This is a genomic window from Corynebacterium sp. ACRPS, assembly GCF_022346005.1.
GTDB lineage: Bacteria > Actinomycetota > Actinomycetes > Mycobacteriales > Mycobacteriaceae > Corynebacterium.
Map to the genome: position 1 here is coordinate 1 of NZ_JAKRMY010000019.1, position 40988 is coordinate 40988.

A 40988-nucleotide genomic window follows, 5' to 3' on the forward strand; every position below is an offset into this window, starting at 1 on the left:
ACGCGTACACACTGCGTGGGCCGTCCACTAAAGAGTGCCTAAAAACTACCCCCGGTACCCGATATCCGCACCGGTCGGTACTCGATACCGCCCTACCGGTACTAAATAGCGTCGCGCGTCACAGGTGGGCGCGCCAGCCGTGAATCACGTTGATGAGGCAGCATGCGGCGAGAAGGGAGCCGATGAGGAATAGCGCCGTGAAGCCAATGTAGGGGGCTAGGGCGCTGAAGGCCATGGGAATAAAGAAGCCGGTATAGGACACGGAATAGAACACGGCGGTAAGGCCGGCGAGGTCATCTTTTCCGGCGATGCGCTGGACCTCGGAAAGGCCGGCGACAAGTGCTAGGCCGTAGCCGGCGCCCATGACGGCGGCGCTGGTGATACCGAGCGGGAGGGAAAGCGTGCGCGCGGCGATGGCGCCGAAGATGGTGCCGGCGGTAATGACGGCCATGGCGACGGCGGAGGCCCGGGCGGAGCGGTGGGTATCGATGACCTTGCCAAACATTTGGATGCCGACGCCGCAGCCCAGCGTAATGACGGTCATGAGGCCGGAAAAGGCGATGGGGGCATCGCCGGCGGAATCGGAAAGCAGCTGGGGCAAGAGGGCATAGGCAGCACCCGCGCAGCCGAATACCCAGGGGGCTACGGGAAGGACGATGCGGGAAAAACGGCGGTGCGCGGCAGAAGGAATGTGCAGCATGTGCAACATATCGCGGATGCTTAAATCCAGGAACGTGTCCTTGACGGTTGCGCCGCGGGGCGGGCGGGTCTCAGGGGTCTTCAACAGCCACACCGCGGTAATAACGGTGAGCAGGATGTGCAAGACATAGGCCAAGTGGGTGGGCCACGGGCCCCATTGCGCCAACACCGAGGCCAGGGCGGCGCCGATAAGGAAGCCCACGGTAAGGCACATCGATGCCTTTCGGGGACCTGCGGCGGGGTCACCGCCGGAGCGGGTGATGAGCTCGGAAATCCAGGTGGAGCCGACCGCCATGACGATGCCCAGCGCCAGGCCACACAGCACGCGGCCGGCGGCGATGATGAGGGGTTCTTCGGGCGCGATGGACAGCAGGAACGACCCGGCCAGGGAGAGCGGTGCGGCGGGCAGCATCGTGGGGCGGCGGCCGATATAGTCCGACAGTGGCCCGGAGATAAGCAGTGCGGGCACGATGCCGATGACGTAGGCCGCCAGGAGGCCGTTGACGGTGACCTGCGAGAAGTGGGATTGCTCGCGGTACATCACGAGCAGGGGAGTAAATTCATTGCCACCCCAGGCAACGGCCACCATGCTGCCTGCAACGGGTAACCAGTCGCGATTGGCGGGGTCTTGACTCATAGTTGATCCTTCGAATTTTTCAGGTGCGAGCGGAGTGCAGAAAGGTAGGCGGGCAGGTTGGCGGTGCGGAGGGCATCGGCAAGCACGCGGTGCTGATCGACGAACGCGCGGGCCCGCGCCACATTGCGCCCGATGGCGGTGGCGGTAAAGCGCTGCTGGCGCTCGCGCAGCTGGTAGCCAACATTGGCCAGCAGGCTATTGCCGGCGCTATCCATGATGATTTGGTGGAATTGGGCATCCAGGCGCGTGTATTCGCGGAGATCCTCGGCATCCAAAGCGGCGTCTTGGGCCGCAATGTTTTCTTGCAGGCGCTTGGCGATGCCCCCACGTTCTGCCTCGCCTAGCTCGCAGATCTTTTCGGCACTGTGGGCATCGACAAGCAGGCGAGCCTCGTAGACCTCCCGGATTTCTTGGGGGCTAATTGGCACAACCAGCGCGCCGCGCTTGGGATAAAGCTGCAAAAAGCCCTCGAGCTCCAGGCGCAGGAAAGCCTCGTGAGCCGGGGTCCGGCTGACTCCTACCTCGGCCGCGAGCGCGGCTTCTGACAGCATTTGCGTGGAATCGATGGTGCCGTCGATGATCCTTTCTTTAACCAATTCATAAACCCGCTCCGCGGCAGGCTGCATGCTTGTATCGCTCATGCATACATCTTGCATACAAGTTAGTTTAAGCGTCAACCTATTCCCAATTCCGGGGTTGGCGTGGCTTAGACTGGAGGGCATGCAACGTTGGGTCTTACACATCGATATGGATGCGTTTTTCGCCTCCGTCGAGCAACTGACCCGACCGACTTTGCAGGGCCGGCCGGTGCTCGTCGGTGGGGTTGGCGGCCGCGGGGTCGTCGCCGGCGCGTCCTATGAGGCGCGCGAGTACGGCGCGCACTCGGCGATGCCGATGTATCGCGCCCAGCAATTGGTGGGCCTGCGCGCGGTGGTGGTCAGCCCGCGCCGGGCGGTGTATTCGGCGGCCTCGCGCCGGGTATTTGAGATCATTTCTCAGCACGTCGAGGTCATCGAGCAGCTATCCATCGATGAGGCCTTTATGGAGCCAGAGGCGCTGGTGGGTGCGACGGCGGACGAGGTACAACAGTGGGCGGACGGCCTGCGCGCGCTCATCCGCGAGGAAACGGGCCTGCCGTGTTCCATCGGTGCGGGCTCCGGCAAGCAATTTGCCAAGATCGGCTCCGGTGAAGCCAAACCCGATGGCACCTATGTCATCCCAGCGGAAAAGCAGCTGGAGATGCTCCATCCGCTCGCGGTGGGGAAGCTGTGGGGCGTCGGGCCGGTTACGGAGGCCAAGCTCAAGGGCATCGGGGTGGAGACCATCGGCGCGCTGGCCGCCATGACCCAAAAGGAGGTGGAAATCTCCATCGGCAGCGTCGTCGGATTGCAGCTGTGGCAGCTGGCGCAAGGCATCGACGATAGGGAAGTGGCACCGCGCGCGATTTCCAAGCAGATCTCCACGGAGCATACCTATTCCAAGGACCTGCTGACGGTACCGGATGTGGATGCGGCGATTACCCGCGCGGCCGAGGGCGCGCATCGCCGCCTGCTTAAAGATGGCCGCGGCGCGCGAACCGTGACGGTCAAGCTGCGAATGGCAGATTTCCACATCGAATCGCGCTCGACCACCCTGGCCTATGCCACCGATGACCTAGAGGTATTGACTGCCGCCGCCTTCAAGCTGGCCCGCTACCCGGATGAGCTGGGCCCCATCCGCCTGGTGGGGGTGAGCTATTCCGGGCTGGAAGCCGCGCGCCAAGACGTACTGTTTCCGGAGCTCGACCGCGAAATCGTGCGGCCCGTGCTGCCGGATAGCGACTATGAAACGGGCGTGAGCGATGACTCCCCGCCACCGGCGCCGACCACCGTCGTGGTCGAAGACGATGTGGAGGATCAGTGGCGCGCCACCCAAGACGTCTACCACCCGGATTTTGGCCACGGGTGGATCCAGGGCACCGGGCACGGGGTGGTCAGCGTGCGTTTTGAAACCCGTTCGACCGGGCCTGGCCGCACTAAATCCTTCGCCGCTAGCGACCCAGAGTTGGTGCCGGCCGACCCGCTCGATTCCTTAGACTGGCAGGACTGGCTGGAAACCCAAGACTAGATAGCAACATAGCGCTTGGGATCAGGGTTTTGCCGGAATACCTCGGCAGGATTCGTGCCTGTGGCCAGCGCTGCGGCCAAAAGAATACGCGCCTGGCTGGGCCTGAAGGCCCCCGCGTTGATCGCGCCCAGGCTGCGCAGGCTCGCGCCGCCGCCATCGCCGCCATAGGACATCGCGGTCGCGCCGTACGGGGTGCGGGTGGAAATGACGACGGGGAGGTCGTCGCTGAGGGCATCGGCAAGCGCGCGGCCCATATCCCCACTCATATTGCCCGCGCCCATGGCCTCGATGACGAGGCCGGCGGCGGAAGTGCGGGCGGCATCGACAAGCACGCGCCCCGCGCCGGGGTAGGCAGGGATGATTTCTACCGGGTGCGGCGCCAAGGGCTGCGGCTGCAGCCGCGGGGTGGCATCCGGGACCCGCAGGGACTCAAAAGCGCGCAGGTCGAAGGTGTGCTGCTTGCGGGCCCCGCGCGCCGGGATGGTCATGCCGCCAAAGCGGATGAAGACGCCGGGCTGCCCGCTGCGGGCGAGCTCGCGCGCATCGTGGAGATTGCGCGGGCCATCCGGGTGCGGGTGATCGTAGGAGCGCTGCGCGCCGGTGAGCACGATGGGCGTATCGTCGGCGCAAAAAATTTCCAGCGCCATCGCCGTCTCCTCCATGGAATCGGTGCCGTGGGTGATGATGACGCCGTCGATGTCCGCGCGGGCGGTCTGCTCGTTGACTACCGCGATGAGCTCGTCGAGGTCCGCGAGCGTAATAGAAGAGGAATCGAGCTGGCGAAATTCCACCACTTCGGCGTCGATATCGGCCGCGAGCTGCGCGCCGGTGACGGTGGGGACGAGGGAACCATCCCACACAGTGGTGCAGGCAATCGTGCCGCCGGTGGCGATGAGGGCGAGGTTAGTCATGCTTCCCAGAATAAAAGAAGACGCGCCGAGGCGGCAGGCGCGGACCAGAAAAGCTGGTGCAAATGTAAACTGATGGGAGTTTATACCCCAGACGTGAGGAGTGAGAAGTGAAATTCCGCAAATTTGGTGCCGCGTGCCTCGCATTGAGCGCGGCGGCCGCCCTGTCCGCCTGCTCTTCTGATGACGAGCAAGAAGACACCACCAAGAACAGTGAATCCAGCGAATCCGCGTCCGCTGACGGCGACTCCGCGGCCCCCGCACGGCCAACCGCCGCCGATTTGAACGCCATCCTGGCAAAGGCCACGGATCCGGAGGCATCGCAGGAAGAAAAGACCGCCACCGTGGAAGGCGGCGAATCCGCCCCGGAGATCTTTGACACCATGGCGCGCTCTAAGGAGGAATCCGGCGCGGAGTTCGCGGTCGTGGATCCGGTTTTGCCCGGCTATGACCCGCAGTCCGTGCTGACCACGGTGAATTTCTCCACGGCCGATGGCCAGGAGCAGACCGCGGACCAGGTGGAGTTCATTTATCAGGACGGCACCTGGAAGCTATCGAAGACCTGGGCCTGCACGCTGATCCAAAACACGGTGCCGCCTGAGCAGGTGCCGGAGATGTGCGCCGATACCGGTGCGGGCGCGCTGCCTGCCGATGAGGGCGACGGCGCACCAGCCCAGGGCGATGCCCCCGCGGCCGGCGCAGAACAGGCGCCTGCCGAAGCTCCCGTAGAGGCCCCCGCCGAGTAAGTCCTGTTACTCGGAAAACGCCAGCTCCGTCAGGCTTGATTGCACGACGCGCAGGTCTGAATCGGCGGTGCCGTAGGTTACCTTCGTATCGAAGGAGACGTCACCGCCCACGGGGAGCGGTTTCGTTAGATCTACCGTGATGCTGCCCGAGGAGTTGGTGGAAGAATCCAGCACGTCGAGTTCCTTATCTTCTAACTCCGTGCCCTCGGCCTGACCTTCGAAGGATAATGCGCCCAGGGTGGGGCGTTGTTCCACCTCGACGGATAGCGTGACGCGGTCACCATCGATGGACTTGACCGTATAGCGGGTCGTCTGCAAGAGCGTGGATTCCCCTGTCACGCGCGAATCTACCGTCCACGTCGCGCCGGTGCCCACCTCTTCTTCCGGAAAGACGATGGGCAGCGCGGTCAGCTTCATGATCGCCTGTTCGACGGTGCCGCGCGCCTCATCGCTCGCCTCCTGCGGGGCGGCCAAGCGCAGGGAATTCATCTGGCCGTTGTCTTGGCCGCGCCAGCCAAATTGGAACCCGTCAGCGGAAGAGACATCGGTATCGCCGGAGTATTCCGGATCCCCTGCGGTGACAAACGCGTTGCGCGAGGCCGGCAATTGGTCCTCGACGTCCTCGGTGGCTTTATCCACGGAAGCTGAAAGCGGCAGGGTAGTGGTCTCCTTATCCACGTCGGCGGCCTGGAAATCGGCCGCGGCGGATTTATTCAGCAAATCCTGCGAAAATCCCTCCGTGGCGCGGTAGGTTACCTCCTGCGAGGAATCGATGTCGTGATATTCCAGCAATTTCTTCTCACCGGTTCCGGCCTCTTCGACGGTCAGGCGCGGGGCATCGATAGTCAGGCCGACGGGCTGTTCCACGGCGGGGCCGGGGGTCTCATAAGAACAGGCGCTTAGCGCTACGGCGACGGCGGAAAGGGCTGTAAAAACTTTGACTCGAAACACGCTTACCAAAATACCGGACGCTCCTGATTAGAATGATGTGGGTGAGCCAAAAACGAAGGAGTCAGACAGGTCTTATCGCCGCGGTGGTCATCGCCGTGGCGGTTGTGGATCAAGCCGTAAAACAACTTATGCTGACCGTCCTGACGGAGGGTGTGCCGCACTATGTCATCGGGGACTGGTTCAGGTTTACCCTGCTCTTTAACCCGGGCGCGGCGTTTTCCATCGGCGGCGAGGGATCGACCTGGCTGTTTACCACCATTCAATTGGCGTTCGTCCTAGGTGTGGCCATCGCCGCCCCGCGCATCCACAATACGGGCCAGGCGCTGGGGCTGGCGCTCATTGCTGGCGGGGCATTGGGCAATTTTGCGGACCGCATCTTCCGCGACCCGGGCTTCTGGTTCGGGCACGTCGTGGACTATATCTCGGTCGGCTCGTTCGCGGTCTTTAATATCGCAGATGCGGCCATTACCTGCGGCGTCGTCATCTTCATCGGCGCCATGCTGCTCGCGGAACGGAGGGCGGAAAATGAATAGGCAATTGCGCAGTTTTCCCATTCCAGAGGGGTTGGAGGGCATGCGTGCCGATGCCGCGCTGGCCAAGCTCCTTGGCCTCTCGCGCTCGGCCACTGCCCAGCTCTGCGCCGAAGGCGGGGTCACCGTAGATTCGCAGGAGCTGGGTAAATCCGAGCGCCTAGCTTCCGGCCAGGTGGTTTCGGTGCTGCTCCCGGAGCCGGAAAAACCCCTGCTGCCGCGCGAGGAGTTGGTAGAGGGCATGGACGTTTTATATAGCGACGCCGATATCATCTGCGTGCACAAACCAGTGGGCGTCGCCGCGCACCCGAGCGTGGGCTGGGATGGTCCGACGGTCATCGGTGGGCTGCGTGCGGCAGGGTATAACGTGGCCTCGCTTGGCCCTACCGAGCGCCAGGGCATAGTCCACCGCCTGGATGTGGGCACCTCCGGGGTCATGGTCGTGGCTTCCTCCGGGCGCGCCTATTCGGCACTCAAGCATGCGTTTAAGCACCGGACCGTGAAAAAGACCTATCACGCGGTGGTCCAGGGCCTGCCCGATCCGATTGAAGGCACCATCGATGCGCCCATCGGCAGGCACCCGAAGTCGGGCTGGAAATTCGCCGTGCTTGACGATGGCAAGGCCGCGGTCACCCATTACCGCCTCATCGAGGCCTTTCGCGAGGCCAGCCTCATCGAGGTGCACCTGGAAACCGGCCGCACCCACCAAATCCGCGTCCACATGTCCGCCACCGGGCATCCCTGCGTTGGCGATCCCATGTACGGCTCGAACCCGCAACTTTCTGCCCGCCTAGGACTCGAGCGCCAGTGGCTGCATGCGGTGCAGCTGGGCTTTACCCACCCCGGCACCGGAAAGTGGTTCGAAGCCCGCGCGCCGTACCCCGATGACCTGCAACAGGCCCTGGAGCGCCTGCAGGGATGAGGAAGTTTTATCGGCGGCGCCGCCTAGCGGCCTTGGCGCTGGTGCTGGTGGCGATCGTGGTGGCCCTGGTGCTTTTTGGCACGCTGGGCACGCAGGCATCCACGCGGGTGCAAGGCGATCAGCTAGGCCCGGATGGGGAGTCCCGCGCGGAGTATATTGAGCGCGTCAATTCCATGGACATCGATCCGGATGCCACCACGTATGCGCTGGTCACCTTCGATACCGAGTTGCCCCCCGTCGCCGTGGCCGCCGCCTTGACTGATATTCCGCGCATGGACGCCATCCTCATGGGCTCGACCGCGCCCATCGCGGTGCCGGAGCCCGTTGCCGGCGAGGATCGCGCCGCGGTGATTAACCGCACCTTCGATCGCATCGGCGCCTCCTACGGCCAGCGCCCCAGCGCGGTGAGCGCCGCCGTGGTGTGGGGCACGGGCACTCAGCTTGCCGATGTCGCCTCCCTCCCCGCCGTCGCCGCTGTCGAGCCCGCGCCTGCCGATGCCGCCTGGGGCAGCTTCGCCGTGCGCCCACCCAGCTAAATTTGCCATCCTGAACGCTTCGCCGCGCGGGATGCAGGGGTGGCGGCTTAGCATCGGGGGCATGGAACACATTCGGGCATATATTGCGGCTTTAAACTCGGCGATGGATATCCTCGCCGAGGCCGCCGATATGCCCGCCTCCGAGCTGACGGCCGCCGGCATGCCGGATGCCGCCGCCGCGTCGATAGCCCACCTTTCCCAGATCTATTTCGGGCCGACCAGCTTTACGCGCCGCCAGCGCCGAGCGGTCGAGGGGGCGCGCCGCAATGGGCATTCGCTGCCGACGTTGGAGGTCATCGAAAAATACGCCCGTCGCGCGCCCACCCAAGCCCGGGCCTGGGCCCTGCGCGCGGAGCTTGCCCAGGTATCGGCCGATACTCAGGCGATGGACAAGCTCGCCCGCAAGAAGGTGCGCGCGCTGCGCCCGCCGCGCGAACCCAAACCAGGCGTTAGGCTGCGCCGCCGCGCCGCCGGCAAACCATGGACGCTGACGATTACGGGCAGTTCCAACCTCGTCGCGGAGCTGCATAACCAAGCAGGCACGCTTGCCGATGTCGCCGCCCTCTTCCACTCCGGCGCCTCCACCTCCACCGTGCGCACCAACGTGGTAATCCCGCTGGATAAGCTGAGCGCCGTTGTGCAGGGCGATAAAGACGTGACGGTCACCATGACCAACGGCGCGCAGATAAGCGGCGCCGAGCTGGCCCAGCGCGCGATGGCGGAGGAAGGCTTTATCACCCTAATCCACCCCGTGGAGGGGCCGGTGAACCTGTACCGCATGCGGCGCGGGGCAACGTGGAAGCAATTTATGATGGCTGCCGCTGAAAACCCCGTCTGCCCGGTGCGCGGGTGCCACCGCCCAGCCGATGAATGCCAGGTTCACCACATCTATAGCTGGGCCGGCGGCGGCTGGACCAATGCCAAGAACCTCACCGTAGCGTGCCCGCACCACAACGGCCGCAATGACGACGACCGCGCGGCCCGCCCCCGCAATGGCCGGTTCGAGCGCGTGCACGGCGGCGTGCGGTGGATTAAACCCTGGCAGCCGCCACCGCCGGACCTTGTTGATACTGGCCCCAGTTAACCCACGGCTTTGGGCCCAAGGCCCGCCCCTCGGCGGCGACCATTACGCGCCGTTTTCCTGCGCGCGCAACCATTTCGCATTCTCCCGCGCCGCGCACTCTTGCGCGGCGCGCTTTGGCGAACGCGAATGAGATCCGCAATGTAGATGCTGACCGCTACGCCGATGATGCCGAAACCAATCCACCGGTGCGTGGAGAAGTGCTCTTGGGTGACAAAGAGCGCCCACAGCATCTGCATGATGGGGGTGAGGTATTGGAGCATGCCGATCGTCGACAAGCGCAGCGTCCGCGCGCCTTGGGCAAAGCACAATAGTGGCAGCGCGGTGATCAGGCCGGCGCTGATTAAGAGCAGCATGTGTGGCGTGCCTTCCGAAGTGAACGTGCCGTGGCCCGCCTGCTCGATCCACACGATATAGGCGATGGCAACGGGGAGACCACCAAAGCCTCCGCCGCGACCGAGACCGCTGCCGATACCCGCACCTGCTTCTTGATAAGCCCGTAGATGCCAAACGATGCCGCCAACAGCAGCGAGATATACGGCGCCTGGCCGGTAAAGAAGGTCAGATACAGCACCGGGATTGCCGCCACGGCGACGGTGGTCGCCTGCCATGGGCGCAGCTGCTCCTTTAAGAAGATCATGCCGAGCGCCACCGATACCAGGGGATTGATGAAATAGCCTAAAGCGGCATCGGCCACGTGATCGGTATTAATCGCCAGCACATAGGTGCCCCAGTTGACCGTGATAAATACGCCCCCGGCGGCAAGCCAGCCCCACGTGCGCTTGTCCATGCGGACCAATTCGCGCCAGCCACCGCTGAATACTAAAAATGCCGTGACGATAACCGCGGTCCACAACACGCGGTGGGCGAGGATTTTTAGCGGCGTGGCCGGCAGCAGGAGCGGGAAGAACGCGGGGAAGAACCCCCACATGATGTATGCGGCAAGCGTGTAGATCATCACCGCATAATATCGTCATCTTGACCGCCCCGCTAAGATGACCGCATGGCCAAAAACTCCTCCTTCGTCCACCTGCATAACCATACCGAGTTCTCCATGCTGGACGGCATGGCCAAGGTCGATATGTTGGCTGATGAGGTGGTCAAGCAAAACATGCCCGCCGTGGGCATGACAGACCACGGCAATATGTATGGATCCGATGCCTTTTATAAGCGCATGACCAGCGCCGGGGTTAAACCCATCATCGGCATCGAGGCCTACATGGCCCCGGAATCGCGCTTTAATAAAAAGCGCGTGCTGTGGGGCACCCCCGACCAAAAGCGCGACGATGTCTCCGCCTCGGGCGCGTACTTGCACCAGACGATGATCGCGGAAAACGCCACCGGGCTGCGCAACCTGTTCACCTTGTCCTCGCTCGCCTCCTACGAAGGCCAGCTGGGAAAGTGGCCGCGCATGGATGCAGAGCTCATCGCCGAGCATGCCGATGGCATCATCGCCACCACCGGCTGCCCATCCGGCGATGTGCAGACCCGCCTGCGCCTCGGTCAATTCAACGAGGCCCTCGAGGCCGCGGCGATGTGGCAAGACATCTATGGCAAGGACAACTTCTTCTTGGAGTTGATGGACCATGGGCTGGACATCGAAAAACGCACGCGCGATGGGCTGCTCGAAATCGGCCGCAAGCTGGACCTGCCGCCGCTGGTGACCAATGACTGCCACTACGTGTTGGAGTCCCAGGCGCCGGCGCACGAGGCCATGCTGTGCGTGCAGACCGGTAAGACGTTCATGGACCCGGACCGCTTCAAGTTCGGCGGTACCGGCTACTACATCAAGTCCGCCGCGCAGATGCGCGATACCTGGGATGACCTGATTCCCGATGGCTGCGATAACACCCTGTGGATTGCCGAGCGCGTGCAAGACTACAGCGAGGTGTGGGAGGAACACACCCACGACCGCATGCCCATTGCCGATGTCCCCGAGGGCCACACCCCCACCTCCTGGCTGACCCACGAGGTGATGGAGGGGCTGCAGCGGCGGTTCCCCGGGCGCGATGTGCCGGAGGAGTATATCGAGCGCGCCAAGTACGAGATTTCCGTGATTGAGATGAAGGGCTACCCGTCCTACTTCCTCATCGTGGCGGAGCTTATTAAGTATGCGCGTTCGGTGGGCATTCGTGTTGGGCCCGGCCGTGGTTCTGCGGCGGGTGCGCTCGTGGCTTATGCACTGACCATTACCAATATCGATCCGCTGGAACATGACCTGCTCTTCGAGCGCTTTTTGAACCCCGAGCGCCCGTCCGCGCCCGATATCGATATCGACTTCGACGATCGCCGCCGCGGCGAGATGATTACCTATGCCGCCGAGCGCTGGGGCGAGGACAAGGTTGCCCAGGTCATTACCTTCGGCACGGTGAAAACCAAGCAGGCCATCAAGGACTCCGCCAAGGTGCACTTTGGCCAGCCCGGCTTCCAGATGGCTGACCGCATCAACGGCGCACTGCCGCCGGCGATTATGGCGAAGGATATTCCGTTGCGGGGCATTACTGACCCCGACCACGAGCGCTATTCCGAGGCCGCCGAGGTCCGCCAGATGGTGGAATCCGACCCGGATGTGAAAAAGATTTATGACACCGCGCGCGGCTTGGAGGGCGTTGTTCGCCAGGCTGGTGTGCACGCCTGTGCTGTGATTATGGCCTCGGTGCGGTTGATGGACCACATCCCGATGTGGAAGCGGCCTGCCGATGGCGCCTATATCACCGGCTGGGATTACCCCGCCTGCGAGGCCATTGGCCTGCTGAAGATGGACTTTCTGGGCCTGCGCAACCTCACCGTTATCGGCGATGCCATCGAAAACATCAAGCGCAACCGTGGCGAAGAAGTGCAGCTCGAGCAGCTGCATGCCGATGACCCCAAGGTCTCCAAGGTCTATGACCTGCTCTCGCGCGGGGATACCTTGGGCGTGTTCCAGCTGGACTCCGGCGGTATGCAGGAGTTGCTCAAGCGCATGAAGCCTACCGGCTTCAAAGACATCGTGGCCTCCTTGGCCCTGTACCGTCCTGGCCCGATGGGCGTCAACGCCCACTGGGATTATGCCGACCGCAAGAACGGGCGTAAGGAAATCACCCCGATCCACCCTGAACTCGAGGAACCGCTGAAGGAAATCCTGGATGAGACGTATGGTCTCATCGTCTACCAGGAGCAGATCATGCGTATCTCGCAGAAGGTGGCGAACTACACCGCCGGCGAGGCAGATGGCTTCCGTAAGGCGATGGGTAAGAAAAAGCCCGAGGTCCTGGCCCAGCAATACGATAAATTCTGGGGCGGCATGCAAGAAAATGGCTACTCTAAATCCGCCATGGATGCGCTGTGGGGGACCATCGAGCCCTTCGCGTCGTACGCGTTTAACAAGTCCCACGCCGCAGGCTACGGGTTGGTCTCGTTCTGGACGGCCTACCTCAAGGCCTACTACGCGCCGGAATATATGGCTGCGCTGTTGACCTCTGTGGGCGATAAGAAGGATAAGTCCGCCATCTACTTGTCGGACTGCCGCCACTTGGGCATTAACGTTTTGCCGCCCTCGGTCAATGAGTCCGAGGAGGACTTCCAAGCTGTGGGCGAGGATATTCGCTTCGGCATGGGCGCTATCCGCAACGTGGGCTCTGAAGTGGTCGAATCCATCATTGCCTCGCGCAAGGCAAAGGGGGCGTTTACGTCCTTTAGCGATTACCTCGACAAGATCGATTTGGCAGCGTGTTCCAAGCGCGTGACCGAGGCGCTGATCAAGGCCGGTGCCTTTGATGATTTCCAGCAGCCGCGCAAGGGGCTGATGCTTATTCACGAGGACGCCGTTGATGCCGTGCAGACCACCAAGAAGGCGGCGGATAAGGGGCAATTCGACCTCTTTGCCGGATTCGGCGGTGGCGACGATGCCTCCTCTGAAGGCGCCTTTGCCATTGATGTTCCGGACGACTCGTGGGATCGCAAGCACGAGTTGGCACTCGAGCGAGAGATGCTGGGTCTCTACGTTTCTGGCCACCCACTTGATGGTTTCGAAGAGGCCCTAGCTGCGCAGACCAATACTCCGCTGACCAAGATCCTCAACGACGAGGTACACAATGGCCAAGAACTCATCATCGGCGGCATCATCTCCGGTGTGGACCGCCGCTTTTCTAAGCGCGATGGTTCCCCGTGGGCGATTGTCACGGTAGAAGACCACAACGGCGCGCAGGTAGAGATCTTGGTGTTCAATAAGGTCTATTCGCTGGCGGCGCCGCATATTGTGGAAGACAACATTATCTTGGCGCGCGTCAACGTGAAGGTGCGCGATGAGCGCCGGTCGCTGTTTTGTTCCGATATTCGCGTTCCCGAGCTGGGTCCAGGCGGTGGCGCGAGCCTGCCGCTGCGCCTGACCATGCGCACGGACCAGTGCACGATGGAAAATATCGCCCGACTCAAGCAGGTCTTGGTTAAAAACCACGGTGAGTCCGATGTCTATCTTGAGCTTGTCGAGGGCGACCAATCCACCACCATGGTCCTCGGTGAGCACCTCCGCGTGGAACGATCGGGCAACCTCATGGGAGACCTGAAGGCCACGATGGGTGCAGGTATTTTGGGATAGAAACTCTCCTGCACCTTCTATGGACACTGTTACCGCCGCTCAGAGAAAGCAATTTCGCTGCACCTGCGGTAACGGTGGGCCAATTGTGAAGACCGCTCGCGTGCAGAGGAATAATTGCGTTTGTCTCAGAAGTTGGCGTGCCGTCCACGACTCGGATTTGTGAAATCGCACAAGCTCCCGCGCGATTACCGCTGGCAATGCAGTACAAGCGGAGCAAGTAGGCGGTGGCTGAAGAGCTGATCGCGCGCCCCAACCGCCACCGCTTTAATACCGAAATCTACGGAAGTAGCTGGCGGACCGGTTCTGGAAGCATCTTATAGAACTGATCGGCTACCTGCGGCATGAAGTGTAGAACACCACTCAACATGGCGCCGAGGGCAATGACGCCAGCGATGATTCCAACGCCCTTCGCGATGCTGCTGGAGCCGTCACCAGGCAGCCATGCCCCGGGGGCATCGTCAGGAGCGTCGCCGTCTTCATCTTGGGAGCCACCGACGAGATCGGCGACAGAAAAGATAGTAGTGGTCCCGGACACCTCGTTGCCGGCGATAAGGAGGGCATCGTCAGTAGGCGAGTCTTCCTTGCTAACGAACGCCAACCCCTCTGGGCCCAAGTCGCCGGCCAAGCTGGTGACGGCAACATTGTCCTCGTCATAGTCCACGGCGAAATCGCGATTGTTGGTATAGGTGACGAACTCGGCATGAGCGGGGTCGGTGACGTCGTAGACGAAAATGCCGCCCACGCGCTCCATGCCGATGAAGGCATAGGTGCGATCGCCAACTGTTCCAATCGTCAGGGCTTCCGGTTCGGGGCCTTTATTATTGGAGCGATCGTCAAAGTCGGGGTCTTCGTTATCGGCATTGAAGTTAAGTCCCTCGATGTCCTTGGTGATTTCCTCGAAGTCGGAACCGGAATCGAAGACGACGTTGCCCTCGGCATCGTAAATGCTAAAGGAGCGGGACCCGAAGGAATACAGGCCATCGAAGCAGCCCTGTTCCTCATTCCACCCAGAGGCATTGCTCAACTTGAGGTTGCCGGCGTATTTCTTGTCCTCGATGCCTTCTGGCAGGTCGACGGAATCACAGACCTGGCCCTCTTCAACAAGATCTTTTAGCTTGACCTCATCGGTGTAGCCGCCCCAATCGCGGGCATCGCCCTCATTGGCGGTGGCGAAGTAGGTCTGGCCGTTGGTTTGAAAGGCACCAATCGAATCCGGCATGGATAGCCCTTGCACAGGGATCGTGCGCAGCTTTGCCGCGCCGTCCTTATTGGAGGGATCGATGGGGACAACGGAGTGGTCCGCGATGTGGGCGGGCAGCACCTTTTCTACGGTGGCGGAGGCGATATCGACCACGCCGATGGCGTTGTTTTCTTGCAAGGTGACATAGGCCTTGCCATCGGCGGAGGAAATATACTCCGGCTCGAAGTCGAGCGAAGGCTTATTGTGGTGGTTTTCTGGGCCGAAGACGCGAATGGACGGGTCGAGTTCTGCATCTGAGCCGTCGAAGGCGCGGAAATCAGCGGTGCGGACATCCGCAGCGGAGGGGGCCTGGACGCCGTCTGGCAGGGAGATGACCGATACAGTACCTTCTGGATCTTTTGCGTATTCGGTGCCGTCGGCGGTGAGCTCATCGGAGGGCTCGCCCTCATTCGCGGTCAAGGCATAGGCGCCGTCATTAGTGATGTGCACGTTATCCGGCAGCGCGCCGAGCGGCACGCGACCGAGCTCGTCGCCGGAGGCGGCATCGAAAATCAGGGCCTCGCCGTTTTCGGTTTTGTCTCCCTGCTGCACGGCGGCGATGGCGAGGCCATCGGGGCGCACGGCCACGGAGTTGATTTCCTTATCGCCGCCGGCGGAAACCTCGGCCGCCTTGGTGGGGTTGGCGGGATCGGAAGCATCCAGGATATCCACCTTGCCCGATTGCGCGTTCACCGTGAGAATGCGCTGGGAGGCGGCGTGGTAGGCCACGATTTCCGCTGCTGATTTGCCCATGACCCCGGCTTCATACGAGCCGATGGGGCTTAGTTTTACCGCAGCATCGTCGGCGGAGCGTTCTAAAACATTATCGACGATATGCGCGTTGGCGGCCGGGGCGCAGCTGAGCGCAAGGCAGGCAGCCACGCCGATAGAGGTGCGCTTAAACATAGAGAGAGTCCTTTCGTGTGGAGCACTCCATTGTCTCCAAACCACGTAACAGTCACGCTAAACCGGAATGAAATCTAGGTGAATCGGTCGAGCACTAGGTAGGACGAGTAGACTCTGCAATCATGACTGAATCGACCATCCACGCATCCGATATCCAGCAGGCACAGGCACGTATCAGTTCCGAAATCGCGCCGACGCCGCTGCAGTATTGCCCCCGGCTTTCTGCGGAAACGGGCTGTGAGGTCTATTTAAAGCGCGAGGATCTCCAGGACGTGCGCTCGTATAAGATACGCGGCGCGCTCAATAGCATCTCCAGCTTGTCGCAGGAGGAGCGGGAGCGGGGCATCGTGACGGCATCGGCAGGCAACCATGCACAAGGCGTGGCCTATGCGTGCCGCACCATGGGGATTCCGGGCAAGATTTTCGTCCCGGAGCCCACGCCCATGCAAAAGCGCGACCGCATCCACGTGCACGGCGGAGACCAAGTGGAACTCGTAGTAGTGGGTGCCAACTTTGACGAGGCCGCGGCCGCCGCGCATGCCGATGCCGCCGAGCGCCACGCCACCTTCATCGAGCCCTTCGATGCCCGCGATACGATCATCGGCCAGGGCACCGTGGCCGCGGAGGTCTTGGCGCAGCTTTCGGCCAAGGGCGCCTCGGTCGATACCATCGTCGTGCCCGTCGGCGGCGGTGGGCTGATTTCTGGCATCACCTCCTATATGGCGGATATGGCACCGCACGCGAAGGTGGTGGGTGTGGAGCCGGAAGGGGCGGCATCGCTAAGAGCAGCCTTCCGCAATGGCGGGCCGGTGGCGCTAGAGAGCGTGGATCCGTTTGTCGACGGCGCGGCGGTCAAGCGCCTGGGCTCGCTGCCGTATGAGATTTTGGAGGCCAACCAATCGCGCCTGCACTGGGACACGGTCTCTGAGGGGGCGGTGTGCACGGACCTGCTCAACCTGTATCAAAATGAGGGTATTATCGCCGAGCCCGCCGGTGCGCTGTCCGTGGCCGGGCTGCAGCGGGTGCCGCTAGAACCGGGTTCGACGGTGGTCTGCGTGATTTCTGGGGGAAATAATGACGTGCTGCGCTACGCCGAAATCATGGAGCGCTCCCTGGTGCACCGCGGCCTGAAGCACTACTTCTTGGTCAATTTCCCGCAGGAACCGGGCCAGCTGCGCCACTTCCTATCTGAAATCCTGGGCCCCAGCGATGACATCACTCTTTTTGAGTACCTCAAGCGCAATAACCGCGAGACCGGTGCCGCGCTGGTGGGCATACAGCTAAGCCGCGCCGAGGACCTGGCGGGGCTGAAGGAGCGGATGGCCGAGTCCAAGATCTCGGTGCAGCACCTGCAGCCGAATACCCCCGAGTACGATTTCCTGGTGGCCTAATGCGCGATACGTATCGGCGCCCCACCGGCCAGGTGGAACACGAAAATGAGATCAAACGCTCGCGGTTTATTGCCCTGATCGGCCGGGTCACAAACGAGGAAGAAGCGCGGGCGTTTATCGATGCCGCCCGCCAGCGCTTTCCCGATGCCCGCCACCATTGCTCCGCCTATGTCTACCACGTCGACGACGCGAACCCAGTGGAACGTTCCTCCGATGATGGCGAGCCTTCCGGGACGGCCGGAAAACCCATGTTGGATGTGGTGAAAGGCTCTGGAATGCTTGATATTTGCGCGGTGGTCGTGCGCTACTTCGGCGGCATCAAGCTGGGCGCGGGCGGCCTCGTGCATGCCTATGGCGGGGCGGTCAGCGAGGCCATGGAGAAGGTCGAGGCGGTCACTCGGGCGCGCCGGGAGCTTTATACGGTGGAATGCCCGCACGCCACGGCCGGGCGCCTCGAAGCGGATTTGCGCGGGCGCGGCATCGATATCACCGATACCGAGTACGGTGCAGCCGTAACCTTTACCGTCGCCGTGCGCCCGGGTGGGCTCGATGCGCTCCAGGCGATGCTCGCCGCGCTTTCCCAAGGTGAAATCAGCGCGCGCGAAGCAGGTTCTGCTTGGGTTGAGGTAGGATCTGGGTCATGACTATGCAGCAGCGACCGAATAACCCCATTGCGCAGCGCAAGCAGCAGGTGCGCAAGCACTCCCGCAACGCCGTTATTTCCGTTGCCGGTGGCCTCGGCGCAGGAGTTGTTTTAGGTGTGCTATCTGCTAATTTGGCCGCTTGGATGGTTTTGGGCCTTATCATCGCCGTGGTGGGCGGCGGGTATAACTGGTTGAAGATCCGCAAAATCGTCAACGAGAACCACAATAATTATTAATGCCTACCCCGCAGCCAAGCGGCCGCCCCGTCCGCATTGATGCTTGGGTATGGGCGGTGCGCATGTTCAAAACCCGATCCGCCGCGGCCACCGCGGTGCGCGCCGGGCACGTGAAAATCAACGGTGAAGCGGTCAAACCCGCGCAACAAGTCGTGCCAGGCGATAGGGTGCGCGTGTGGCGCAACCACCACGAGCACGATTTGGAGGTGCTGGCTACCGTCGCCAAGCGCGTGGGCGCGCCGGTGGCGCGCACCTGCTATACCGATCACGCGCCTCCGCCACCGCCCAAGGAGTTCATGCCGTCCGTGCCGGTGCGCCCCCGCGGTGCGGGCCGGCCGACGAAGAAGGAACGCCGCGATATGGAAAAATTCCGCGGCGGGTTCCGCTAGGAATTAGCGCGCAGCGCCTTAAGGCGCGCGTTCAGGCGGCGCCGGCGGCCGGCGCGGTCGCCGGATTCAGCGGTGGCCTCGATATGCTGTTTGCCAAATTTATTGAGCAAGAGGTCATCGATAAGGCGCACTTGGCCGGGCCGAAAGCGATAGTGCATGGTGTCGTGGACGTGGGCAATGGCGTCATCGTCAAGCAGCTGCTCGAGCTGGTCCAAGGACCGGATATCGTTTTCCTCCAAGATTTCCGCGAGGAAGCGGTAGTGCTCCGAGCGCGAAAGTGGGAAGCGGTTGCCCAAAATGATGGCTAGGACGCCAGGCAGGGTTTCCGGAGTAAGCTCCACGTCCGTGTCCGTCTCCGTGCGCGGGGCCTTGAGCGCGGCGATTTCATCGAATTGCTGATCGGCTAGTTCGATGAGGCCGGCGGCCAGCGTAAAAAGGCGGTCGACCTCGGGCGAGGGCGGGGTAGGGCCCTGCTTATAGCGGATATCGTGCTCGAATTCCGCCCACGCGTGCTGCAGCACGGTGCGGATTTGCACCTCAAAGGTCCAACCCACGAAATCGGCGAGCTCTTCCATGGCCGCCGCGCTATCGTCCGTCACGGTGAGCACCAGGTGGTGGGAACCGTAGCCAAAACCGCCGGAAATGCGGGTCTCGGCCGCCTTATCTACAGAGCGCACGACCTTGAAGGACTCGCCCAGCACGTCTAGCGCATTGGGAATGGTGGTGGAGTGGTACAGCGTAACGCGCACGCCCATGACATCGTGGATATCGTCCCACGGGGTGGGGTAGATGAAATCGCCGCCCTCGCCCCGCTTCTTGGCCTTGCGTTTGAGCGAAGACCACGCCTTGACGCGCGTGGATACCCGGTCAAAGATGATGCCGGCGTCATTGAGTAGATCCTCGATGGCGGTGCGAAAATCCTCCGCCGCCGTGGGGTGGCTGCGGGTCCAGGCGTGGTACTGATTGCTCAGCCTCGACATCCTGCTTTCCGCCATGGTGCTCCTCTCATAATTCGCGGGGAAATCCGTTAGACCATACTAGCGGGCGCGAATGTAAAACGGTGCGATGGCGGGGAAGTTGTTCGGCGGCGGCGCGGGCGAGGTCGCGGGCATACTCATCGGGTAAGTGGGCGAAGACAAAAACCGTCGCGGAATCAGGCACCAGGTAGGTTAAAGAATGCGAGCGCATGAGGCGGCGCATGTGCTTATCCAGCACGGTGAAGGTTTCTGGGTGGGCCAACCACGAGGAAACCGGGGCGCCGTGGGAGCGAACTTGCAGGCCGCCATAGGGCGCTGCGGCCGGCAGGGCGCAGTGGGCCGGGCGCGTCCAAAAGCGCAGGCCCTGCGAGTCGAGCGCGGCGCGCTGCAGGTTATGCGAGGCGCAATTCCACGCCTGTCGGGCCGAAACATCGAGGTCCGCGAGGCCGCGGTGGCTAAGCCTGCGAAAAGTGCGCTGCCCGGGAAAGACCAGCGCCATCGACAAGTTGGGCGAAAGCTGGATGGTGGCAAGGGAGTCGCAAAAGCCGTCATCGGAAAGCCGCTGGTGCTTAATCCACGACCGAGCGAAGAGCGCCGGCAGCAAATTAGCGGTGGTGGGGCGGGGAGCGTCGAGCGTAAGGGTCATGGTGATTTCTCCAGGGTCGTGAGTATCCGCCCCTATTGGACTGGAGAAATGGCCGGGTGGTTCCCTGCGGGCTTAAAAAGGCGGCTCGGCGTCGAGCTCGAGTTCAGAAAAGAGCTGGGCACCGGACCACATGGTGATGTCCTGACCCTTTTTCTGCAGCTCTTCGGCGCGCTTTTCCTTGGAGGTCTTCTTCGCCCATTCGCCGACGACAAGCAGCGTGGTCTTCTTGGTGACGTTTTTGCCCACTTGCCCGCCGCGCTTGGCGATGCCCTGCCACAGCAGCCCCTTATCGTACGGCTCGAAATCGCCGGTCAGGGTGACGTGCTGGCCGTAGAGCGCGCCCTTTGGATCGGCATCGGGATTGGGATCTGGGATGGTATCCGGGGTGGCCACGGCCTGCCACGGCGCCCGGCCAGAAGACGAGGGCTTCTTGTTGGTTCCGGCGGAGCGAGTGGAATCGCGGAAATCGGTACCGGCGCCCAGATCGTCGCCGGAGGTGGGCGCGGTATGCGCGCGCAGGACCGGCAGGATGGCCGCGGACTCGAGCCGGCCGAGGCTAAACTCGCGGCTGGTGAAGAGATCGGTGATGCTTCCGGTATGCACGAAGCGCTGGGCCAACCCGGTGATGATGGTGCCGGCGGCACGGGCGTCCTCTGTGGCATCGTGGTGGGTAAAAGAGTCGCCGCCGAGGTGTTTCACCACGGTGGGAAGCTTGTGGTTGGCTACCGAGATAATACCTTGCTTGGACGCATCGCGGGACAAAGCGAGCGAGCAGGCCAACGGGACGGTGGGGACATCGGCGCCGGCGGCCAGCAATCCGGAGCGCAGCGCGGAAGAGTCGAACTGGACATTGTGCGCGACGATGACATCGCTGCCGATGAAATCAAAGAGCTCTGCGGCCGCTGTGGCAAAGGGCGTGGCCCCCTCGACATCGGCGGCGGTAATCCCATGGATGGAGATATTGATTTCTGCAAAGTGCTCCAAGCCTGGGGGAGGGGTGCACAGCCACGACTGGGACGCGGTTTCCTCGCCATCGCGGTAACGCACGGCACCGATCTGGCAGATGGAACCCCAATTATCATTGGCGGTTTCTACATCAACCGCGACGAAATCAAGCCCTGGGGTTTCCTCGTTAGTGGATGGGGTTGGGGCTTCCGCGGGTGTGTCGCCCTGTTGCGCCGCCTTAATGGCGCGCGCCACGCTGTGGGGATCTTGGTGCGGCGCGAAGGCAATGCTGCCGGCGCTGCCTAAGGACAAGGAACCAAAACCGGTGGCGGTGGGTCCGTGGACGCGCAGGTCATCGATGGTATCGAGCGCGATTTCTGCGGTGGCAGGAGCGCCTAAGCTGCGGGAGAGCAGGCTGCGGTGAAGCACGACTTTTTCCGCAGTGACATCGATGGATACGCCATGCGCGGGATACGACACGAAAATGGCCTTTCTTCTGAGGTGAGAATCTAAGGGGGAGGTGCTGCACAGAGATCGTACTCGCTTGTGCTTAGCAGAAATCCGCCGCGGGGGTGAAGCGTTTTAATCCGTCCCGCTGTGCTGCAATCCGGCATTGATAATACGCACGCCACGCACCAAATCGGCGCGGTAGTCCGCCGGGGTAGCTCCGCCGGTGGTTTCTAAAAGCTGGCGCTGGGATTGCTCGAGCAGCGTGGCGCCTAGGACGAGGTGCACGGCGGAAAGGGCGGCGGCCTTGCGGGCAGTATCATCGAAATCGGGGCAGGTGGCGGAGCTAAACTGTGCGACGAGGTGATCCCACGCCGTGGAATCCGGCTGGGAGAGGCCGGCGATGGCAACTTCCGCGCCATCGCGCCGGGCCAGGAGCAATTTGCGCAGGTGCAGGCTAATTTCTTCCAGCGTGGAACCGGCGACGGGGGCGATAATATCTTCGGCAAGAGCGGCGATGAGCGCCTGCTTATTGGCGATGTGCCAATACAGTGCGCCCGGGGCAACGCCGAGGGAGGAGGCGACGCGGCGCATGGTGACATCGGCAAGCCCATACGTATTCAATAGGGTCGTGGCGGCGTCGATGATGGCCTCGCGATGTAGTTGCACAGTGGAAATTGTACGTGTTTCGCCGCGCCAAGGAATAGCTCACAGGTACTTTTCAGACTGCAATAATGTCCCTTGCAAACTTGCATTGTTAAGATTGCGGGGACATAAGAACCCGTCGTGAGGCGGCTTCGCATTCGAAAGATTGATTCAGGAGCTCTCCCTTGTCCTTTTTGACCCCTGCTAAGAAGTCCCTTTTTGCGGTCGCTATGGTTGCCCCGCTTGCCTTAGCTGCATGCAGCTCAAATGACGAGGACGATTCGACGAAGACCACGTCGTCTTCGTCTGCTTCCTCGTCCTCTGAGACCTCCGCGAAGGAATCGGCGAAAAAGTCTGAGGACAAAGACGCAGATAAGGATAAAAAGAAGGAAAAGGAAGAAAAGGACAAGAAAAAGGCCGCCGAGGAGCCTAAGGAGAAGGGCGAAGAAGGCGGCAATGAGGGCACCAACGCGAACCCCATTGAGAATGAGGACGATCCCTTCGCCAACGCCCAGGACATCAAGCCCATTGAAGGTGGGCAAGAAGCAAGCGATGGCGATAAGCAGGCCATTGAGCAGTTGGTGCGCGGGCAGCATGAGATTGACAATGTTAAGGACTACTTTGGATACATGCCTGCCCACGCCTGCAAGGCCGTGCGCGAAGGCGAGTCCGGGGATTTCCAGCAGTACCTCAACTACGTCGATAGCCTGCCCAACCAGTCCTTTGCGGAATACGCAAACTCCATGCGCCAGCAAAGCCAGGGCAATGCCAAGATCAACGAGTTCGCCGACCAGCTAGAGGCCATCCCTACCTCCACCAAGCTGGAATCGATCAATGACGTTGTGGTCAATGGCGATGATGCCTCTGCTACCGTGAGCGTGTCGAACTCGGACGGTACCGATACCTCCACCGTTCGTTTCCGCCGCGAGGACGGTAACTGGACCTTCTGTAACTAAAATGTCTTCCCGCCAAGCTCGCTTGCCCCGCACACTCGGTTTCGGTGCGGGGCTCCTCGCGTGTTCCCTGTTCGTTTTCGGCATCTGTGGCGCGCTCTGGGGGTTTATGCGCCCTACGATGACCGGCCATGCTGTCGACGGTGGCGGCTACGCCATTGAAGCCGCGGGCAACGCGCAATTCGTCGCATTTATGACCTTTGCACTCGTCACGGGTTTCTTGGGGCTGTGCCTCGGACTGGCCGCATTCGCGCAGCGTCGCGGGCGTGGTCTCACGATGCTGCTGTGGGTAGGGCTGTGCGCGCTTACCGGTGCCGCTTCCTTCTACGTCTTTGGTGGCATCACCGCAACGCACCCGCCGGAGAACCCCGGGGACGTCGTGGAATTTGCGCCGAACTTTTCTCCCGCCGTGGCCTGGGTGGTAGCCCCATTTTTGGCCATGTTTTCCTATTGGTGCACCGCGTTTATTAGCTCCGACGCGGACTGGGAGACGGCTGGCAAAGAGGCCAGTGCGCAAAGGGAAGTAGTTACGCCCACTTGACCGGGGAGCTGCCACAGAATTCCCGCGCGATGTCATCGATTGCGTGCAGGATCGCATCGAGGCTCTGGCTTAAAACCCGCAGCAGCTGGCCTTGGTGAAGGCCCGCCCCGGTCAGGGTCGGCACATCGACGTGGACGTGGAGGCCGTCGTCGCTGGCGCGGCAGTAGGCCGTGGCGCTGTGGTTTGCCCGGTTCCAGTCATTGCAGATCAAAAACAAACGGGTGAATTCGTCCTCATCCGCATTCAGGTCCCACCGGCCTGTGATGATGAGGCTTGGCCCAGAGTCGAGGGTGAAGGTGCAGGCGATGGAGTTGACGAGGGCAAATAGGCAGATTTCACCATCGCTATGGAAGCGGTCGATCCCTATCTGCGGCAGAGCGGTCGCGAGGAAATCCAGGGTGACCGCGGGCGGGGAAGCGGCATCGTCTTGAGCTAGCAACAGCTCTGGTTCTTGGGCCAGGGCCGGAAATTCGCGCGTCGCCACGCTAATGAGCACCTCTGCGCCGCGGAGCGCGGCGGGCACAAAAGCGGCCAATTGATCGTGCGTTGGTGCAGTTCCAGTGCTGAAGTGGCTCTGCCCACACAGCACCAGCGACCCCTCCTCGTCATAGTCCAGCACGGCGGTGGGGTAGAGGCAATCGGCATTCCAACTGGTGATAAATCGGGACAGCGCGGCGGCCTCGCCCAAGTCAACCGCGCCGCGCAGAGTGGTGTGCAGGTGGACAACCACATCGTCGGTCTGCGACACAAAGACCAGCGTGGACCCCGCCTGCCCATGGGAAATGACGAGTTCTCCAGTTGATAGCGCCCAATAGGAAAAATCAAGCTTGCGGACGATGGCGCGCAGGTGCCGCTCAAGACTGGTGGATTCAAATTCGATCATCATGCACCGCACACTCGCCTTCGCTGGAAGTTGATTTTGAGTCTATCGCCCAAGAGGGTGTCCCCGCGGCGCTTTGGGCGATAGTATATTGGTTTGTCTACAGATATAGCCCACGGTGATCAACCAGAAAGTGAGCCAGGAATGCTTCGAACCATCGATCTCCGCGGTCAACAGCTTCGCCCCGCCACGCTGCGCCGCGTCCTTCCGCGCGGCGGCACCGATGTGAATTCCGTCATGGGGACCGTCGTGCCGATGGTCAATAAGGTGCGCGACGAAGGCGTCCAGGCGGCGTTGGATTATGGGGAGCAATTCGATGGGGTGCGCCCGCCGTCCCTGCGCGTCCACCAGGCCGAACTGCAGCGGGCCGCCGACGAGCTTGATCCCCAGGTGCGCGCGGCCATCGAGGCCTCCATTGAAAGGGTGCGCCGCGTGCATGCGGACCAAAAGCCGGAGTCGCACACCACGCAGCTGGCCGCCGGCGCCACCGTGACCGAGGTATTCCGCCCCATCGAGCGTGTTGGCCTCTACGTGCCCGGCGGCAAGGCGGTCTACCCGTCTTCTGTCATCATGAATACCGTGCCCGCGCAAGAGGCCGGCGCCTCCAGCCTGGTGGTTGCCTCCCCGCCGCAAAAGGAGCACGGCGGCCTGCCACACCCTACGGTCTTGGCAACGTGCCACATGCTGGGCGTGGAGGAAGTCTGGGCCGTCGGCGGGGGGCAGGCGGTAGCGCTTTTGGCCTACGGAGATGCGGAAGAAGGCGTAGAGCCCGTGGACATGATTACCGGGCCGGGCAATATCTTTGTCGCCGCGGCCAAAAGGGCGGTGCGCGGGGTGGTAGGCACCGATGCGGAGGCCGGCCCGACCGAAATCGCCATCTTGGCGGATGAGACCGCGAACCCCGTCTACGTGGCCTACGATCTCATCTCCCAGGCAGAGCATGATCCGATGGCGGCAAGTGTGTTAATTACGGCATCGGAAAGCGTGGCCCAGCAGGTGCAGCAGGAGGTCGAGCGCCGCTATACGGCAACGGAGAACTCCGCCCGCGCCGCCGAGGCACTTACCGGCGAGCAATCCGGCATCGTTCTGGTGGATTCCGTGGACGCTGGCATCGCCGTGGCGAATGCGTATGCCGCCGAGCACCTAGAAATCCACACCGCGGATGCGCGCGCCGTGGCAGAGCGCATCAACCACGCCGGAGCCATTTTCGTCGGCGCGTATTCCCCGGTGCCCTTGGGGGACTATTCGGCCGGTTCCAACCACGTGCTGCCCACCTCGGGCACGGCGCGGTTTTCCGCGGGGCTTTCCACCCACACCTTCCTCCGGCCGGTCAACCTCATCGATTATGACCGCGGCGCCCTGGAAGAAATCGCCCCCAACGTCATCGCCTTTGCCAATGCCGAGCGCCTTCCCGCCCACGGGGAGGCCATCCGCGCCCGATTCGAGGAGAAATAAATGGCCCAGCTACATGACCTACCGCTGCGCGAGGAATTGCGCGGCGAGACCGCTTATGGCGCCCCGCAGCTGCGGGTGGCCTACCAGCTCAATACCAACGAAAATCCTTTCCCGCCTTCGCCCGCGCTTGTCGATGCCCTCGTGGACGAGGTCCGCCGCTGCGCCAGCTCGCTCAACCGCTACCCAGAGCGCGATGCGGTCGAGCTGCGCACCGAACTAGCGCGCTACGTTTCGCAGCAAACCGGCGTGGATGTCACCTACGAGCAGGTCTGGGCAGCCAACGGCTCCAATGAGATCCTGCAGCAGCTGTTGCAGGCCTTCGGCGGGCCCGGGCGCAGCGTGCTGGGATTTACGCCGTCGTATTCCATGCACCCGATCCTGTCAGCCGGAACCCACACCCGGTTTATCGAGTGCCCGCGCGATGAGAACTTCGCCATCGATATGGACCGCGCCTTAGCGGCGGTGGCCGAGCACCAGCCCGACGTCATCTTTGTTACTACCCCGAATAACCCCACCGGCGGGGTAACCAGCTTGGAGGATATCGCCGCGCTTATCGATGCCGCCCCCGGCATCGTCATCGTCGACGAAGCCTACGCCGAGTTTTCTGACTCGCCGTCCGCGACGAGCCTTTTGGAAAAATACCCCACCAAGCTCGTGGTTTCGCGCACGATGTCGAAGGCCTTCGACTTTGCCGGCGGGCGGCTCGGCTACTTCGTGGCGGATCCGGCCTTCGTGGAGGCCATCATGCTGGTGCGCCTGCCATATCACCTATCCGTCTTATCCCAGGCCGCGGCCACTGTGGCCCTGCGCCACAGCGCAGATACCCTCGCCACCGTGGAAACCATCGCCGCCGAACGCGACATGGTGGCAGGTCGCCTGCGCGAGATGGGCTATACCGTCATGCCGAGCGAATCGAATTTCCTTTTCTTTGGCAATTTTGCGGATCAACACCGCGTGTGGGAGCAGTTCCTGGATGAAGAGGTGCTCATCCGCGATGTAGGGATCGACGGGTATTTGCGCGTGACCATCGGCCTGCCAGAAGAAAATGCGGCCTTTCTGGCTGCGGCGGAAAAGCTAGCGACTACAGTAGGAGCGGATACTTCAAAGGAGTGATTTATGACAAACCGTGTGGGGCGTGCCCAAAGAGCTACATCGGAATCGGACATCACCGTTTCCATCGACCTTGACGGCACTGGGAAAAGCGACATTTCCACTGGACTGCCGTTCTTTGACCATATGCTTACCGCATTTGCCACACACGGGCTCTTTGACCTGCAGGTTAAGGCCACCGGTGACGTGGAGGTAGACGCCCACCACACCGTGGAAGATACCGCCATCGTATTAGGCCAGGCCCTGCGGGAAGCAGTGGGGGATAAGGCCGGGATCCGCCGCTTCGGCTCCCAATTGCTGCCCATGGATGAAGCACTGGTAGAGGCGGTAGTGGACTTTTCGGGCCGCGCGTACTTTGTGATGAATGGCGAACCGGAACACCTGCAGTGGCAGGTCATCGGCGGGCACTATGCCACGGTGATTAACCGCCACTTCTTCGAATCCTTGGCCACGCACGCAGCCATTACCCTGCACGTCAACGTACGCTACGGCCGCGATCCGCACCATGTGACCGAGGCGGAATACAAGGCGGTAGCCCGCGCGCTGCGCGCTGCCGTGGACCACGATCCGCGCCAGACCGGCATCCCTTCAACGAAGGGAGCCCTGTAGCCCGTGCAGTTTATGATCCTCATCCTGTTTTTGGTGGCAGGCCTCTTGGTAGGAGGAGCCTGGTCCGCGTATCAGCAGGACTCGAAGTTTTTTACGGTCGTCGCCGCGCTTTTAGCCGTTATCACCGCGGCCGCGGCCATTGCCTGGATGGTTGGAGGCTTTAGTAAATGAGCGAATCTCAAGAGACCAATATTTGGAAGGTCCCCGGCTATACGCCGACGATGGTAGCCATCGCCGCCGCCTTTGGCGCCTGGTCCATCCTGCTTCCCGTGGTGCCGCTTGCCGTCATTGACTCCGGCGGTTCCGCGACCCTGGCTGGTGGATCCACTGGTATCTTCATGGCCTTTACGGTTGCCACGCAGATCGTATCGCCGTGGCTATTGCGCCGCTGGGGCTACAGGCGCGTGATGGCGCTGTCCGCGTTTACCTTGGGTGTGCCGGCCTTCGGCCACCTGCTGGGCACCGACGCCTGGATCGTCTTGCTATTTTCCGCCCTGCGCGGGGTGGGCTTTGGTGCCCTCACCGTGTCCGAATCCGCGCTCATTGCAGAGCTCTCCCCGGTGCGCCTGCTGGGCAAGGCCACCGGTATGATTGGTGTATTTACAGGCTTGGGGCAGATGATCTTCTTGCCGCTCGGCCTGTTCATGGCCGATTCGCTAGGATACGCCTCTACTTATATCACCGCCGGTCTGATCGGCTTCTTGGGTTTTGCTATGTGTCTGCGCATTCCCAAGATCAAGGTCACCTTGGCCGAGGATAACGATGAAGAAGTCAATATCATCCGTGTTCCTACCTGGAAGTTGGTGCTGGTCCCGGCCTTGGCCTTGACCACGTTTTCTATGAGCTACGGTGCCATTTCCTCGTTCTTGTCCCCTGCGATGCAGGAGCTCGATGCCGCAAGGGGTGCCAGCCTCGCCGGCATCATGCTGTCCATCGTGGGCGGCGCGGCGATGATCTTCCGGTACTTCGCCGGCGTGGCGGCAGACCGCACTGGGACCCCAGGCAGCTTGTACATTCCGAGCCAGATCATGGCGATCATCGGCGTCGGGACGATTTCGCTCACCCTATTTATGGAAAGCTCCATCTGGTGGCTGGTGCTCGGCGCGGTTCTATTCGGCGGTGCCTTCGGTATCGCGCAAAACGAGGCCTTGCTATCCATGTTTGACCGGTTGCCCCGCGAGCGGGTCTCGGAGGCCTCGGCCATTTGGAATATTTTCTACGATAGCGGCACCGGTCTGGGCTCGACCCTGCTCGGCGCCATGGTGGCGGGCTACGGCTACGACGGCGCCTTCGGAGCTGGGGTTGCGATCCTCATCGCCGGTTTGCTGCTCACCACGGCGGACTTCATCTTGGGCCGGACCCGCGTGAGCGAGACCAACGATATCCGCACCCGTTTGCGTCGAATGCGTAAGGTATAGCCCATGACAAAATCTGTGGTGTTATTGGACTACGGCGCGGGCAATATTCGCTCCGCCCAGCGTGCCCTCGAGCGCGTCGGGGCGGAGGTCACCGTCACGGCGGATCCTTATCAGGCCCTCGAGGCAGACGGGCTGCTGGTTCCCGGCGTGGGCGCGTTCGATGCCTGCATGGCAGGGCTGAAGGCCGTGAATGGGCCGAGGGTCATCGGCCAGCGCCTGGCAGGAGAGCGGCCGGTCATGGGTATTTGTGTGGGAATGCAGGTGCTTTTCGATGCCGGCGTTGAGCACGGCATCCACTCCACAGGCTGCGGCGAATGGCCGGGTACGGTCGAACGCCTGCAGTCCGACGTGTTGCCGCATATGGGCTGGAATACCGTTGAGATGCCGGATGGCAGCGCCATGTTTGCCGGGCTTAACGCCGATGAGCGGTTTTATTTCGTGCATTCCTACGGCGTTCGCCGCTGGGAATTGGAAACCGTCATTACCCGCCCGCCGCTGGTGAGCTGGTCCACGCACGCTGGTGATTCTTTCGTGGCGGCGGTGGAAAATGGCGCGCTGTGGGCCACGCAATTCCACCCCGAAAAATCCGGGGATGCGGGCGCGCAGCTATTGGAAAACTGGATGCACACGCTCTAGGTAGGATGAGACCATGACTTTTACGCTTTTGCCCGCAGTCGATGTCGCCGGCGGCAAGGCCGTGCGCTTGGATCAGGGAGAGGCCGGCACCGAAAAGGTCTACGGCGCCCCGCGGGATGCAGCCCTTGAATGGCAGCGCCAGGGCGCCCAGTGGCTGCACTTTGTTGACCTCGATGCCGCCTTTAATCGCGGTTCCAACCACGAGCAGATGGCGGGGATTACCCAAGAACTTGGCATTAATGTCGAGCTGACCGGTGGCATTCGCGATGATGCCGGGGTAGAGCGCGCGCTGGCTACCGGCGCGAATCGCATCAATATTGGCACCGCCGCCTTAGAAAACCCAGAGTGGATAGAAAAAATCCTTGGGCACTACGGCGAAAAGGTCGCCGTGGATTTGGCGGTGCGCTTAGAAGATGGTGAATGGCGCACGAAGGGCAACGGCTGGGTCTCCGACGGCGGGGATCTCTGGGAGGAGCTCGAGCGCCTCGATGCCGCAGGGTGCCAGCGCTTCGTGGTTACGGACGTGTCCAAGGACGGGACGCTGACCGGGCCCAATGTGGAATTATTGCGCGAGGTAGCAATGGCAACCGATGCCAAGGTGACCGCCTCCGGTGGCATTTCCTCCCTGGCGGATCTCACCGAGCTGGCCCGGTATCAAAATGAGGGCATCGATTCGGCGATCATCGGCAAGGCGCTGTATGAGGGAAATTTCAGCCTGGAGGAGGCGCTAGCTGCGGTGGCAGAGGTAGATCCGCTGCCCGCAGAGGTGCCCATCGATCCTTATGACCCCGAGGAAGAGTAAGCGATGATGGATCCGCGCGAGTTGGTGGCCTTCGCGGAGGCGGCCGTTGACCAGGTCGAGCCCATCTTTCGGTCCGGCATCGGGGCGCCGCCGGCCCACTTTAAAAGCCGGGGCGATTTCGCCACAGAGGTGGACTTGGCCATCGAAAAGCAGCTGCGCGATATCTTGCAGCAGATGACCGGCATCCCGGTGTACGGGGAAGAATCCGGCGGTAGTATCCACGACACCGTGTGGGTTGTCGATCCGATCGATGGGACCGCAAATTATTCCGCGGGCAATCCCATGGCCGGCATCTTGGTGGCCTTGGTCCACGAGGGCCAGACTGTTGCGGCCATCTCAGATTTTCCCCTCTTGGGCAGGCGCTTGGTGGCCAGCGACGGCTCGCCGCTGCGCTCTGTGGGTGGGCCGTCCGGCGGTTTCGGTGGCGGGGAAGAGTCCCCAGAATTCGATGATGCCCGTGGGCACGTGGGGTGTTTTTCCAACCTTCCCACTGCGGCATTCCACGAACTGCGAGAATCCGGCTTGCGCCCGCGCATCACAGGCTCGGTGGGACTAGATAATGCCTTCGTGGCCCAGGGCGTCTTTGACGGTGCCGTGAATTTCTCGCCGCACCCGTGGGATAACGCGGCGGGAGCGCTCCTTATCAAGGCGGCCGGGGGCATCGTCACGGATCCGGAGGGTAATCCGTGGACCGTGCAGTCGCGGGGTATGGTCTCTGGTACCCCGCAGGTGCACGAGACAATCCTGGAAATCCTATCTCACCACTCAAATTAACCCTGACCGACTTGTGAAGGAGTAAGCCCCGCATGGCTGTAGCCGTACGCATAATCCCGTGCCTTGATGTGGATCAAGGCCGCGTAGTCAAGGGCGTGAATTTTGCGCACCTGCGCGATGCAGGAGACCCAGTGGAATTGGCCGCGCGCTATGAGGAATTGGGCGCAGACGAACTGACTTTCCTCGATGTCTCCGCGTCCAAGCATGGCCGGTCCACCATGCTCGATGTGGTACGCCGCACCGCCGATCAAGTCTTTATTCCGCTGACCGTGGGCGGGGGAGTGCGCAGCGTTGACGATGTCCGCGAGCTCCTGCGCACCGGCGCGGATAAGGTATCGGTCAATACCGCCGCGATAGGCAATCCCGGCCTGCTGCGCGAATTGGCGGAAGTCTTTGGCTCGCAGTGTATCGTCTTATCCGTGGACGCGCGGCGCACCGACGCGGCGCACGCACCGTCGGGGTTCGAAGTTACGACACACGGCGGGACGACATCGGCTGGCATCGATGCAGTGGAATGGGCCCGGACTGGCGCCGAGCTGGGTGTGGGGGAGATCCTTTTAAACTCCATGGATGCAGATGGCACGAAGGCCGGATTCGACCTCGAACTTCTGCGCGCGGTGCGGGAAACGGTGAATATTCCCGTCATTGCCTCCGGCGGAGCGGGCGCAGCAGCGGACTTTCCACCCGCCGTTGAAGCAGGTGCCGATGCTGTCCTAGCAGCCAGCATTTTCCACTTTGGGGAGGTAGAAATTGGCGAGGTTAAAAAGGTCTTGGCAGATGCCGGAAACGAGGTGCGCCGATGAGCAATCCCGCAGACTATGAGCTAGACCCACAGATTGCTGCGCTACTCAAGCGCAATGAGCAAGGGCTCGTGCCAGCTATTGCCCAGGCCGATTCCGGCGAAGTGCTGATGCTTGCCTGGATGGATGACCATGCGCTTGCCCACACGCTGGCCACGCGCAAGGGAACCTACTTTTCGCGCTCGCGCGGCGAGTATTGGATTAAGGGCGAGACCTCAGGACATACGCAGGAGGTACTCGGTGTGCGCCTTGATTGCGATGGCGATACCATCTTGCTGACCGTGCGGCAGCGCGGCGCCGCGTGCCACACCGGTGACCGGACATGCTTCGATGCGAAAGTTCTTTTAGGGGATGATTCCTAATGACGAGGCGACTTGGCCCGCTTTTTATTGCGGTGGGCACGGCGGTGCTGTGGTTTTCTTCCCGTAGCACTTGGGTAAAAGCGGTAAGCGAGGACGATAAATCGGGCTCGGCAACCAATGAGATCGTGGGTTCCGCGTGGTCCCTAGAACTGATGGCATTGACGCTGGTCCTCCTCGCCGGGGTGCTCGCGGGCCTAGCGCTGCGCCGAACAGGGCGGCGCATCGTGGCCATTGTGTGCGCCCTCGCCGCGGCAGGCGCCGCGTGGAGCCCTATTAGTTTGCTGACCAGCGGCGCTGATGCCGAGCGCGCGCAAAAAATATTGCAGGGCGCGTCCGCAAATGAAAACGCGGTGGATTCTGCCGCAATTTCTGATTGGGCTACCGTCATTTCCACGGAGGCCACCAAGCTGGGCCCCATTGTCGCCATTATCGGGGCCGCGCTGGCATTTTTCGGCGCCGTACTCTTGGCCCAGAACCCGGGCAAGGACAAGGTCAAGGCGTCGAGCAAATACGAAACCCCTGCCGCCCGCCAAGAAAAGCTGGCGGAAGATTTGGAGACCTCATCCGATTCCGGCCGCGTGATGTGGGATGCGCTCGATAGCGATATCGACCCGACCGATGTGGGCCGTAAATAGCCCCGTTCGCGCAGCACAATTTCCGGAAACGCCCCGAATAGCGTTAATCTAAGTGTGATTTTAATCGCGCTTGGAGGGAGGTGCTCATGCCCACACCCATAGCCGTCGATCACCTGGTCGCTGGGGTGCTAGAGGATGTCGCCGCGCGCGAAGCACGCGTTTCCTTCCAAGATATCAAGGCGCGCTCCCGGGACATGGAGCCTCCCCGCGATGCCCGCGCGGCGCTTTTAAAACCAGGTTGTTCGGTCATTACGGAGCTGAAGCGCGCCGTTCCTTATACCGGGGAAATCGCCCACGTGGGCTCGGCCGAGCAGATGGCCGAATGGGCGCGCACCTTTGAGGACTGCGGCGTGCATTTGATGGCCTGCCAGACGGATACGCGGCGCTTTAACGGATCGCTTGAGGATATGGCGGCCGCGCGCGCTGCCATCGATATCCCGATGATGGCGCGCGACCTTATCGTGGACCCGTACCAGATTCATGAGGCTCGCTGTTTTGGCGCCGATGCGATCCCACTGCAGGTCGAGCTTTTAGAGCAAGCCCGATTGGAAGCCCTCTTGGACCGGGCGGAATCATTAGGGATGACCGCCATCGTGGAGGTGCGAACCTGCGGGGAGGTCAACCGCGCCATCAAAGCCGGCAGCAGCGTCATTGCGATCAATGCGTGGTCCCTTGCCTCCGATGAGATCAACCGGGAGGCCTTCAATGATATTGCCCCGGGCCTGCCGGAATCCCTCCTGCGCATCGCCGTGGGTGGGGTGAATAATGCCCGCAATCTCTTCCACTATGCCTCCCGCGGGGCGGATGCGGTATTGGTCGGTGAATCCGTCATGGCGGCTCAGGATCCAACCGCCTTGGCACGCTCCCTGGTGGCCGCGGGCCAGCACCCGGCGTGCCCGTCGCGTAAAAGTTCCTAGGAAAGTGACCCCAAACTAGCTCAAGGGTACGCCGATAAGGCACACTATCAACGTGCATACTCAGAATCTTGCAAATATCCCCTCCCCGCCGCAGGGCGTGGTGTGGCATCTTGGCTCCATTCCAATCCATGCGTATGCGCTGTGCATCATCGCCGGCATCCTCGTGGGCATGTGGATGACGCTGCGGCGGTACACGGCCCGGGGCGGCAATCCCGATACGGTGTGGGATGCGACCATCGTCGTCATCCCCGCCGGTATCGTGGGCGGCCGACTCTATCACGTCATCACGGATCATCAGAAGTACTTCTGTGATACCTGCAACCCAGCCGACGCCCTCAAGGTCACCAATGGCGGCCTTGGCATCTGGGGTGCGGTTGCCTTAAGCGCCGTAGCGCTGTGGGTGATGTTTCGAATCAAGAAGATTCCGCTTGCACCGTTCGCGGACGCGGTGGCGCCTGGCCTCATCCTTGCCCAGGGCATCGGCCGGTTGGGAAACTGGTTTAATCAGGAGCTCTACGGCCGGCCGACCGACGTTCCGTGGGCGCTGGATATTTACTACCGCGTCGATGAGGCCGGGGAGTACGCGCCGGTTTCCGGGCATTCTACTGGCGAGGTCATCGCTTCGGTGCACCCGACGTATTTATATGAGCTCATCTGGAACGTGCTGGTGTGCCTGTTCCTTCTGTGGGCGCACAAGGCATGGAAGCTGGGGCGCGGCCGGGTATTTGCCCTCTACGTCGTGGGCTACACCCTGGGCCGCTTCTTCATCGAAGGCATGCGTTCAGACGAAGCCACCCATATCTTCGGCGTCCGCGTAAACCTCATCGTCTCCGCCGTTGTCTTTATCGCAGGTCTCATCGTCTTTTTCTTGCTGGACAGGCAGCGCAAGGGCCCCGAAACGCCAGAGGAAGTTGACCCGCGTTACTACCGCGAGCAGGCGGAAAACGGCGGCGAGGGTGACGAGAAACGCGTGGCAGCCACGCATGCTAACGGCACCTCGGGCACTGCTACCGGCCGGAAATGACCGGTTATGTGTGTTCGTGTCCGATTGCCGTAGTTAAGGCGCCAAAAAATTGTGGCCTGTCGGCGCGCGAGGGAGTAGGTTGGGGGTTGTTCAATTTCCCCGATGGAATAGGCCAATAATGCTGGATAGAAGAACCAAAATTGTCTGTACTCTCGGCCCTGCGGTAGCTAGTGGGGACGGAATTTTGCGCCTTGTAGAAGACGGCATGAACGTCGCGCGCCTCAACATGTCGCACGGCGAGCATGCGGACCACGAGGCCAATTACAAGTGGGTCCGCGAAGCCACCGAAAAGACCGGCCGGAACGTCGGTATCCTGGCCGATCTTCAGGGCCCCAAGATCCGTCTCGGCCGGTTTAAGAACGGCGAAGAGCAGTGGGATAACGGCGAGATCGTCCGCATCACCGTGGACGATGTCGAAGGCACCCACGACCGCGTATCCACCACCTACAAGGGCTTGGCACAAGATGCGAAGCCCGGCGATCGCTTGCTTATCGATGACGGCAAGGTCGCCGTCGTCTGCAAGGAAGTAGACGGCAATGACGTGGTGTGCGAGGTTACCGAGGGCGGCCCCGTATCCAATAACAAGGGCGTCTCCCTGCCCGGCATGAGCATTTCTGTGCCGGCCCTGTCTGAGAAGGACATCGAAGACCTGCGCTTTGCCCTGCAGCTCGGCGTGGACTACATCGCACTGTCCTTCGTGCGTTCGCCTGCCGATGTCGACAAGGTCCACGAGATCATGGACGAGGAAGGTCGCCGCGTGCCGGTCATCGCTAAGCTGGAAAAGCCCGAGGCCGTCGATGCCCTCGAGTCCATCATCTTGGCCTTCGACGCCGTGATGATTGCCCGCGGTGACTTGGGCGTTGAGGTTCCGCTGGAAGAGGTGCCACTCTTCCAGAAGCGTGCTATCCAGATTTCCCGCGAGAACGCCAAGCCGGTCATCGTGGCCACCCAGATGCTGGATTCCATGATCGAAAACTCCCGCCCGACCCGCGCGGAGGCGTCCGACGTGGCCAACGCCGTGCTCGACGGTGCCGATGCGGTGATGCTGTCTGGCGAGACCTCCGTGGGTGCGGATCCGCACAACGTGGTGCGGACCATGTCGCGCATCGTCAAGCGCTCCGAGACCGATGGCCAGGTCCCGCCGCTGGCGCACGTCCCGCGCACCAAGCGCGGCGTGATGTCCTATTCCGCCCGCGATATTGCAGAGCGCCTGAACGCGAAGGCTATCGTTGCCTTCACCTCCTCCGGTGATACCGCAAAGCGCGTCGCCCGCCTGCACTCTGACCTGCCGCTTCTGGTATTTACCCCGGACCAGGACGTGCGCGCCCAGCTGGCGCTTACCTGGGGTGCAGAGACCTTCTTGAGCCCCGACGTCAAGTCCACGGATGAGATGATGGAGGCCATCGATAAGTACCTGCTGGACTTGGACGAGTACGACGAGAATGACTTGGTCGTCGTCGTTGCAGGCACCCCTCCGGGAATCTCCGGCAATACCAACATGATTCAGTGCCACATTTTGGGAGAGACCATCAAGGACTAGCGCACTGAAAAATCCGCCGCGCCTCCACACTCCATTGAGCAAAGGGGGACGCGGCGGATTTTTATGCCAAGATGAGCCGGGGTTAAGCGCCCAGGTACGCCAGCACCGCCGCTTGGGCGGCCTGGGTGGAGGCCTTGACCGTCGGCTCATACTCCGGCAGGAAGTTGGCCTGGTGATTGACCGGGGGATCGGCCAACTCGGCATCTGGGGTGCACCCTACGTGCCAAAAGACGTACGGCACGCCCCATGCCTGCGGCAGGTAACAAAAATCTTCGGAAGCGGTCGAGGGCGAGGCCGTAACGGATGCTTCCCCGAAGGTGGCCGCAAAGACCTCGTCGATGGGCGAATACGCGGCGGCGTCATTATCGGTGACCTCGCCGTGCGCGTAGTACTCGAAGGTGGGCTCCTTCTCGCAGCCGGAGGCCATGCATTCTGCCTTCACCATGCGCTCTAGGGAGGCGTAGACCTTTTCCGCCAGGGCTGGATCATAAAAGCGCGTATTGAGCACGAGCTCGGCGGAATCCGGGATGATGTTGTTTTTATCGCCGGAATGCAGCTCGCCCACGGAGATGACGAAAAATTCGTGCGGGGCTACCTCGCGGCCCACGATGGCCTGGAGCCGGGTAACGATCATCGCCGCGGTATAAGTCGGGTCGATGGAATTATGCGGCATGGAGGCGTGGGCGGACTTGCCAAAGATGCGTATGCGCAGGGAATCGCAGCCGGCCATGATGGGGCCTGCGGTATGGCGAACGGTGCCGGCGCGGCCAGGCATGATGTGTTGGCCTAAGCAAATATCGGGGCGCGGCACGCGCTCGGTAAGGTTATCGGCGATCATGTATTTCGCGCCCATGGATGATTCCTCCGCTGGCTGGAACAGGGCGAGGAAGGTGCCGGACCAGGTATCGCGGGAGGCATCGAGAAGCGCACAGGCACCGAGTAGGGCCGTGGTGTGCATATCGTGCCCGCAGGCGTGCATGTAGTCATTGGTCGAGGAATACGCCACGCCGGTGGCCTCCTTGACCGGCAGGGCATCGAAATCGGCGCGCATGAGCGCGGTGGGGCCATCGCCATTGCGGAAAATGGCGACCATGCCATGCCCGCCAATGTTTTCTTCTACCTCGCAATCAAACTCCGCTAACTTGGCGCGGATGCGCGCCGCGGTGCGTTCCTCCTCGTGGGAAAGCTCGGGGTGGCGGTGCAGATCTTCGTAAAAATCCCGCTGCCACGCCAGGTCAGTATCCGCAGAGTGGACCATGGAAGCGATGTTTGTGGAATAAGACATAGTTTTCATCCCTTTGGTTAGGGTAGGGTCAGCTATATGCCGACTATTCAATTCGATGTATTGGTTCCAGATGAGCAAGCGGACCGCGTGGAGGAAATTTTCACCACTGCCACCGATAAGCTGGTAGCGGGCGGATCGCTTACCTCCGCCGAGGTTACTCGCCCGGCAGATCCCCAGTTCCCTGAGGGCTTGGAGGAGCAGCTGCAGCAAAATTACCGTGATGAACATGAAGAGCGCGATTTAGAAGGCGCCCACGCCCATCGCTATAACATCGCGGTGGAGGGGGCAACCGGCTCCGTGAACCAGCTGGCTATGGTGCTGTCGCGTTTGCTCACGCCGCACGCCGTATTGCCCAAGGATCACGTGCTGCTGGAGGATGAGTTGGCGCATGAACGCCCCGCCATCTTTCCGTGGACGGTCGAGATTCGCCCTTAGCCCAGCTGCTTGACGATGTCCCGGGCAGCCCTAGCCAGCTGCTCCGGCATCCCACCTTCTTGATCTAGCTCCGCGGTGACGTGCTCGGTGTCCTGGTTGATGGCCCCGGCAACGATGCCGACGGGGGTAGAAGACTCCGCCGCCAGGTCCGCGACGGTGCCGACGACCTTGCCGGTTAAGGATTGCTCGTCAAATGCGCCTTCGCCGGTGATGACGAGGTCAGCCTGAGAAATGGCCTCGGCGAGTCCGAGGGCCTTGGCCACATGTGCCCCGCCAGAGACGACGCGGGCGTGCTCATCGGTGCCCCATAGGGTGCGCGAAAGCCAGGTAAGGCCGATGGGGATGCCGCCTGCCGCACCGGTAAATTCCGCCTCCGGATCCGTGCCGGTGACCTTGCACAATTGGAGGAGGGCGCCTGCAAGCAAGGCAATCTGTTCGCCCTCTGCGCCTTTTTGAGGTCCGTACATGGTGGCTGCCTGCATAGCCTTAGCCCGGGTATCGGCCAAGAGCGTGAAATCAACCATGCCCGCTTTGATATTTAATTGCGCGGTATCGATGGAATCGAGCTGCACCAATGGGGCGCCGCCCTTGGGCAGGGCATAGCCGCGTGCATCGTGGGCGGCGGCGCCGAGGGCCGCAAGGATGCCCATGCCACCGTCGATGCTGGCCGTGCCACCAAGGCCGAGCACGATGGAGGTGGCGCCGCGGGATTGGGCATCGGCAAGCAGCACGCCCGTGCCATAAGAATCCGCGTGGAGGGGATCGAGCGCGTCGCGGACCGCGGGCAGCCCGGTGGCGGCGGCGACGTCGATGAAGGCCGTGTGCCCAGCGAGGAAATACTGCGCCTCGGTCAAACGCCCCACCGCATCCGTGGTGGGAAGGGTAATGGTCTGGGTTTCTTGCCCGCCCGCCGCGGCGGCCTGGGCCAACACCTGGGCGGTGCCTTCGCCGCCATCGGCCATGGGCAAGGTGGTGACGGTGGCGGTGGGGTAGTGCTGGCGAATTCCGTTGGCGATTCCGGCTGCGGCTTCCGTGGCAGAAGCGGTACCTTTAAAAGAGTCAGGCGCGACGACAATATGCATGCCCGCGATTATAAAGCCCGCGACCCGCACTGCGGCTTTCTGCTAGGAATCCGAACGCTCTACAGAAAATATTTATCTTTATTGTCGCAGGTGAACGTGGGTAATTGGGGGACTGAGAAATAATTGTACTTGCATTATCGGTAGATTGATAGGAAACTAGTTCCTGCTAGTCAAACTCCACGAGAATGGGATTTATACACTATGTCTGTTGATAGCCAGATTTCTGAGTACTACAACAAGCTACTCAAGCGTAACGCCGGTGAACCGGAATTCCACCAGGCGGTGTCCGAGGTGCTGGATTCGCTCAAGATCGTCCTGGATAAGGACCCACACTACGCAGACTACGGTCTGGTTGAGCGCCTGTGCGAACCGGAGCGCCAGCTCATCTTCCGCGTCCCATGGGTTGATGACAACGGCGAGGTGCAGGTCAACCGCGGCTTCCGTGTGCAGTTCAACTCCGCGCTCGGACCGTACAAGGGTGGCCTGCGTTTCCACCCCTCGGTAAACCTGGGCATTATTAAGTTCTTGGGCTTTGAGCAGATCTTTAAAAACTCCCTGACCGGCCTGCCCATCGGTGGCGGCAAGGGTGGCTCCGACTTTGACCCGAAGGGCAAGTCCGAGCAGGAAGTTATGCGCTTCTGCCAGTCCTTCATGACCGAGCTGCACCGCCACATCGGCGAGTACCGCGACGTTCCTGCCGGCGATATCGGCGTCGGCGGCCGCGAAATCGGCTTCCTCTTCGGCCAGTTCCGCCGCCTGACCACCCAGCACGAGTCCGGCGTCCTGACCGGCAAGGGCCTGACCTGGGGCGGTTCCTTGGTACGTACCGAGGCCACCGGTTTCGGTGCCGTTTACATCACCGAAGAAATGATGAAGACCCACGGCGAGTCCTTCGACGGCGCCAAGGTCATCGTGTCCGGCTCCGGTAACGTTGCCATCTACGCCGCCGCAAAGGCACAGGAACTCGGCGCTACCGTGGTTGCCATGTCTGACTCCTCCGGCTACATCACCACCCCGAACGGCGTGGACGTTGACCTGCTTCGCGATGTCAAGGAAGTGCGCCGCGAGCGCATCTCCACCTACGCCAAGGAAGCTGGCAACGGCGTGGAGTTCCACGAGGGCGGCAATATCTGGGATGTCCAGGCTGATGTTGCACTGCCGTGTGCAACCCAGAACGAGCTCGACGGCGAATCCGCCAAGAAGCTCGTCGAGGGCGGCGTGCGCTACGTTGCAGAGGGCGCTAACATGCCGTCTACCCCGGATGCGGTGCACGTATTCCAGGACTCCAAGATCAACTTCGCACCCGGCAAGGCTGCCAACGCCGGTGGTGTGGCAACCTCCGCACTGGAGATGCAGCAGAACGCATCCCGCGACTCCTGGTCCTTCGAGTACACCGATGACCGCCTGCGCGGCATCATGAGCAACATCTTCAAGAACATCGACAACACGGCCAAGGAATACGACCGTGAAGGCGACTACGTGGCTGGCTCCAATATCGCCGGCTTCAAGAAGGTGGCTGACGCCATGCTGGCACAGGGCGTTATCTAAACTCCCCTTCATTCACGGCTCCCC

41 protein-coding genes and 1 pseudogene are annotated in these 40988 nt (G+C 61.8%); 29 read left to right on the forward strand and 13 right to left on the reverse strand.

What is annotated here, in order from left to right; all coding sequences use genetic code 11:
- Positions 1-118: 118 nt before the first annotated feature.
- Positions 119-1336 carry an MFS transporter gene (locus tag MHX65_RS10100; RefSeq protein WP_239269956.1) on the reverse strand — a complete coding sequence of 406 codons (1218 nt, stop codon included), beginning with the start codon at positions 1334-1336 and terminating at the stop codon, positions 119-121.
- Positions 1333-1977: a GntR family transcriptional regulator gene (locus MHX65_RS10105; protein ID WP_239269957.1), complete on the reverse strand. Its 645-nt coding sequence runs from the start codon at positions 1975-1977 to the stop codon at positions 1333-1335. Before MHX65_RS10105 ends, MHX65_RS10100 begins: the two co-directional genes overlap by 4 nt.
- A gap of 79 nt (positions 1978-2056) precedes the next feature.
- Between MHX65_RS10105 and MHX65_RS10110 the strand changes: the two genes are divergently transcribed.
- Positions 2057-3442 (forward strand): DNA polymerase IV, encoded by a 1386-nt coding sequence (locus MHX65_RS10110; RefSeq protein WP_239269958.1) that lies wholly within the window; start codon positions 2057-2059, stop codon positions 3440-3442.
- Here MHX65_RS10110 and MHX65_RS10115 read toward each other — a convergent pair.
- Positions 3439-4353 (reverse strand): asparaginase, encoded by a 915-nt coding sequence (locus MHX65_RS10115; protein ID WP_239269959.1) that lies wholly within the window; start codon positions 4351-4353, stop codon positions 3439-3441. The genes MHX65_RS10110 and MHX65_RS10115 overlap by 4 nt on opposite strands.
- A gap of 107 nt (positions 4354-4460) precedes the next feature.
- Here MHX65_RS10115 and MHX65_RS10120 point away from each other — a divergent pair, with 107 nt between their 5' ends.
- Complete coding sequence (locus MHX65_RS10120) at positions 4461-5096, forward strand: hypothetical protein (RefSeq protein ID WP_239269960.1); 636 nt, start codon at positions 4461-4463, stop codon at positions 5094-5096.
- A gap of 6 nt (positions 5097-5102) precedes the next feature.
- Here the strand turns inward: MHX65_RS10120 and MHX65_RS10125 are convergent, their stop codons facing one another.
- Positions 5103-6047 (reverse strand): hypothetical protein, encoded by a 945-nt coding sequence (locus MHX65_RS10125; protein ID WP_239269961.1) that lies wholly within the window; start codon positions 6045-6047, stop codon positions 5103-5105.
- A gap of 32 nt (positions 6048-6079) precedes the next feature.
- Between MHX65_RS10125 and lspA the strand changes: the two genes are divergently transcribed.
- From lspA to MHX65_RS10145, 4 genes are all read left to right on the forward strand, one after another.
- Positions 6080-6580 carry a signal peptidase II gene (gene lspA / locus MHX65_RS10130; protein ID WP_023023023.1) on the forward strand — a complete coding sequence of 167 codons (501 nt, stop codon included), beginning with the start codon at positions 6080-6082 and terminating at the stop codon, positions 6578-6580.
- Positions 6573-7499 carry an RluA family pseudouridine synthase gene (locus tag MHX65_RS10135; protein WP_005278479.1) on the forward strand — a complete coding sequence of 309 codons (927 nt, stop codon included), beginning with the start codon at positions 6573-6575 and terminating at the stop codon, positions 7497-7499. Before lspA ends, MHX65_RS10135 begins: the two co-directional genes overlap by 8 nt.
- Positions 7496-8035, forward strand: a complete 540-nt coding sequence (locus tag MHX65_RS10140; RefSeq protein ID WP_239269962.1) for a hypothetical protein — start codon at positions 7496-7498, stop codon at positions 8033-8035. Before MHX65_RS10135 ends, MHX65_RS10140 begins: the two co-directional genes overlap by 4 nt.
- A 61-nt stretch (positions 8036-8096) precedes the next feature.
- Complete coding sequence (locus MHX65_RS10145) at positions 8097-9119, forward strand: HNH endonuclease signature motif containing protein (RefSeq protein WP_239269963.1); 1023 nt, start codon at positions 8097-8099, stop codon at positions 9117-9119.
- Here MHX65_RS10145 and rarD read toward each other — a convergent pair.
- Positions 9116-10074, reverse strand: a pseudogene (rarD, locus tag MHX65_RS10150) (EamA family transporter RarD). The gene MHX65_RS10145 and the pseudogene rarD overlap by 4 nt on opposite strands.
- A gap of 45 nt (positions 10075-10119) precedes the next feature.
- Between rarD and dnaE the strand changes: the two are divergent.
- Positions 10120-13692 (forward strand): DNA polymerase III subunit alpha, encoded by a 3573-nt coding sequence (dnaE, locus tag MHX65_RS10155; RefSeq protein WP_239269964.1) that lies wholly within the window; start codon positions 10120-10122, stop codon positions 13690-13692.
- A 277-nt stretch (positions 13693-13969) separates the two neighbouring features.
- On the opposite strand, the gene MHX65_RS10160 is transcribed toward dnaE, so the two are convergent.
- Complete coding sequence (locus MHX65_RS10160; RefSeq protein WP_239269965.1) at positions 13970-15838, reverse strand: choice-of-anchor I family protein; 1869 nt, start codon at positions 15836-15838, stop codon at positions 13970-13972.
- A 122-nt stretch (positions 15839-15960) separates the two neighbouring features.
- On the opposite strand from MHX65_RS10160, the gene ilvA reads away from it, so the two are divergent.
- The 4 genes from ilvA to MHX65_RS10180 are packed head-to-tail and all read left to right on the forward strand — an operon-like array spanning position 15961 to position 18498.
- Positions 15961-17229, forward strand: a complete 1269-nt coding sequence (gene ilvA / locus MHX65_RS10165; RefSeq protein WP_239269966.1) for a threonine ammonia-lyase IlvA — start codon at positions 15961-15963, stop codon at positions 17227-17229.
- Positions 17229-17873 carry a YigZ family protein gene (locus tag MHX65_RS10170; RefSeq protein WP_239269967.1) on the forward strand — a complete coding sequence of 215 codons (645 nt, stop codon included), beginning with the start codon at positions 17229-17231 and terminating at the stop codon, positions 17871-17873. Before ilvA ends, MHX65_RS10170 begins: the two co-directional genes overlap by 1 nt.
- Positions 17870-18109, forward strand: coding sequence for a hypothetical protein (locus MHX65_RS10175; RefSeq protein ID WP_005278507.1), 240 nt, complete (start codon positions 17870-17872; stop codon positions 18107-18109). Before MHX65_RS10170 ends, MHX65_RS10175 begins: the two co-directional genes overlap by 4 nt.
- Positions 18109-18498, forward strand: coding sequence for an RNA-binding S4 domain-containing protein (locus tag MHX65_RS10180; protein WP_005283779.1), 390 nt, complete (start codon positions 18109-18111; stop codon positions 18496-18498). The genes MHX65_RS10175 and MHX65_RS10180 overlap by 1 nt, the downstream gene beginning before the upstream one ends.
- Here the strand turns inward: MHX65_RS10180 and MHX65_RS10185 are convergent.
- The 4 genes from MHX65_RS10185 to MHX65_RS10200 all read right to left on the reverse strand — a co-directional run bounded on the left by MHX65_RS10185 (position 18495) and on the right by MHX65_RS10200 (position 22182).
- Positions 18495-19493 carry a GTP pyrophosphokinase gene (locus tag MHX65_RS10185; RefSeq protein ID WP_239269968.1) on the reverse strand — a complete coding sequence of 333 codons (999 nt, stop codon included), beginning with the start codon at positions 19491-19493 and terminating at the stop codon, positions 18495-18497. The two genes, MHX65_RS10180 and MHX65_RS10185, sit on opposite strands and share 4 nt — an antisense overlap.
- Before the next feature lie 10 nt (positions 19494-19503).
- On the reverse strand, positions 19504-20121 hold the full coding sequence (locus MHX65_RS10190) for a hypothetical protein (RefSeq protein ID WP_239269969.1): 618 nt from the start codon (positions 20119-20121) through the stop codon (positions 19504-19506).
- 72 nt (positions 20122-20193) lie between these two features.
- Positions 20194-21546: an exonuclease domain-containing protein gene (locus MHX65_RS10195; protein WP_239269970.1), complete on the reverse strand. Its 1353-nt coding sequence runs from the start codon at positions 21544-21546 to the stop codon at positions 20194-20196.
- 102 nt (positions 21547-21648) lie between these two features.
- Positions 21649-22182 carry a TetR family transcriptional regulator gene (locus MHX65_RS10200; RefSeq protein WP_239269971.1) on the reverse strand — a complete coding sequence of 178 codons (534 nt, stop codon included), beginning with the start codon at positions 22180-22182 and terminating at the stop codon, positions 21649-21651.
- Positions 22183-22343: 161 nt separating this feature from the next.
- Between MHX65_RS10200 and MHX65_RS10205 the strand changes: the two genes are divergently transcribed.
- Together MHX65_RS10205 and MHX65_RS10210 are read left to right on the forward strand one after the other, a co-directional pair.
- Positions 22344-23114 carry a hypothetical protein gene (locus MHX65_RS10205; protein ID WP_239269972.1) on the forward strand — a complete coding sequence of 257 codons (771 nt, stop codon included), beginning with the start codon at positions 22344-22346 and terminating at the stop codon, positions 23112-23114.
- A gap of 118 nt (positions 23115-23232) precedes the next feature.
- The gene (locus tag MHX65_RS10210) at positions 23233-23652 is read left to right on the forward strand and encodes a hypothetical protein (RefSeq protein ID WP_239269973.1); all 420 of its coding nucleotides are present in this window, start codon (positions 23233-23235) and stop codon (positions 23650-23652) included.
- On the opposite strand, the gene MHX65_RS10215 is transcribed toward MHX65_RS10210, so the two are convergent.
- Positions 23639-24538 (reverse strand): YbjN domain-containing protein, encoded by a 900-nt coding sequence (locus MHX65_RS10215; RefSeq protein ID WP_239269974.1) that lies wholly within the window; start codon positions 24536-24538, stop codon positions 23639-23641. The two genes, MHX65_RS10210 and MHX65_RS10215, sit on opposite strands and share 14 nt — an antisense overlap.
- Before the next feature lie 138 nt (positions 24539-24676).
- Between MHX65_RS10215 and hisD the strand changes: the two genes are divergently transcribed.
- The 14 genes from hisD to pyk all read left to right on the forward strand — a co-directional run bounded on the left by hisD (position 24677) and on the right by pyk (position 36614).
- A complete protein-coding gene (gene hisD, locus MHX65_RS10220; RefSeq protein ID WP_239269975.1) occupies positions 24677-25987 on the forward strand; it encodes a histidinol dehydrogenase in 1311 nt (436 codons plus the stop codon).
- Positions 25988-27100 carry a histidinol-phosphate transaminase gene (locus MHX65_RS10225; RefSeq protein ID WP_239269976.1) on the forward strand — a complete coding sequence of 371 codons (1113 nt, stop codon included), beginning with the start codon at positions 25988-25990 and terminating at the stop codon, positions 27098-27100. It begins immediately after the preceding gene.
- A 3-nt stretch (positions 27101-27103) separates the two neighbouring features.
- Positions 27104-27706 (forward strand): imidazoleglycerol-phosphate dehydratase HisB, encoded by a 603-nt coding sequence (hisB, locus tag MHX65_RS10230; protein WP_239269977.1) that lies wholly within the window; start codon positions 27104-27106, stop codon positions 27704-27706.
- Positions 27707-27709: 3 nt separating this feature from the next.
- Positions 27710-27877 (forward strand): hypothetical protein, encoded by a 168-nt coding sequence (locus MHX65_RS10235; protein WP_172596685.1) that lies wholly within the window; start codon positions 27710-27712, stop codon positions 27875-27877.
- Positions 27874-29124 (forward strand): MFS transporter, encoded by a 1251-nt coding sequence (locus tag MHX65_RS10240; RefSeq protein WP_239269978.1) that lies wholly within the window; start codon positions 27874-27876, stop codon positions 29122-29124. The genes MHX65_RS10235 and MHX65_RS10240 overlap by 4 nt, the downstream gene beginning before the upstream one ends.
- 3 nt (positions 29125-29127) lie before the next feature.
- The gene (gene hisH, locus MHX65_RS10245; RefSeq protein ID WP_239269979.1) at positions 29128-29760 is read left to right on the forward strand and encodes an imidazole glycerol phosphate synthase subunit HisH; all 633 of its coding nucleotides are present in this window, start codon (positions 29128-29130) and stop codon (positions 29758-29760) included.
- Positions 29761-29773: 13 nt separating this feature from the next.
- Entirely contained in the window at positions 29774-30562 is a 789-nt protein-coding gene (priA, locus tag MHX65_RS10250) for a bifunctional 1-(5-phosphoribosyl)-5-((5-phosphoribosylamino)methylideneamino)imidazole-4-carboxamide isomerase/phosphoribosylanthranilate isomerase PriA (RefSeq protein ID WP_239269980.1), read from the forward strand.
- A gap of 3 nt (positions 30563-30565) precedes the next feature.
- The gene (locus MHX65_RS10255) at positions 30566-31336 is read left to right on the forward strand and encodes an inositol monophosphatase family protein (RefSeq protein WP_239269981.1); all 771 of its coding nucleotides are present in this window, start codon (positions 30566-30568) and stop codon (positions 31334-31336) included.
- A gap of 32 nt (positions 31337-31368) precedes the next feature.
- A complete protein-coding gene (gene hisF / locus MHX65_RS10260; RefSeq protein ID WP_239269982.1) occupies positions 31369-32139 on the forward strand; it encodes an imidazole glycerol phosphate synthase subunit HisF in 771 nt (256 codons plus the stop codon).
- On the forward strand, positions 32136-32498 hold the full coding sequence (gene hisI, locus MHX65_RS10265; RefSeq protein WP_023022973.1) for a phosphoribosyl-AMP cyclohydrolase: 363 nt from the start codon (positions 32136-32138) through the stop codon (positions 32496-32498). The genes hisF and hisI overlap by 4 nt, the downstream gene beginning before the upstream one ends.
- Positions 32498-33133 carry a TIGR02234 family membrane protein gene (locus MHX65_RS10270; protein WP_239269983.1) on the forward strand — a complete coding sequence of 212 codons (636 nt, stop codon included), beginning with the start codon at positions 32498-32500 and terminating at the stop codon, positions 33131-33133. Before hisI ends, MHX65_RS10270 begins: the two co-directional genes overlap by 1 nt.
- 86 nt (positions 33134-33219) lie before the next feature.
- On the forward strand, positions 33220-34050 hold the full coding sequence (locus MHX65_RS10275) for an indole-3-glycerol phosphate synthase TrpC (protein WP_239269984.1): 831 nt from the start codon (positions 33220-33222) through the stop codon (positions 34048-34050).
- 52 nt (positions 34051-34102) lie between these two features.
- Positions 34103-35074: a prolipoprotein diacylglyceryl transferase gene (gene lgt, locus MHX65_RS10280; protein ID WP_239269985.1), complete on the forward strand. Its 972-nt coding sequence runs from the start codon at positions 34103-34105 to the stop codon at positions 35072-35074.
- Between the two features lie 121 nt (positions 35075-35195).
- Complete coding sequence (pyk, locus tag MHX65_RS10285; RefSeq protein WP_175279200.1) at positions 35196-36614, forward strand: pyruvate kinase; 1419 nt, start codon at positions 35196-35198, stop codon at positions 36612-36614.
- Positions 36615-36696: 82 nt separating this feature from the next.
- On the opposite strand, the gene MHX65_RS10290 is transcribed toward pyk, so the two are convergent.
- Positions 36697-37899, reverse strand: coding sequence for an amidohydrolase (locus MHX65_RS10290; protein WP_239269986.1), 1203 nt, complete (start codon positions 37897-37899; stop codon positions 36697-36699).
- Positions 37900-37935: 36 nt separating this feature from the next.
- On the opposite strand from MHX65_RS10290, the gene MHX65_RS10295 reads away from it, so the two are divergent.
- Entirely contained in the window at positions 37936-38334 is a 399-nt protein-coding gene (locus MHX65_RS10295; protein WP_239269987.1) for a hypothetical protein, read from the forward strand.
- On the opposite strand, the gene MHX65_RS10300 is transcribed toward MHX65_RS10295, so the two are convergent.
- Positions 38331-39416 carry a glycerate kinase family protein gene (locus MHX65_RS10300; RefSeq protein WP_239269988.1) on the reverse strand — a complete coding sequence of 362 codons (1086 nt, stop codon included), beginning with the start codon at positions 39414-39416 and terminating at the stop codon, positions 38331-38333. The two genes, MHX65_RS10295 and MHX65_RS10300, sit on opposite strands and share 4 nt — an antisense overlap.
- Positions 39417-39617: 201 nt before the next feature.
- On the opposite strand from MHX65_RS10300, the gene gdhA reads away from it, so the two are divergent.
- Complete coding sequence (gdhA, locus tag MHX65_RS10305) at positions 39618-40964, forward strand: NADP-specific glutamate dehydrogenase (RefSeq protein WP_239269989.1); 1347 nt, start codon at positions 39618-39620, stop codon at positions 40962-40964.
- The last annotated feature ends 24 nt before the right edge of the window (positions 40965-40988 follow it).

Excerpts from the sequence above, each read along its gene's own strand:
- MHX65_RS10100 (WP_239269956.1), bottom strand. The coding sequence starts at position 1,336 with ATGAGTCAAGACCCCGCCAATCGCGACTGGTTACCCGTTGCAGGCAGC.
- MHX65_RS10105 (WP_239269957.1), bottom strand. The coding sequence starts at position 1,977 with ATGAGCGATACAAGCATGCAGCCTGCCGCGGAGCGGGTTTATGAATTG.
- MHX65_RS10110 (WP_239269958.1), top strand. The coding sequence starts at position 2,057 with ATGCAACGTTGGGTCTTACACATCGATATGGATGCGTTTTTCGCCTCC.
- MHX65_RS10115 (WP_239269959.1), bottom strand. The coding sequence starts at position 4,353 with ATGACTAACCTCGCCCTCATCGCCACCGGCGGCACGATTGCCTGCACC.
- lspA (WP_023023023.1), top strand. The coding sequence starts at position 6,080 with ATGATGTGGGTGAGCCAAAAACGAAGGAGTCAGACAGGTCTTATCGCC.
- MHX65_RS10135 (WP_005278479.1), top strand. The coding sequence starts at position 6,573 with ATGAATAGGCAATTGCGCAGTTTTCCCATTCCAGAGGGGTTGGAGGGC.
- MHX65_RS10140 (WP_239269962.1), top strand. The coding sequence starts at position 7,496 with ATGAGGAAGTTTTATCGGCGGCGCCGCCTAGCGGCCTTGGCGCTGGTG.
- MHX65_RS10145 (WP_239269963.1), top strand. The coding sequence starts at position 8,097 with ATGGAACACATTCGGGCATATATTGCGGCTTTAAACTCGGCGATGGAT.
- dnaE (WP_239269964.1), top strand. The coding sequence starts at position 10,120 with ATGGCCAAAAACTCCTCCTTCGTCCACCTGCATAACCATACCGAGTTC.
- MHX65_RS10160 (WP_239269965.1), bottom strand. The coding sequence starts at position 15,838 with ATGTTTAAGCGCACCTCTATCGGCGTGGCTGCCTGCCTTGCGCTCAGC.
- ilvA (WP_239269966.1), top strand. The coding sequence starts at position 15,961 with ATGACTGAATCGACCATCCACGCATCCGATATCCAGCAGGCACAGGCA.
- MHX65_RS10170 (WP_239269967.1), top strand. The coding sequence starts at position 17,229 with ATGCGCGATACGTATCGGCGCCCCACCGGCCAGGTGGAACACGAAAAT.
- MHX65_RS10175 (WP_005278507.1), top strand. The coding sequence starts at position 17,870 with ATGACTATGCAGCAGCGACCGAATAACCCCATTGCGCAGCGCAAGCAG.
- MHX65_RS10180 (WP_005283779.1), top strand. The coding sequence starts at position 18,109 with ATGCCTACCCCGCAGCCAAGCGGCCGCCCCGTCCGCATTGATGCTTGG.
- MHX65_RS10185 (WP_239269968.1), bottom strand. The coding sequence starts at position 19,493 with ATGGCGGAAAGCAGGATGTCGAGGCTGAGCAATCAGTACCACGCCTGG.
- MHX65_RS10190 (WP_239269969.1), bottom strand. The coding sequence starts at position 20,121 with ATGACCCTTACGCTCGACGCTCCCCGCCCCACCACCGCTAATTTGCTG.
- MHX65_RS10210 (WP_239269973.1), top strand. The coding sequence starts at position 23,233 with ATGACCGGCCATGCTGTCGACGGTGGCGGCTACGCCATTGAAGCCGCG.
- MHX65_RS10215 (WP_239269974.1), bottom strand. The coding sequence starts at position 24,538 with ATGATGATCGAATTTGAATCCACCAGTCTTGAGCGGCACCTGCGCGCC.
- hisD (WP_239269975.1), top strand. The coding sequence starts at position 24,677 with ATGCTTCGAACCATCGATCTCCGCGGTCAACAGCTTCGCCCCGCCACG.
- MHX65_RS10225 (WP_239269976.1), top strand. The coding sequence starts at position 25,988 with ATGGCCCAGCTACATGACCTACCGCTGCGCGAGGAATTGCGCGGCGAG.
- hisB (WP_239269977.1), top strand. The coding sequence starts at position 27,104 with ATGACAAACCGTGTGGGGCGTGCCCAAAGAGCTACATCGGAATCGGAC.
- MHX65_RS10240 (WP_239269978.1), top strand. The coding sequence starts at position 27,874 with ATGAGCGAATCTCAAGAGACCAATATTTGGAAGGTCCCCGGCTATACG.
- hisH (WP_239269979.1), top strand. The coding sequence starts at position 29,128 with ATGACAAAATCTGTGGTGTTATTGGACTACGGCGCGGGCAATATTCGC.
- priA (WP_239269980.1), top strand. The coding sequence starts at position 29,774 with ATGACTTTTACGCTTTTGCCCGCAGTCGATGTCGCCGGCGGCAAGGCC.
- MHX65_RS10255 (WP_239269981.1), top strand. The coding sequence starts at position 30,566 with ATGATGGATCCGCGCGAGTTGGTGGCCTTCGCGGAGGCGGCCGTTGAC.
- hisF (WP_239269982.1), top strand. The coding sequence starts at position 31,369 with ATGGCTGTAGCCGTACGCATAATCCCGTGCCTTGATGTGGATCAAGGC.
- hisI (WP_023022973.1), top strand. The coding sequence starts at position 32,136 with ATGAGCAATCCCGCAGACTATGAGCTAGACCCACAGATTGCTGCGCTA.
- MHX65_RS10270 (WP_239269983.1), top strand. The coding sequence starts at position 32,498 with ATGACGAGGCGACTTGGCCCGCTTTTTATTGCGGTGGGCACGGCGGTG.
- MHX65_RS10275 (WP_239269984.1), top strand. The coding sequence starts at position 33,220 with ATGCCCACACCCATAGCCGTCGATCACCTGGTCGCTGGGGTGCTAGAG.
- MHX65_RS10290 (WP_239269986.1), bottom strand. The coding sequence starts at position 37,899 with ATGTCTTATTCCACAAACATCGCTTCCATGGTCCACTCTGCGGATACT.
- MHX65_RS10295 (WP_239269987.1), top strand. The coding sequence starts at position 37,936 with ATGCCGACTATTCAATTCGATGTATTGGTTCCAGATGAGCAAGCGGAC.
- MHX65_RS10300 (WP_239269988.1), bottom strand. The coding sequence starts at position 39,416 with ATGCATATTGTCGTCGCGCCTGACTCTTTTAAAGGTACCGCTTCTGCC.
- gdhA (WP_239269989.1), top strand. The coding sequence starts at position 39,618 with ATGTCTGTTGATAGCCAGATTTCTGAGTACTACAACAAGCTACTCAAG.